The sequence below is a fragment of the Streptomyces sp. RPT161 genome (assembly GCF_027533845.1).
Lineage (GTDB): Bacteria > Actinomycetota > Actinomycetes > Streptomycetales > Streptomycetaceae > Streptantibioticus_A > Streptantibioticus_A silvisoli_A.
Genome location: NZ_JAPZVN010000019.1, coordinates 1 through 54774, shown reverse-complemented (window position 1 = coordinate 54774; position 54774 = coordinate 1). Strand labels below are relative to the sequence as shown.

At 68.9% G+C, this 54774-nt stretch carries 60 protein-coding genes, 1 pseudogene and 1 riboswitch (1 of these 62 only partly in view); of the genes and pseudogenes, 28 read left to right on the top strand and 33 right to left on the bottom strand.

What is annotated here, in order from left to right; genetic code table 11:
• A protein-coding gene (locus tag O5O46_RS27800) for a CaiB/BaiF CoA transferase family protein (RefSeq protein ID WP_269858349.1) crosses the window boundary here: on the top strand, positions 1-1045 show its 3' portion. The gene continues 164 nt to the left of window position 1, outside the view; 1045 of the gene's 1209 nt are visible here — the last part of the coding sequence; the start codon falls outside the window, past its left edge; the stop codon is at positions 1043-1045.
• A 9-nt stretch (positions 1046-1054) separates the two neighbouring features.
• On the opposite strand, the gene O5O46_RS27795 is transcribed toward O5O46_RS27800, so the two are convergent.
• The 4 genes from O5O46_RS27795 to O5O46_RS27780 form a co-directional block, all read right to left on the bottom strand.
• On the bottom strand, positions 1055-1522 hold the full coding sequence (locus O5O46_RS27795; protein WP_269858348.1) for a MarR family winged helix-turn-helix transcriptional regulator: 468 nt from the start codon (positions 1520-1522) through the stop codon (positions 1055-1057).
• 48 nt (positions 1523-1570) lie between these two features.
• The gene (locus O5O46_RS27790) at positions 1571-2185 is read right to left on the bottom strand and encodes a TetR/AcrR family transcriptional regulator (RefSeq protein ID WP_269858347.1); all 615 of its coding nucleotides are present in this window, start codon (positions 2183-2185) and stop codon (positions 1571-1573) included.
• A 24-nt stretch (positions 2186-2209) separates the two neighbouring features.
• A complete protein-coding gene (locus tag O5O46_RS27785) occupies positions 2210-2647 on the bottom strand; it encodes a nuclear transport factor 2 family protein (protein WP_269858346.1) in 438 nt (145 codons plus the stop codon).
• Between the two features lie 204 nt (positions 2648-2851).
• Positions 2852-3073 (bottom strand): DUF6458 family protein, encoded by a 222-nt coding sequence (locus O5O46_RS27780; RefSeq protein ID WP_269858345.1) that lies wholly within the window; start codon positions 3071-3073, stop codon positions 2852-2854.
• A gap of 326 nt (positions 3074-3399) precedes the next feature.
• Between O5O46_RS27780 and O5O46_RS27775 the strand changes: the two genes are divergently transcribed.
• Together O5O46_RS27775 and O5O46_RS35685 are read left to right on the top strand one after the other, a co-directional pair.
• Positions 3400-3942 (top strand): hypothetical protein, encoded by a 543-nt coding sequence (locus O5O46_RS27775; RefSeq protein ID WP_269858344.1) that lies wholly within the window; start codon positions 3400-3402, stop codon positions 3940-3942.
• A 443-nt stretch (positions 3943-4385) separates the two neighbouring features.
• Positions 4386-4505: a helix-turn-helix domain-containing protein gene (locus O5O46_RS35685; protein WP_443072640.1), complete on the top strand. Its 120-nt coding sequence runs from the start codon at positions 4386-4388 to the stop codon at positions 4503-4505.
• Positions 4506-4670: 165 nt separating this feature from the next.
• Here the strand turns inward: O5O46_RS35685 and O5O46_RS27770 are convergent, their stop codons facing one another.
• From O5O46_RS27770 to O5O46_RS27755, 4 genes are all read right to left on the bottom strand, one after another.
• A complete protein-coding gene (locus O5O46_RS27770; RefSeq protein ID WP_269858343.1) occupies positions 4671-4874 on the bottom strand; it encodes a hypothetical protein in 204 nt (67 codons plus the stop codon).
• A gap of 618 nt (positions 4875-5492) precedes the next feature.
• The gene (locus O5O46_RS27765; protein ID WP_269858342.1) at positions 5493-5699 is read right to left on the bottom strand and encodes a hypothetical protein; all 207 of its coding nucleotides are present in this window, start codon (positions 5697-5699) and stop codon (positions 5493-5495) included.
• The gene (locus O5O46_RS27760; RefSeq protein ID WP_269858341.1) at positions 5696-6103 is read right to left on the bottom strand and encodes a recombinase family protein; all 408 of its coding nucleotides are present in this window, start codon (positions 6101-6103) and stop codon (positions 5696-5698) included. The genes O5O46_RS27765 and O5O46_RS27760 overlap by 4 nt, the downstream gene beginning before the upstream one ends.
• Positions 6104-6209: 106 nt before the next feature.
• Complete coding sequence (locus tag O5O46_RS27755; RefSeq protein ID WP_269858340.1) at positions 6210-7409, bottom strand: helix-turn-helix domain-containing protein; 1200 nt, start codon at positions 7407-7409, stop codon at positions 6210-6212.
• Between the two features lie 152 nt (positions 7410-7561).
• On the opposite strand from O5O46_RS27755, the gene O5O46_RS27750 reads away from it, so the two are divergent.
• Positions 7562-7747 (top strand): hypothetical protein, encoded by a 186-nt coding sequence (locus O5O46_RS27750; protein ID WP_269858339.1) that lies wholly within the window; start codon positions 7562-7564, stop codon positions 7745-7747.
• On the opposite strand, the gene O5O46_RS27745 is transcribed toward O5O46_RS27750, so the two are convergent.
• Together O5O46_RS27745 and O5O46_RS27740 are read right to left on the bottom strand one after the other, a co-directional pair.
• The gene (locus O5O46_RS27745) at positions 7734-7925 is read right to left on the bottom strand and encodes a hypothetical protein (RefSeq protein ID WP_269858338.1); all 192 of its coding nucleotides are present in this window, start codon (positions 7923-7925) and stop codon (positions 7734-7736) included. The genes O5O46_RS27750 and O5O46_RS27745 overlap by 14 nt on opposite strands.
• 91 nt (positions 7926-8016) lie before the next feature.
• Positions 8017-8289, bottom strand: coding sequence for a hypothetical protein (locus O5O46_RS27740; protein ID WP_269858337.1), 273 nt, complete (start codon positions 8287-8289; stop codon positions 8017-8019).
• Positions 8290-8302: 13 nt separating this feature from the next.
• Here O5O46_RS27740 and O5O46_RS27735 point away from each other — a divergent pair, with 13 nt between their 5' ends.
• Complete coding sequence (locus O5O46_RS27735) at positions 8303-8647, top strand: alpha/beta fold hydrolase (protein WP_269858336.1); 345 nt, start codon at positions 8303-8305, stop codon at positions 8645-8647.
• Here the strand turns inward: O5O46_RS27735 and O5O46_RS27730 are convergent.
• Entirely contained in the window at positions 8637-9623 is a 987-nt protein-coding gene (locus tag O5O46_RS27730) for an amino acid ABC transporter permease (protein ID WP_269858335.1), read from the bottom strand. The genes O5O46_RS27735 and O5O46_RS27730 overlap by 11 nt on opposite strands.
• A gap of 649 nt (positions 9624-10272) precedes the next feature.
• Between O5O46_RS27730 and O5O46_RS27725 the strand changes: the two genes are divergently transcribed.
• The 7 genes from O5O46_RS27725 to O5O46_RS27695 all read left to right on the top strand — a co-directional run bounded on the left by O5O46_RS27725 (position 10273) and on the right by O5O46_RS27695 (position 16778).
• Positions 10273-11403, top strand: a complete 1131-nt coding sequence (locus O5O46_RS27725) for an LLM class flavin-dependent oxidoreductase (protein WP_269858334.1) — start codon at positions 10273-10275, stop codon at positions 11401-11403.
• Positions 11400-11942, top strand: coding sequence for a GNAT family N-acetyltransferase (locus O5O46_RS27720; RefSeq protein ID WP_269858333.1), 543 nt, complete (start codon positions 11400-11402; stop codon positions 11940-11942). The genes O5O46_RS27725 and O5O46_RS27720 overlap by 4 nt, the downstream gene beginning before the upstream one ends.
• On the top strand, positions 11939-12889 hold the full coding sequence (locus O5O46_RS27715) for an ABC transporter substrate-binding protein (RefSeq protein ID WP_269858332.1): 951 nt from the start codon (positions 11939-11941) through the stop codon (positions 12887-12889). The genes O5O46_RS27720 and O5O46_RS27715 overlap by 4 nt, the downstream gene beginning before the upstream one ends.
• A gap of 17 nt (positions 12890-12906) precedes the next feature.
• Entirely contained in the window at positions 12907-13884 is a 978-nt protein-coding gene (locus tag O5O46_RS27710) for an amino acid ABC transporter permease (RefSeq protein WP_269858331.1), read from the top strand.
• An 8-nt stretch (positions 13885-13892) separates the two neighbouring features.
• Complete coding sequence (locus tag O5O46_RS27705; RefSeq protein WP_269858405.1) at positions 13893-14645, top strand: amino acid ABC transporter ATP-binding protein; 753 nt, start codon at positions 13893-13895, stop codon at positions 14643-14645.
• An 84-nt stretch (positions 14646-14729) separates the two neighbouring features.
• On the top strand, positions 14730-15689 hold the full coding sequence (locus O5O46_RS27700) for an ABC transporter substrate-binding protein (RefSeq protein ID WP_269858404.1): 960 nt from the start codon (positions 14730-14732) through the stop codon (positions 15687-15689).
• A gap of 18 nt (positions 15690-15707) precedes the next feature.
• Complete coding sequence (locus tag O5O46_RS27695) at positions 15708-16778, top strand: LLM class flavin-dependent oxidoreductase (RefSeq protein WP_269858330.1); 1071 nt, start codon at positions 15708-15710, stop codon at positions 16776-16778.
• 24 nt (positions 16779-16802) lie between these two features.
• On the opposite strand, the gene O5O46_RS27690 is transcribed toward O5O46_RS27695, so the two are convergent.
• Positions 16803-17240 carry a hypothetical protein gene (locus O5O46_RS27690; RefSeq protein ID WP_269858329.1) on the bottom strand — a complete coding sequence of 146 codons (438 nt, stop codon included), beginning with the start codon at positions 17238-17240 and terminating at the stop codon, positions 16803-16805.
• A 317-nt stretch (positions 17241-17557) separates the two neighbouring features.
• A complete protein-coding gene (locus O5O46_RS27685; protein ID WP_269858328.1) occupies positions 17558-18580 on the bottom strand; it encodes an AI-2E family transporter in 1023 nt (340 codons plus the stop codon).
• A 255-nt stretch (positions 18581-18835) separates the two neighbouring features.
• On the opposite strand from O5O46_RS27685, the gene qcrB reads away from it, so the two are divergent.
• Positions 18836-20491 carry a cytochrome bc1 complex cytochrome b subunit gene (gene qcrB / locus O5O46_RS27680; protein WP_269858327.1) on the top strand — a complete coding sequence of 552 codons (1656 nt, stop codon included), beginning with the start codon at positions 18836-18838 and terminating at the stop codon, positions 20489-20491.
• A gap of 39 nt (positions 20492-20530) precedes the next feature.
• Here the strand turns inward: qcrB and ctaF are convergent, their stop codons facing one another.
• Together ctaF and ctaD are read right to left on the bottom strand one after the other, a co-directional pair.
• Positions 20531-20917 (bottom strand): aa3-type cytochrome oxidase subunit IV, encoded by a 387-nt coding sequence (gene ctaF / locus O5O46_RS27675; protein ID WP_269858326.1) that lies wholly within the window; start codon positions 20915-20917, stop codon positions 20531-20533.
• On the bottom strand, positions 20914-22620 hold the full coding sequence (gene ctaD / locus O5O46_RS27670) for an aa3-type cytochrome oxidase subunit I (protein ID WP_269858325.1): 1707 nt from the start codon (positions 22618-22620) through the stop codon (positions 20914-20916). Before ctaD ends, ctaF begins: the two co-directional genes overlap by 4 nt.
• A 220-nt stretch (positions 22621-22840) precedes the next feature.
• On the opposite strand from ctaD, the gene O5O46_RS27665 reads away from it, so the two are divergent.
• Positions 22841-23647 carry a ribonuclease BN gene (locus O5O46_RS27665; protein WP_269858324.1) on the top strand — a complete coding sequence of 269 codons (807 nt, stop codon included), beginning with the start codon at positions 22841-22843 and terminating at the stop codon, positions 23645-23647.
• 14 nt (positions 23648-23661) lie between these two features.
• Here O5O46_RS27665 and O5O46_RS27660 read toward each other — a convergent pair whose 3' ends face one another.
• From O5O46_RS27660 to O5O46_RS27650, 3 genes are all read right to left on the bottom strand, one after another.
• Positions 23662-24147 (bottom strand): peptidoglycan-binding domain-containing protein, encoded by a 486-nt coding sequence (locus O5O46_RS27660; RefSeq protein ID WP_269858323.1) that lies wholly within the window; start codon positions 24145-24147, stop codon positions 23662-23664.
• Between the two features lie 359 nt (positions 24148-24506).
• Positions 24507-25151 (bottom strand): chloramphenicol phosphotransferase CPT family protein, encoded by a 645-nt coding sequence (locus tag O5O46_RS27655; protein ID WP_269858322.1) that lies wholly within the window; start codon positions 25149-25151, stop codon positions 24507-24509.
• Between the two features lie 83 nt (positions 25152-25234).
• Positions 25235-25537 (bottom strand): hypothetical protein, encoded by a 303-nt coding sequence (locus tag O5O46_RS27650; RefSeq protein WP_269858321.1) that lies wholly within the window; start codon positions 25535-25537, stop codon positions 25235-25237.
• Positions 25538-25549: 12 nt separating this feature from the next.
• Between O5O46_RS27650 and O5O46_RS27645 the strand changes: the two genes are divergently transcribed.
• Complete coding sequence (locus tag O5O46_RS27645) at positions 25550-26272, top strand: nucleotidyltransferase domain-containing protein (RefSeq protein ID WP_269858320.1); 723 nt, start codon at positions 25550-25552, stop codon at positions 26270-26272.
• A 275-nt stretch (positions 26273-26547) separates the two neighbouring features.
• Here the strand turns inward: O5O46_RS27645 and O5O46_RS27640 are convergent, their stop codons facing one another.
• The 3 genes from O5O46_RS27640 to O5O46_RS27630 form a co-directional block, all read right to left on the bottom strand.
• Positions 26548-27375: an alpha/beta fold hydrolase gene (locus tag O5O46_RS27640; protein ID WP_269858319.1), complete on the bottom strand. Its 828-nt coding sequence runs from the start codon at positions 27373-27375 to the stop codon at positions 26548-26550.
• Positions 27376-27924: 549 nt separating this feature from the next.
• Positions 27925-29268, bottom strand: a complete 1344-nt coding sequence (lysA, locus tag O5O46_RS27635; protein ID WP_269858318.1) for a diaminopimelate decarboxylase — start codon at positions 29266-29268, stop codon at positions 27925-27927.
• A gap of 13 nt (positions 29269-29281) precedes the next feature.
• Complete coding sequence (locus O5O46_RS27630; RefSeq protein ID WP_269858317.1) at positions 29282-29683, bottom strand: SAV_915 family protein; 402 nt, start codon at positions 29681-29683, stop codon at positions 29282-29284.
• 344 nt (positions 29684-30027) lie between these two features.
• Here O5O46_RS27630 and O5O46_RS27625 point away from each other — a divergent pair, with 344 nt between their 5' ends.
• Positions 30028-32274: a glycoside hydrolase family 15 protein gene (locus O5O46_RS27625; RefSeq protein ID WP_269858316.1), complete on the top strand. Its 2247-nt coding sequence runs from the start codon at positions 30028-30030 to the stop codon at positions 32272-32274.
• 13 nt (positions 32275-32287) lie between these two features.
• On the opposite strand, the gene O5O46_RS27620 is transcribed toward O5O46_RS27625, so the two are convergent.
• The 4 genes from O5O46_RS27620 to O5O46_RS27605 form a co-directional block, all read right to left on the bottom strand.
• The gene (locus O5O46_RS27620; protein WP_269858315.1) at positions 32288-32608 is read right to left on the bottom strand and encodes a hypothetical protein; all 321 of its coding nucleotides are present in this window, start codon (positions 32606-32608) and stop codon (positions 32288-32290) included.
• A gap of 315 nt (positions 32609-32923) precedes the next feature.
• Positions 32924-33724 carry a phosphotransferase gene (locus tag O5O46_RS27615; RefSeq protein WP_269858314.1) on the bottom strand — a complete coding sequence of 267 codons (801 nt, stop codon included), beginning with the start codon at positions 33722-33724 and terminating at the stop codon, positions 32924-32926.
• A gap of 121 nt (positions 33725-33845) precedes the next feature.
• Positions 33846-34796, bottom strand: a complete 951-nt coding sequence (locus O5O46_RS27610; RefSeq protein ID WP_269858313.1) for an SDR family NAD(P)-dependent oxidoreductase — start codon at positions 34794-34796, stop codon at positions 33846-33848.
• Positions 34797-35110: 314 nt separating this feature from the next.
• Positions 35111-36436 (bottom strand): APC family permease, encoded by a 1326-nt coding sequence (locus O5O46_RS27605; protein ID WP_269858312.1) that lies wholly within the window; start codon positions 36434-36436, stop codon positions 35111-35113.
• A 123-nt stretch (positions 36437-36559) separates the two neighbouring features.
• Here O5O46_RS27605 and O5O46_RS27600 point away from each other — a divergent pair, with 123 nt between their 5' ends.
• A complete protein-coding gene (locus O5O46_RS27600; RefSeq protein ID WP_269858311.1) occupies positions 36560-37066 on the top strand; it encodes an Lrp/AsnC family transcriptional regulator in 507 nt (168 codons plus the stop codon).
• Positions 37067-37096: 30 nt separating this feature from the next.
• On the opposite strand, the gene O5O46_RS27595 is transcribed toward O5O46_RS27600, so the two are convergent.
• The gene (locus O5O46_RS27595) at positions 37097-38464 is read right to left on the bottom strand and encodes an MFS transporter (protein ID WP_269858310.1); all 1368 of its coding nucleotides are present in this window, start codon (positions 38462-38464) and stop codon (positions 37097-37099) included.
• A gap of 460 nt (positions 38465-38924) precedes the next feature.
• Between O5O46_RS27595 and O5O46_RS27590 the strand changes: the two genes are divergently transcribed.
• Entirely contained in the window at positions 38925-39263 is a 339-nt protein-coding gene (locus O5O46_RS27590) for a hypothetical protein (protein WP_269858309.1), read from the top strand.
• A 300-nt stretch (positions 39264-39563) separates the two neighbouring features.
• On the top strand, positions 39564-40520 hold the full coding sequence (locus tag O5O46_RS27585) for a GlxA family transcriptional regulator (protein ID WP_269858308.1): 957 nt from the start codon (positions 39564-39566) through the stop codon (positions 40518-40520).
• A gap of 261 nt (positions 40521-40781) precedes the next feature.
• Here the strand turns inward: O5O46_RS27585 and O5O46_RS27580 are convergent, their stop codons facing one another.
• The 3 genes from O5O46_RS27580 to O5O46_RS27570 form a co-directional block, all read right to left on the bottom strand.
• Positions 40782-40964 carry a hypothetical protein gene (locus O5O46_RS27580; protein WP_269858307.1) on the bottom strand — a complete coding sequence of 61 codons (183 nt, stop codon included), beginning with the start codon at positions 40962-40964 and terminating at the stop codon, positions 40782-40784.
• A 171-nt stretch (positions 40965-41135) separates the two neighbouring features.
• Entirely contained in the window at positions 41136-41405 is a 270-nt protein-coding gene (locus O5O46_RS27575; protein WP_269858306.1) for a DUF1876 domain-containing protein, read from the bottom strand.
• Between the two features lie 125 nt (positions 41406-41530).
• Entirely contained in the window at positions 41531-42040 is a 510-nt protein-coding gene (locus O5O46_RS27570; RefSeq protein ID WP_269858305.1) for a hypothetical protein, read from the bottom strand.
• A gap of 98 nt (positions 42041-42138) precedes the next feature.
• Here O5O46_RS27570 and O5O46_RS27565 point away from each other — a divergent pair, with 98 nt between their 5' ends.
• From O5O46_RS27565 to O5O46_RS27555, 3 genes are all read left to right on the top strand, one after another.
• Positions 42139-42366 carry a hypothetical protein gene (locus tag O5O46_RS27565; RefSeq protein WP_269858304.1) on the top strand — a complete coding sequence of 76 codons (228 nt, stop codon included), beginning with the start codon at positions 42139-42141 and terminating at the stop codon, positions 42364-42366.
• 103 nt (positions 42367-42469) lie between these two features.
• A complete protein-coding gene (locus O5O46_RS27560; RefSeq protein WP_269858303.1) occupies positions 42470-42811 on the top strand; it encodes a DUF5954 family protein in 342 nt (113 codons plus the stop codon).
• Positions 42808-43596, top strand: coding sequence for a DUF5954 family protein (locus tag O5O46_RS27555; RefSeq protein WP_269858302.1), 789 nt, complete (start codon positions 42808-42810; stop codon positions 43594-43596). Before O5O46_RS27560 ends, O5O46_RS27555 begins: the two co-directional genes overlap by 4 nt.
• Positions 43597-43625: 29 nt before the next feature.
• Here O5O46_RS27555 and O5O46_RS27550 read toward each other — a convergent pair whose 3' ends face one another.
• Both O5O46_RS27550 and O5O46_RS27545 read right to left on the bottom strand, forming a co-directional pair.
• Positions 43626-44708, bottom strand: coding sequence for a LacI family DNA-binding transcriptional regulator (locus O5O46_RS27550; protein ID WP_269858301.1), 1083 nt, complete (start codon positions 44706-44708; stop codon positions 43626-43628).
• Positions 44709-44770: 62 nt separating this feature from the next.
• Positions 44771-45691 carry an ABC transporter substrate-binding protein gene (locus O5O46_RS27545; protein WP_269858300.1) on the bottom strand — a complete coding sequence of 307 codons (921 nt, stop codon included), beginning with the start codon at positions 45689-45691 and terminating at the stop codon, positions 44771-44773.
• Between the two features lie 192 nt (positions 45692-45883).
• Here O5O46_RS27545 and O5O46_RS27540 point away from each other — a divergent pair, with 192 nt between their 5' ends.
• Positions 45884-46858 (top strand): NAD(P)-dependent oxidoreductase, encoded by a 975-nt coding sequence (locus O5O46_RS27540; RefSeq protein WP_269858299.1) that lies wholly within the window; start codon positions 45884-45886, stop codon positions 46856-46858.
• Here the strand turns inward: O5O46_RS27540 and O5O46_RS27535 are convergent.
• Positions 46842-47723, bottom strand: a complete 882-nt coding sequence (locus O5O46_RS27535; RefSeq protein ID WP_269858298.1) for a diacylglycerol/lipid kinase family protein — start codon at positions 47721-47723, stop codon at positions 46842-46844. The two genes, O5O46_RS27540 and O5O46_RS27535, sit on opposite strands and share 17 nt — an antisense overlap.
• 32 nt (positions 47724-47755) lie before the next feature.
• Entirely contained in the window at positions 47756-49354 is a 1599-nt protein-coding gene (locus O5O46_RS27530) for an FAD-binding oxidoreductase (RefSeq protein WP_269858297.1), read from the bottom strand.
• A gap of 98 nt (positions 49355-49452) precedes the next feature.
• Between O5O46_RS27530 and O5O46_RS27525 the strand changes: the two genes are divergently transcribed.
• The 5 genes and pseudogenes from O5O46_RS27525 to O5O46_RS27500 all read left to right on the top strand — a co-directional run bounded on the left by O5O46_RS27525 (position 49453) and on the right by O5O46_RS27500 (position 54628).
• Positions 49453-50052 carry a TetR/AcrR family transcriptional regulator gene (locus O5O46_RS27525; RefSeq protein WP_269858296.1) on the top strand — a complete coding sequence of 200 codons (600 nt, stop codon included), beginning with the start codon at positions 49453-49455 and terminating at the stop codon, positions 50050-50052.
• A complete protein-coding gene (locus tag O5O46_RS27520) occupies positions 50049-51635 on the top strand; it encodes a glycerol-3-phosphate dehydrogenase/oxidase (RefSeq protein WP_269858295.1) in 1587 nt (528 codons plus the stop codon). The genes O5O46_RS27525 and O5O46_RS27520 overlap by 4 nt, the downstream gene beginning before the upstream one ends.
• 242 nt (positions 51636-51877) lie before the next feature.
• A pseudogene (locus O5O46_RS35680) lies at positions 51878-52417 on the top strand (glycoside hydrolase family 25 protein); the annotation flags it as partial.
• Between the two features lie 530 nt (positions 52418-52947).
• Positions 52948-53472, top strand: coding sequence for a hypothetical protein (locus tag O5O46_RS27510; RefSeq protein ID WP_269858294.1), 525 nt, complete (start codon positions 52948-52950; stop codon positions 53470-53472).
• A gap of 460 nt (positions 53473-53932) precedes the next feature.
• Positions 53933-54109: riboswitch (M-box (ykoK) riboswitch) on the top strand.
• 237 nt (positions 54110-54346) lie between these two features.
• The gene (locus tag O5O46_RS27500; protein ID WP_269858293.1) at positions 54347-54628 is read left to right on the top strand and encodes a hypothetical protein; all 282 of its coding nucleotides are present in this window, start codon (positions 54347-54349) and stop codon (positions 54626-54628) included.
• Positions 54629-54774 lie beyond the last annotated feature (146 nt).

Here is a 54774-nt window from a genome sequence, read left to right as displayed (position 1 = left end):
GTTCAACGGCCCCGACGCCGCGTACTACCTGGCCGCGAACCGCAACAAACGCTCGGTGACCCTGGACCTGAAGTCCTGCGAAGGGCAGGAGGCCGCCCACCGGCTGATCGCCGAGGCGGATGTGGTCGTGGAGAACTTCCGGCCCGGAAGCACACTCCAGGAGGCGTTCAGATACGACAGGCTCAGCGCCGCCTACCCCCGCCTGGTGGTGCTGCACATATCGGCGTTCGGCGAGACCGGCCCGCTGCGCTCGGAACCCGGCTACGACATGGTCGCGCAGGCGGCGGCCGGACTGATGTCACTGACCGGCGAGCCGGACGGCCCGCCGGTCAAGGCCGGGTACGCCATGGGGGACCTGGGCGCGGCGCTGTTCGGGACCATCGGCATCGTCTCGGCGCTGGTCGAACGCGCCCGCACCGGCGTCGGCCAGTACCTCACCACCTCGCTCTACGAATCGCAGCTCGCGCTGCACATCAACTGGGCCACGAGCTACTTCGCGACCGGCGACACACCACAGCGTCTGGGCTCCGGGCATCCCAGTCTCGTTCCGTACCAGGCATATCCGGCGTCCGACGGGCACTTCGTGATCGCGGTCGGCAACGACGCCCTGTGGCGGCGGCTGTGCGACCTCATCGGCCGTCCCGACCTGGCAGCCGACCCCAGGTTCCACACCAACCGCGACCGGGTCGCCCACCGCACGGAACTCAACTCCGAACTGGAGAAGGCACTTCGAGCCGACACCGTCGAGAACTGGTGTGCCGTGCTGAAGGCAGGGGGAATCCCGGTCACACCGATCCGGAGCCTTGACGAGGTCTACGGTTCGGAGCAGACCGCCGCGCTCGGCATGGTGCAGAGCGTGGACCACCCCGTCGTAGGGCCGCTGGAGCAGGTCGCCTTCCCGGTGAACTTCCGCGGCGTCCGCCCGACGGTGCGTACGGCGCCGCCCACCCTCGGCCAACACAACCAGGAGGTGCTCAGCGCACTCGGCTACGGGGAGCAGGACATCCAACGGCTCACCGCGCCGCGGTCACCGGACGACCTCTAGTGGCAACGGTCAGGCGGTCTTGGCGGCCTGGTCGAGCGCCTCGGTGAGTTCGTTGAGACTGTCGCGCAGCGCGATCGCCTTGGCCAGGCTCAGCCCGGTGCCCGAGGCGACCCCCGCCGACACGTCGCAGGCCCGGCCGCGCAGCGCGTCGCCCGCCTCGGTGGTACGTACGATCACGGAGCGCTCGTCTTCGTTGCTGCGGCGGCGTTCCACGAACCCGGCCGCCTCCAAGCGCTTGAGCAGCGGGGACAGCGTTCCGGAGTCGAGCCGCAGCCGCTTGCCGAGGCTCTTGACGGTCACCTCGCCGTGCTCCCACAGCACCAGCAGTACCAGGTACTGCGGGTAGGTGAGGCCGGACTCCCGCAGCAGCACCCGGTACAGGCTGTCGAACGCCCGCGAGGCGGCATGCAGCGCGAAACACAGCTGGTCATCGAGGCGTGGCGGCTTCGGCGTCCCGGCTGGCGCGGAGTTCGTCATGACATCCATCGTAGCGTCTCGATTGTCCACTGTTAGATTGCCCGCAACCTACTTTTCACGCGACCCTTGGTCGGGCTGGGCCGTTCCGAACTCCGCACGGGCGGTGCGTAGCAGGATGCGGGCGGCGTCCTTGGCCTGGCGGGCCGGTTCGGCGGAACCGGTGATGGCGGCGGTGCTCATCGCGCCCTCGGCGAGCAGCACGAGATGGTCGGCCAACCAGGAGGGTGCCTCCGCGGCGGCCACGAGATCGGCGACGTAGTGCCGGAACGCCTGCTTGTGTGCTCTGGCGATCTCCGCGACGGGCTGGGACCTCGCCCCCAACTCCCCGTAGGAATTGATGAATCCGCAGCCTCGGAAGTCCGGCTCGTTGAACCACTGGAACAGCCAGTCGAAGACCGCGAGCACGCGCTGGGTGGGGGAGTCGTGGCTGGCCACGTATTCGCCCAGCTCGCTGAGCCATCTCGCGTCCCGGCGCCGCAGATATGCCTCGACCAGGGAGTCCTTGGACGGGAAGATCTGGTAGAGCCGTTTGAGGGGAACGGCGGAGGCGGTGCGGATGGCGTCCATGCCCACGGCCTGTATGCCCTGGCCGTAGAACAGCACCTCGGCGGCGGCCAGTACCCGCTGCTCCGCGTCTTCGCCCTCCACCTCGATCACTCCCATCCAGAGAACTGACGTTCTCGCACTCTATCGTGTGCCCGTGGGGTCAACCGCGATGCGGCGCTGGTCGGCGGTGATGGGTAGGTCATTGATGCTGGCGAAGCGCTTGCGCATCAGGCCGTTCTCGTCGAACTCCCAGTTCTCGTTGCCGTAGGCGCGGAACCACTGGCCGTCGGCGTCGTGGAACTCGTACTCGAAGCGGACCGCGATCCTGTTTCCCGTGTAGGCCCACAGCTCCTTGCGGAGGCGGTAGTCAAGCTCCTTGCGCCACTTGGCGGTGAGGAACGCGACGATCTCCTCGCGGCCCCTGAGGAAGACATCGCGGTTTCGCCATTCGGAGTCCTCGGTGTAGGCGAGGGACACCTTCTCCGGGTCCTTGGTGTTCCAGGCGTCCTTGGCGGCCTGAACCTTGGCTCGGGCGGTCTCCTCGGTGAACGGCGGTACGGGGGGCCGCTGCGCGGTCATGACGCGCTCCTCTCTGGCAGAGAACGCACGTTCTCCGCTTGGGCCCAACACTAGAGAACGACGGTTCTCCATGCAAGTGCGGGCACGCGAAGCACCACCTCGCGTACCACCGCCGCGTCGCCCACCGGCGTCCCGACGACGGCCAACCCGTCCGCAGCGCCAGTTCATCGCGACCTCGGCACCGACGGAGGGCCGGGTCAGACGTCAGAAGCGGTGCTCCTCGACATCGATGACGGGGGCGGCGGGGCTGGGCGGCTGGACGCGGCGCCGCTTGAAGATGCTGACGTAGGCGGCCAGTCCGATGATGCCGACAGCCATCATGATCAGGCCGACCAGGGCGGTGTTGACTCCCTTGATGTGCCAGTCGACAGCGAAGGTGAGGATCGCCCCCAAGCCGATCAGGCCTATGCATCCTCCGATGCCCATGGTGATGATCCCTCCTTGGGACTGGTGCGGCTCTCATGTGCGTGGGCTTCGCCTACCCGGGTCCCGGACCGCCATGCGGCCATCCGGAGGGGAGCCGTCGCACGCGGTCATGGCGACGCCAACCCTCCGCCGGTGAAAGCCCGTTGAAGTCCTGACGACGCGGGGCGGTCGGCGTCACTCGCTGATCGCCCGGTCCTGCTTCGACGGTCGGCGCCGGGAAGCGGGACCGACGTCCGCGTCCTTGCGTCCTGTCCGCCGTTCGCGTCTACCATGAGGCTTCAGTCAAAGTCAGCCAGGCAGGGCAGGCAGCCGAAGGGCGGTCTCTCGTGTTGTACGCCTTTGGATTTGAGCGGATCGGCGTCGTGGTGAGCGATCTCTACTTCATCGATCCGGATCCCGAAGCAGGGCAGGAAGGCGCCGAGCACGGCGTGCGCCTTGAGCTGCGAATGCTCCAGGAAGGAGCGCTGAAGGGTTCCATCTACTCCGCACGCCCGATCTCGATCGATCGCCCACTGTGGAGAGTTGACCTGCTGGAGTCCGTGGACGGACCCACCGGAAGCATGAACAGGACGCACCATCACCCGAGGTTCGACGGCTGGGAGCCCGGACGGCGGGTGTTCGTCAAGGAGCTGTCCGCCGACCCGTTGAAGTGGGTCGGGCAGCGGCTCTCCGACCTGCCGGGTGTGCTGGCGGATGCCGGAGTGGCCGAAGAGGAAGTGGCCCCGACCGATGCCGAACGACTTCGAGAGGCCGCACCGCGGATCCTGGAAGTGATCGATCGCCTGCTGAACGGTGTGTGGTCCGGAGAACTCGGCCAACCGCCACACAATGAGGACAAGCTCACCGAGGCGAGGGTCAGTTGGCTCTAGGGACTGCTTGAAGTCTGCGAACCCGCCACGTCGTCAGGACTCGAAACGGGGCCCGGCCGGACGGTATCTGGGCCCCGGCCGCAGGCCGACGTCTCTACAGCGCGTCAGCGGTCACGCGATCTTCGGGGCTCCGCCGGGTTTGGCTGTAGGTTGGCCCCGGCAACGTCGGGAGGTGCGGATGCCCCGCGGCGCAGCGGTTGACTCGACTTCCGCCGCCCGTCCAGCAACAACCCCGCAGATGCAGACCGCCCTTCACCGGCTCGTCAGCACGCGCGAAGTGCATGGTACTGACTTTCGATCTTGAAGTGACCAGCGTGGACGGGTGCCGTCCGATCCACTGCCCGACTGGGTGCTCCACCGCCGCCGGGCCATCGGCAGCCGGATCCGCGACGCGCGGCTACACCGGAATCTGACTCAGGAGACCCTGGCCGAGCGGTGCGGGCCTGGACCGTAAGACCGTCAATCGCATCGAAGGCGGCCTCACTTCCCCGCTGCTGGATCACCTGCTTTTGATCGCCGACCAGCTAGGGGTCCCGCCCGAAGCACCGCTCCAGGACCCATGATCGCTACGCGCGCATCATCGTGTGCATGGTCGACGGGAAGGGGTGCAAGACGTTGCAACGCGTAATTTGCCCATGTGGCAAGCCCCGCCCATGCGGCACGGGGGTACGGCGCACGGACGGTGCGGTTCGGTGCGGGCGGCGGGGGAGTCTGTTCGCCTCGCCGCCTCAACCCTGCTCGGGTTCCTCCGACGACCGCCCGTAAGCGGCGGTGAACACCTCGCCGTTCGGCGCCGCTACCATCACGAAGCCGTCGTACCACCGCTCGCGCCGCTGCCAGCGACCGAACGTGCGGTAGTGGCCATGCTGTTCCCGGACCTCACCGTAGGCGCCCCGCACCACCGCCTGCTTCGGATCAGTCCACTCGCCCATGCCGCTCTCCTCCGTCCTGTGAACGACGCTACGGCCCAAGGGGGAGTGGCCGCCGGAGAACCGATCAGTTCGCGCCGCTGGGAGCGCAGCTCTCGGTGCACGACCCCAGGGCCGCCCGGCGAGTGCTGGCAGGACGCGGCTACCAGGATGGACGGGTCGCCGGGCGCCAGCCAGAGCATCGGACCCGGCTCGAACCCGGCCTCGCTGATGGCACCCTGAGTGCGCTCCAGGGCTCCAGGGTTGTAGCGGGTCGAGTCCGGCGGCTCGGGCACGTGATGGATGAACCCGCCGAGCTGGGTGCACAGATTGGCGTACACCTTCGTGTGCAGGATGAGGGCGTGCCATCCCTCGTCGACGATCCGGCTGGGCCGCAGCCCTTGTCCGGGCGAATGGGCGGCGGCGGCCAAGAACTTGAGGGCCTCCGCGGTGATGCGCTCGGCGACTACCGGATCCATGTCGCGGTTGTTTCGCAGCACGGTAGCGGCTACCCCCGCAAACTCCGTGGGGGTGAGCAGATCGCGGGCATCGTTCATGGGTATGGTCCTCCTGATCCTTCGGGATTGAGTGAACCCGCCCTGGCCGTTCAACCGTCCAAAGTGAAGCGGCTGGGGCGGGGGTTCATGGGGTGGGGTGCTGGCGCGCCGAGTCCTGGCGCATGACCTGGCGCCAGGCCATGGCCTCCAGCTCGTCCAGGCACGTGCTGCAGGCGTACATGGGGACGTGCATGCCCCATACCTGCACTGGGCCGATCCAGGTGACGAGGACGTCGGGTTGTCGGCACCACAGCCAGCAGCGTCCGGGAGTCCACTGGACGCCGGTGCTCATGCCGTGATGGGCCCGGACGTCAGTCGGCCGACCTGTGTGTACCGCCCGTCGGGGGTGCACTTCTCGCCAGTGCAGGTCTCAACCCATCCGCCCTCGAGGAGGACGCGCCGCGTCATCACCCCGCGGGCTGCCTGGTCTCGGCTGAGGCGATCCCAGTCATGGATGAGGCACACTCGCCGGGGGCCGTCTGCAGTGGCCCGCATCGCCCGCAGTAGCGTGTCGAAGGCTGGGCGGTGGTCGTTCGTCAAGGCGTAGTCGCCGTCGTCGCGCCACCACCCCCCGAATCCCCAGCCGTGGCTGCTGACGTAGTCAGCGCACACTGTGAGGCGGCGTTCCAGCTCTGTTGTGTTTTTCGTCGCGCAGCGGTCATAGATGAACGCCAGCGTTGGCTGATTGCCAGTCATGGTCGGCTCCATGGACGGCACTTGGGAGTGATTGCCCTCACATCGTGTCGCCTGGGCGCCAGCCGAACTTGCATCGTTTGGTGCAACTTCCGCTACAGGAACCGTGCTACAGGCCAATCCACTTGGCGTACTGCGGCAGGCCGGCCGGGGTCCGACCCGGCGCGTCCAGCATGAGCTGCACGGTCTTGCGCACCTCCGGATGCCGCCTTGCTTGCTGCGGTGCCACCCGCTTAGCGCGCTCCAGCTGCCGCATGGCCTGGGCGGGCCGGTTCATCCAGTGGTAGGCCCGCGCCAGGTCGAAGTAATGATGCCCAATGCGCGTTGGCAACCAGCCCGTCGGAAAACGCAGTTGGGCGCCCGCGTCCACCGCTTTGTCGTACTCACCGAGTTCGACCAGCGTCATCGCCCGGTGAACCCGCACGTTGGTCGGCCCGAACCCGAACCAGAACGTCGACACCTCCCCAGTGCGCTGCGCGTACCGCTCGGCCTCCTCCAAGTGCCCTTCCCTGGCGCCCTCGTCTCCCACCCGCGCGGCGATGACGGCCGCACCAAGGTGGAGTTGACCACGAGCCGCGTCCGCCCCCGGGTCGTCGGCTTCGGCTCCCGCCAGAAGCGACTGGCCGGAGGCGTTGAGGCGCTGGCAGGCAGTGTAGTCCTTGCGCCGAAGGTAGGCAGTGACGCGAAGGTACTCACGCGCGGCCCGCAGCGCGGGCCCGCGGGCTCCGGCGCGTTGGGCGGCCCAGTCCATGCGGTTGAGAGCCACTGTGGACAGGTCCGTCATCCCCATGGCGATGCCGACGCTGTGCCCGCACCTGTAGGCCTCAGAGAGCAGGCCCCATGCGGCGATCTGGTCGGCTCCCGTCCACACGTGAGCGGCGGTGTGAAGCTCGATCAGGAGTCCGGGGAGCTGCTCGGTCATGGGCCTGTACTTGGCGGCTTGCGCCAGCGTGTTGATGGTGCGTACGGCTGCGCGCAGTTGCCGTAGAGGGCGCGGGCCGACCTCTTCTTCGGGCGGCAGGTCGTACAGATCGAGTGTGCTGCGGATCGCTTCGATCCGTGTCCGCAGATGGTCATCCTCAAGGGAGTTGGGGCTCGCCGCTCCTGTTAGCACGTCGCTGGGGAGTTTCATCGCGCGTTCGCAGGCCGCGATGAGGCTGGGCGACGCTGGCTTGGCACCCGCCTCCACCTTCGCTAGGAGACTCAGGGAGACATTGGCGCGCATCGCTAGACCCTGTTGCGTGAGCCCGCGATTCTTGCGCTCGTGCGCGATCCTTGCGCCGGTGTGCTCGTCAGCTGGCTGTGGCATGCTGGCTCCAGTTCTGGCGTCGACACCCAGAACGGTACCCCCAGTCGGCTCTGGGGGAACGACGCGTTGGCCCTCGCTTCGGTGGGGGCCAACGCGCTTTCGTCATGGCGAAATGCCGACGTCTAGGCGGTGGCCACTCCTAGACTTTGGGCATGCCGCCGACTCTCGAACGGTGTCGCTGCCCGCGTGCGTCTGACCGGCTGGCCCGTGCGCAGTCGAAGATTCGTGCGCTCGTGGCACGGGGCGTACTGTCCGGCGCCGAGCGGCTGGACTTGGCCGCCTGGCAGCGGGAATGGGGGGCCGCCTGGCGGGAGACCGAGTACGTCACGGCGGCTTGACGCCGTGGTTGTCAGCGGCAGGCGTAACGATGCGGCCATGGACGAACACCTCGACCTCGTACCACAAGCCGTCTTTCACCCGGCGGCGGCCGGTCACGATCACCCGTAGGTCTTGGCCGCGCGGCAACTGCACGCGGGCCCACGGCCCGGCGCCCGCATAGATGCCGTCAGCAGCCATACGGCAACTGTGCAAATGACCCGATGTGGTGCTCGTGGGCCGCTACGACAGGGCCCGGCCTGCCGCAGCAAGCGGGGGCGCACCGCCGAGATCAACCGCGGGCCTCCCACGGCCACGCCGTGGCGCTCATCCTCGAATCCATCAGCGGAATCAGCCAGAACGCCTGATCGGTCAGGCTGCCGAACGCGTGCCGACTCCCGCTCCCGGACGGCATCGCGCCCGGCCGGTACCCGGCCATGTTCCACATGTACACCGGCACAGTCTTCGGGACCAGGTCGTCGATCTGCGTCTCGCGCATCCCGCCGTGCCCCCACGCGTTCGACGGCAGCCAGCCAGGCCGGGTCTGCTCGTCCGCCACGATCATCCATCACCCGGTCATGCCCCGCGAAGTGCTGCTTCACCGCATACGGGATGTCCGTGCCATCGATCTGCCCGAACTTCTCGATCAGACGCAGCACCGAGCCGCCCTTCGAGACCGGAACCGTATTTCTGCGCATGCGAACTCGACCAGCCTCGGTTCCGCCCGGCAGGACCGAACCAGTGTTCCGACCACCGTGCTGTGGCCCGAGCACGACCCGCTCTTTCCCCGGGACTGGTCGGACCGGCTGGCTGACTTCTTCAGCGACGTCACGTTGCGACTTATCGACGGCGTCGGCCATTTCGCGCCCGTCGAGTATCCGGACCGGTTCGCGGCGGCGATCATCGAGGCGGTCAGCGGGTAGCGCCAGCCGCGACCGCCTCACGCAGCCTGGTGCGCAGCGCCGCCACATGCCGACGCAGCCGCTGTAGTGGTGTGGGTGGCAGCTCTCGGGTGGCGCCGCGGGCGTAGTGCCGCTCCAGGTAGAACTGGCCGACGCCGAGGACGGTGGTGACCACCACGTACCAGACGGTGGCCACCATCAGCAGCGGGATGACCTGGTAGGTGCGGTTGTACACCAACTGCACCGAGTACAGCAGGTCGTGCACGGCGAGCACGCTGACGATGCTGGTCCCCTTCAGCGTGCCGATCAGCATGTTGCCCGCGGTGGGGACGATCGAACGCATCGCCTGTGGCGCCACGATCCGGCGCAGCACCCGCCATCTGCCCAGCCCGAGCGCCTGGGCGGCCTCGGTCTGACCGGAGTCCACCGAGAGGATCCCGCCGCGCACCGTCTCCGCCGCGAACGCACTCTCGTGCAGGGTCAGTCCGATGACGGCGGTGAGAGTGGGGCCGAGGAGGTTGACCGTCCTGACGGTGACGAACTGCGGGCCGAACGGGATGCCGACGCCCAATGTCGGGTAGAGGGCGCCGATGTTGAACCAGAACAACAGTTGGACCAGCAGCGGTGTGGACCGGAAGATCCACACATGGGTCCAACTCAGCATGCGCAGCACCGGGTTGGCGGACAGTCGCATCACGGCGAGCGCTGTGCCGAGTACGAACCCCAGCAGCATCACCGCACCCGTCAACCACAGCGTCAGCAGCAGTCCGTCGAACACGGCACGGGTGGTGAAGTAGTCGCCCACCACGGCCCACTGGAAGGCACCGTTGCGGGCGAGCGAGTTGAGCACCATCGCGAAGACCAGCAGCGCGGCGCCCGCGGCCAGCCAACGGCCGAAGTGGCGCCGGGGCACGATGCGCGGCGCGCCGTCATCGGCTGGCGGGGGTCCGTCGCGTCTGGCGGCGGGAGTGGTGGTGACATCGGACGGCGTGACCATCAGGAAGACACTCCGGGGGAGGGATCGCGGGCACCAGTGCTCGCCCGGCTACTCCCATGCGGGGTGCCGGGCCCGCGTCATCACGCTGGCCTCGTCCCTCAACGCGACCGGAGGCGGCTGCCGTACGGTGGCGGAGCCGCTCCGCCGCCGATCGTAAGGGCACTCGGCGCAGCCCTGTCAAGACACTGGGCGTCCGCATCGTGGCTCACAGGTCCGGCATACGGGCAACGGTTGACGTGAACCCGAGGTGTACTGCTCAATTGGTCCCGTGAATGCCCATCAGCGTCTGGTCACCAGAGACCACATCGACTTCGGTCGGGTGTGGTCCGCGGCGTGTACCGACTGATCCGGCAGCGGGCCTCCTGACCGGCCCTTCCCTCCCTCGGTAACCCCTCGGCGACCCGTTCGGCGATCCGTCGCGGGCCGAGTCCTACCCTCGTACGCCACCGCGCAGGCCAACGGCCGTGCGGCCTGGACGGTACGAGCCCGGGTGCACGCCGCCGGAAATCACTGACCTGAAGCGTCCTCACGCATGTCGTCCGGCTCCCACCGCGTTTCCGCACCACTTCCGTTCACGTCCCACGCCGCGCACGTAGCCGTAACTCCCTTATGGGCGCGGTGTGTTCGCCTCTTCCGGAAAGGCCTTCCCATGCCCGTGGAGTTCCTCGGTATCGCGGCCACTCATGACGGTTCGGAGACGAGCCAGCGCTCAGGCGCGGCCTTCGACAAGGAGTACACACTCAAGCTGGCCCGGGCACACGAGGAGCACGGCTGGGACCGTGTCCTGTTCGCCTACGGCTCCGGTTCCCCGGACCCCGCGCCGGCCGCCGCGTTCATCGCCAGCCGTCTGGACAGGTTGCAGATCCTGCTGGCACACCGCCCCAACGTCTCGTACCCCACCTTCGCGGCCAAGACCTTCGCCACCCTCGACCAGATCAGCGAGGGCCGGCTCACCGTCCACTTCATCACCGGCGGTAACGACCGCGAGCAGCGGCGCGAGGGCGACACGCTCACCAAGGACCAGCGTTACGCCCGGACACGGGAGTACATCGAGATCGTCAAAAGGATCTGGACCACCCACGAGCCCTTCGACCACGAAGGGGAGCACTACCAGTTCCACGACTTCGTCAGCGATGTCTTCCCGGCCCAACAGCCGCGTCCCAACGTGTCGTTCGGCGGCTCCTCACCGGCCGCATACACCGCGGGCGGCGCCGAGGCGGACATCTACTGCCTGTGGGGCGAACCCCTCCACCGCACCGCCGAGCAGATCGAGGCGGTGAAGGCAGCCGCCGCGGCGGAGGGCCGCACCGACGTGCCCCGCATCCAGGTGGCTTTCCGCCCGATCATCGCCCCCACCGAGGAACTGGCATGGGAGAAGGCCCACCGCACGGTGGACGCCATCCGCGCCCGCAGGGAGGCCGGTACGCAGCCGCACCGCCGTGTCCCGGGCAGCCCGGAGAACACCGGCTCACAGCGGCTGATCGCGATCGCCGAGGCGGGGGAGCGCTACGACCGTGCCCTGTGGACACCGACGGCCGCCGCGACCGGCGGCGCGGGCAACTCCAACGCGCTGGTCGGCACCCCCGAGACGGTCGCGCAGGCACTGCTGGACTACTACGACCTCGGCGTCGACATCCTCTCCGCCCGCGGATACCACCTGCTCGACGACGCGATCGACTTCGGCCGGTACGTCATCCCGATCGTCCGCGAGGAGGTCGCAAAGCGTGACGCCGAGCGGGCCGCCCTCGGCACCAACACGCTCGCGGCGGCGGGCGCATGACGTCGAGCGTACGGCCGCCGCGGCTGACCACCACTCGGGTCGCGGTGTCCGACCCGCTGGTGGAACCGCTGCTACGGGAACTCGGCGACGAGTACTCGGCCCGCTACGGGAAGGACGCCCACACCGAACTGGCCCGTTATCCCGCCGACGAGTTCGCGCCACCGCACGGGGTGCTGCTCCTGCTGCTGGAGGACGGCGAACCGGTCGCCGGAGGTGCCTTCCGGCGGTACGACGAGGCCACCGCCGAGCTGAAGCGGATCTGGACCCACTCCGCGCACCGCAGACGCGGCCTTGCCCGCCGGGTGATCGCCGAGTTGGAGCGGGAGGCGGTGGCCCGCGGCTACCGCCGCGTCTATCTGACCACCGGACCGCGGCAGCCCGAAGCCCGCGGACTGTATCTGGCCACCGGCTACACGCCGTTGTTCGACACCACCGCCGACCCCGAGACCATCGGCCCGCTCCCCTTCGAAAAGCACCTCAGCGCTGTCCCGTCGCACACCCCCGGCCCGCCTCACCCCGGAAAGGCCCCGAAACCGTGAGAACGCCAGGCCCCAGAACCCGGTTCCGCGCCGCGACCGCCATCGGCGCGCTGCTCCCGCTGCTGGCCGTGGCCGCCTGTGGTTCCGGCGACGCCACCACCACGGTCGGCCAGTCTTCCCCGGCGCCGACCGACAACCCGGTCGCGGCGGTGCGCAAGGTGGATACCGTTGCCGCCCTGCTGCCCGCCGACATACGGAAGGCAGGCATCCTGCGGATCGGCAGCTCGATCGGAGCACCGCCGTCCGCGTACCTGCCGGGCGGATCGGACGCACAACCCGTCGGCCTGGACATCGACATCTCCAACGCCGTGGCGAAGGTCCTCGGGATCACCCTGAACCGCCAGGCGGCCTCCTTCGAGACGATCCTGCCCGCCCTCGGCAGCGGTAAGTACGGCGTAGGAACAGGCAACTTCGGCGTCACCAGCGAACGCCTGCGCAGCGTAGACTTCGTCACCTACATCGATGACGGCCAGGGCTTCGCGGTCAGGACCGGCAACACCTCCCTGGGCAGCCAGGTCTCCAACCTCGGCCAACTGTGCGGGCTGACCATCGGAACCGGTGCCGGAACCACCTTCGAAGCCACGCTGAACGCGCAACGGGACGTGTGCGCCAAGGCGGGCAGGAAGCCGTACCAGGTGAAGGTGTTCGCGGAGTCCGGGGCACTGGTGACCGCCCTGCAACAGGGCCGGATCGACGTGGAGATGTCCACCATCAACGGCCTTCGCTACCAGGCGTCCCAGCCCGCGGCGCGAACCACCTTCCTCGGCGAGTTCCACCGGCTGGACGTCGGCTTCGCCTTCAAGAAGGGTTCGCCGCTCACCCGTGCCTTCCAGGCTGCGGTCAACAGGCTGATCAGCGACGGTACTTACCTGCGGATCCTGCGGAAGTGGGGCGTCTCCGCTTCCGCCATCCCCGAGTCGCGGATCGATCCGCCCGAGCACAAGTAGGCTGCGGGAGCCCAACCATGGAACTCACCACCGGCACCGCGACGCCCCTACCGGCGACCGCGCACGCCGACCCACCGGACGCATCCGCAACCCCTAAGGTCGTTCCCGCCCGCCACCCCGCGCGCTGGATCGCCGCCCTCGCCGTACTCGTCGTGGTCGCCCAGTTCGCACACGGGCTGGTGACCAATCCGGTCTGGGAGTGGAACGTCTTCAGCCAGTACGTACTGTCCCAGACGATCGTCCACGCGGTCGGCGTGACCCTTGAACTCACCGTCTGCGCCCAGATGGCCGGGTTCCTGCTCGGTACCGTGCTGGCCTTCATGCGGCTGTCGCGCAGCCCGGTGTTGCGGACCGTGGCCTGGGCCTATGTCTGGGTCTTCCGGTCCATCCCGATGATCGTGCAGCTGGTTTTCTGGTTCAATCTCGGCGCGCTCTACAGACAGTTGGGGCTGGGCATACCGTTCGGCCCGGTGTTCTGGTCGTTCGCCACCAACGGGCTGGTCGGCAGCATCGGCGCGGCGCTGATCGGACTGTCGCTGCACCAGGCCGCCTACGCAGCCGAGGTGGTGCGCTCCGGCTTGCTGGCCGTCGACCACGGTCAGCTGGAGGCCGCCGCCGCACTGGGCATCCCCCGGGCGCGGCAGATCCGGCGAATCGTTCTGCCGCAGGCCATGCGCGCGATCCTGCCGACGGCGGGCAACGAGATCATCGGCCTGCTCAAGGGCACTTCCGTGGTCTACGTGATGGCGATCGGCGAACTCTTCTACCAGGTGCAGGTTGTCTACGGACGCACCGGCCAGGTCATCCCACTGCTGATGGTGGCCACCGCGTGGTACGTGCTCCTCACCTCGGCGCTGTCCATCGTCCAGCACTACGTGGAGCGCCGTTTCGCCCGGGGCGCCGACCGTACGCCCCCACCCACCCCGGCGCAACGCGTGCGGCGCCTCGTACGAGACGTGCGCCAGACGGCGCTGACCACGGGAGACGGCAAGTGAGCGATGTGATGGTGGACGTCCGCGGTGTCCACAAGAGCTATGGCCCCACGCAGGTGCTGCGCGGTGTCGACCTGCGGGTACGCGCCGGTGAGGTCACAGTCGTGCTTGGGCCGTCCGGCTCAGGGAAGTCAACGCTGCTGCGCAGCATCAACCACCTGGAGAAGGTCAACCGCGGCTGGATCAGCATCGACGGCGAACTGATCGGCTATCGCCGCTCCGGCGGAAAGCTGTACGAGCTGAAGGAGAAGGACATCCTCCGTCAGCGCACCCACATCGGGTTCGTCTTCCAGAACTTCAACCTCTTCCCGCACCTGACGGTGATCGAGAACATCATCGAAGCCCCCGTCTCCGTACTGCGCCGCCCGCGCAGGGAGGCCGTACGGGCGGCGGAGCGACTGCTGGCCCGGGTGGGACTCGCCGACAAGGCGGACGCCCACCCCAGGCAGCTGTCCGGCGGCCAGCAGCAGCGGGTGGCCATCGCCCGCGCGCTCGCGCTCGAACCCAAGGTGCTGCTCTTCGACGAACCCACCTCCGCGCTCGACCCGGAACTCGTCGGTGAGGTACTCGACGTCATCCAGGACCTGGCACGCACCGGCACCACCATGATCATCGTTACCCATGAGATCGGCTTCGCCCGCGAGGTGGCCGACACGGTGGTGTTCATGGACGGCGGTGTCGTCCTCGAACAGGGTCCGCCCGACGCCGTACTGGATCAACCACGGCACGAACGCACCCGCGCCTTCCTCTCCAAGGTCCTGTAAACCGCGCGGCGTTCGCCGCCCCCCCCACCCGCGTACGCAAGGAGACCGCACGTGCTCACCCGCCACCCCCGCGACACCGCCGCCATGGTGCTCGGGCTCGCCTCCGTCCTGGCCCTCGCCGGATGCGCCAACCCCAGCAGCGGTGGAACAGCCAGTTCCGGGGCGTCGCCCGCCGTCGAGGTCTCCGGTACCAGCTACAACCTCGGCGCCGACCAGCACCGCGTCACCACACCCAAGGTCGACTCCATCGCCGCCGAGGTCCCCGAGGCCATACGCAGGCGAGGCACCCTGCAGATCGTCGGATCCACCTCCAGCGAACCGCCGTTGAGCTGCTACGCGACCGACAACAAGACGGTTATCGGCGTAGAGCCCGACATCGCCTACCTGGTCGCCGACGTCCTGGGTCTCAAACCGCGGCTGAACACGGTCTCCTGGGAGAACATCTTCGTCGGCCTGGACAGCGGCAAGTACGACGTCGGATTCAGCAACATCACCGACACCGAAGAACGCAAGAACAAGTACGACTTCGCCACCTACCGCAAGGACAACCTCGCCTTCGAGGCCAAGAAGGGCAACGGCCTGAAAGTCACCGGCCCCAGGGACGTCGCAGGCCGGACCGTGGCCGTGCAGTCCGGAACCAACCAGGAGAAGCTGCTGCTGGAGTGGAGCGACCAGGACGTTCACGCTGGCCTGAGGCCGGTGAACGTCAAGTACTACCAGAGCGCCGGCGACGCCTACCTCGCCCTCTCCTCCGGACGCATCGACCTCTACCTCGGCCCCCATCCGACCGCCGCCTACCACGTCGCCTCGGCGGGCCAGACCGAGATCGCCGGCAGCTACTCGGGCGCGGGAGCCACCCTCCAGGGCCTGATAGGCGCCACCACCAAGAAGGACGACGGACTGGCCAAGCCACTCGCCGACGCACTCAACGATGTCATCAAGAACGGCACGTACGGCCAGGTACTGAAGCGTTGGGGCCTGTCCAGTGAGGCCGTCGCCACATCCCTGGTCAACCCGCCCGGCCTGCCCAGGACAAACCAGTAGCCGTCAGGAGAGACAGTCATGAGATTCTCCGTCCTCACCATCATCGGCCACGCACCGAACCCGCTCACCGGTGAACTAGGCACCGCCGCCGACCGGTTGGCCGAGGTCATCGAGACCGGGACCGCCGCCGAACGGCTCGGCTTCGACGCGTACGCCGTCGGCGAGCGGCACGCCGGACCGTTCCTGTCGTCCAGCCCCACGGTCCTGCTCGGCGCGCTGGCCGCGCGAACCTCCCGGATCAGACTGCTCACCGGTGTCACGGTGCTGGCCATCCTCGACCCCGTCCGCGTCGCGGAGGACTACGCCACCGTCGACCAACTCGCCCGAGGCCGCCTGGAGTTGGTCATCGGCAAGGGCGCGGAGGCCGGTCACTTCGACCTGTTCGGCCTGGACGAGGGCCTGCAGTGGGAGTACCAGGCCGAGAAGTACGAACTCCTGCGAAGGCTGTGGCGGGAGGAGAAGGTCACCTGGGAGGGGAAGTTCCGCCCGCCGTTGCACGAGGTCACCACCGTGCCCCGACCGTACGTCGCCGCGCCGCCCGTCTGGCACGGCTCCGCCACCAGCCTGCACTCCACCGAACTCGCCGCCCGGCACGGCGATCCGCTGTTCAGCGCCAACGCCATCCAGCCCCGGGACGCATACGCACGGCTGATCAGCCACTACCGCGAGCGCTTCGCGGTATACGGCCACGACCCGCGCAACGCCTACGTGGGCGCGGGCTCCGGAGGGTTGTTCATCGCGAACACCACCCAACAGGCCATCACCCGGCTCAAGGACTACTACGAGGCGCGGGTCCGTCAGACGTACAAGCCACACCTGGCGGGGCGGACCGGCTACAACACCCCGTTCCGCACCATCGAGGACGCCATCGAGAACGGACCCCAACTCATCGGCAGCCCACAGCAGATCATCGACAAGATCCTCGGATTCCACCAGGCCTACCGGCACGACCTGCAGTCCCTGACCGTTGACGGCTTCGGGCTGAGCACCACGGAGCAGATCGAGCAGTTGCAGCGCTTCGCGGAGGAGATCGCGCCGGTGGTCCGCAGGGAAGCGCCGACCACGCTGTGGCAGGACCGGCGCACGTGACAGCGGAGTTACCGCGCGGAACGGCTACTGGTCGTAGTTGCCGAACTCGGTGATCGTGCCGTAGCCGTTGCAGTTGCCGCCCCAGGCCCAGTAGCCCTGGCCGACAGCGGGGCCGTAGTGGACGCTCCCGTCGGAGCACTTGGTGTACGCCCCGCTCTGGCCGTAGTCCACGAACACGTCGGCGTTCCACGAGACGCCGTCGTCGTAGGTCGTCTTCCAGTGCGCGACGTGCATGGGCACGGCGGCGCCGCGCTTGTACACCGGGTGCAGCGTCACATGCGGCTGCGGCTGCCCGGGCTCAACGACCGTGACCCTTCCCGTGACCGGCTTGTAGGTGGGGTTGGGGCCGGTCGCCTGGTAGTGGCCGGGTACGGCGGCCGCCGTACCCATGGCGATGGTGCCGACCAGCGCGGCGGCGGCGACGGCCGCGGCGCCGATCCTCTTCGTCGAACGGAACCTCATGGGTCCTCCCCGTGTTGGGATTCAGTCGCAGAGACGAAGGCGGCGCTGTTGACGTCGCAACGCCTTCACTTCGCATACGAGTTGACAGTCGCATCCGTATGACAGGGGTGCATGTGACGTGCGTCACATGCTTTCGATGGTCGTGTCATCGACTCGGGCGAGGAACGTCGCGACGGTCCGGGAGAAGCGGATCGGGTCGTCAACCCATCGATAGTGACCGGCATCCGGCTGGACGACGAGTTGGCCCCGGCGGAAGAACCGCGCGACGATCGCCGCGGAACGGTCACAGCAAGTGGTCCGTTGGGGAAAGGCACGCCTTACGACTCGTCAAGGCGTGGGAAGACCACTTCCTTGAGGACGAGGCGGATCGCCGCGGCCAGTGGAATGCCGATGAGGGCGCCGGGAATGCCCAGCAGGCTGCCGCCGATCAGTACGGCGACGATCGCGACCATCGCTGGCACTTCGACCTGCTTGCCCATGATCTTCGGCGACAGCAGATAGTCCTCGGCGAGCCGGTAGGCGGTGTAGAAGCCCGCGGTGGCCCCGGCGACGGGCAGGGAGACGGTGAGCGCCACCAACGACACGATGATCCCCGCGATGGTGGAACCCACCATGGGCACGAGGTCCAACAGGGCCACGAAGAAGGCCAGCAGCAGGGCGTAGGGCACGTTGAAGATCTCCAGCCAGGCGAGCGTACCCACCGCCGCGATGAGTGCGAGCAGCACCTGGCCGACCAGATACCGGCCGACCTTGATGATCACCTCCTCGGTGAGGAGCTTGACCCGGGTCCGTCGTGAGGCCGGGACCAGTTGGAGGAACGTCCGTTTGAGCGCGGGCAGCCCCAGCAGGAAGTACACGGTGAGTACGGCGGCGAGCACCACCGAGGCGAGTGTGCCGAGCACCAGCTTGCCCGCCCCGAACAGCCCACCCGCCAGCGACGCGCCTCCGCTGGTGAGCAGGCTCTGAAGTGCCTGCTGGATACGGAACTGGCGGTTCAAATGTCCCAGGAACGAATTGGTGTGTTGCAGTTCATGCAGATAAGCAGGCAGTTTGTGGGCGAACTGCTCGGCCTGCTGGGCCAGCGGAGGGATGGCCAACGACAGGAAGCCCGTCAGCACACCGACTCCCGCTAGTGCGATGACCAGCACCGCCACCCCGCGGGGCAGTCTGTGGCGGCCGAACCAGCGCACCGCTGGATCCAGGCCGAGGGCCAGGAAAAGCGCCAGTCCGATCAGCACCAGCACCGCGCGGACGGCGAGCACCGTCTCGGCGACCGCGACCGTCACCGCCACTCCGGCCGCCCCCGACATTCCGACGAAGAACGGCGACCGCCGATCCATCGGTCGCCCTGGACGACCGAACCGCCGATCCTCACCGGCGCCTGCGTCTTCGCCCGGCTCTTTCACCGACGGATCACCTCCCGGGCGTCGGAGTTCCTCCAAGATCAGTGTCCACAGCACACTCGCGGATCACCGCTTGTCACCCGGATCGCCCAATCCGATCCCCACATTTGATTGGCGCACGCGGATACCGGTTAGCCATCAGCCGCGTCCTGACCGCGTGGCCCGCTCATGGGCGTAAGGAGATCGGCGGGTATGCGGCTCCCGAAGCCCCAGATGCTCCAGCAACTTCAGCAGCGCAAGGTGTTGCTGAGAGCGAAGGCCGGGGAAGTGGCGGAAAGCGGCTTCGTGGCGCTGGACCGGCGGCTTCCGGCAACGTTCATGGGCAGGCAACTGCTGCGCAAGGCGTTCCCGGATCACTGGTCCTTCCTGCTCGGCGAGATCGCCCTCTACAGCTTCGTTGTGCTGGTTCTCACCGGCGTCTACCTGACCCTGTTCTTCGATCCCAGCATGACCGAGGCCGCGTACCACGGTGCCTACGCGCCGCTACGCGGCCTACGGATGACGCAGGCGTACTCGTCGACCCTGGACATCAGCTTCGATGTCAGGGGCGGCCTGTTGATGCGTCAGGTACATCACTGGGCGGCCCTGCTGTTCATCGCCGCCATCGGAGTCCATATGCTGCGGATCTTCTTCACCGGGGCCTTCCGCCGGCCACGGGAGGTCAACTGGATCGTGGGGGTGACGCTCTTCCTCCTCGGACTGCTTGAGGGCTTCTGCGGCTACTCCCTGCCCGACGACCTGCTGTCCGGCACCGGTCTGCGCACCGCGGACACCATCATCAGCTCCCTGCCGTTGGTGGGGACCTACCTGAGCTTCTTCGTCTTCCGCGGCCAGTTTCCCGGCCACGCGCTGATTCCCCGGCTGTACATCGTGCACGTGCTGCTGGTCCCCGGTCTGCTGGTGGCATTGGTCACCGCGCACCTTTTCCTGATCGTGTACCTGAAACACACCCAGTGGAGCACGCCGGGTCGAACGAACCGCAATGTGGTCGGAAAGCCGATGTTCCCCCAGTTCACGACCAAGTCGTCGGGCTTCTTCTTCATGGTCTTCGGCGTGCTGGGCGCACTCGGCGCACTGGCCCAGATCAACCCGATCTGGGCGTACGGGCCGTACCGTGCCGACCAGGTGACCACGGACGCCCAACCCGACTGGTACGTCGGGTTCCTGGAGGGCGCGCTGCGCCTGATGCCACCGGCGGAGACCAATGTCGCGGGCCACACGTTCATGTGGAACGTGCTGCTGCCGGCCGTCGTGCTGCCCGGAGTCCTGTTCCTGCTGCTGTTCACGTACCCCTTCTTCGAGAAGTGGGTCTCCAACGAACGGTCGGAGCACCATCTGTGTGACCGGCCGCGTGACCGGCCGACCAGAACGGGATTCGGCGTTGCCGCCATCGTCTGCTACGGCGTGCTGTTGCTGGCAGGCGGCAACGACGTGATCGCCTATACCTTCCGGATCTCGGTCAACGGCCTGACGTGGGTGCTACGGGTGGCGGTGATCGTGGCGCCACTCATCGCGTTCTTCATCACCAAGCGGATCTGCCTGGCCTTGCAGGCTCGTGACCGGGAGCTGTTGACGGAGGGGAGGGAAACCGGGCTGATCCGACAGGAGATCTACGGCAAGTTCCTTGAGAACAAACGCTCGTTGCCCGCAGGCGACCGCTACCGGATCCTGGTACGTGACATTCCGAAGCCGCTGCGGGCAAAGGGGGAAGCCTCCCGGGCCGCGAGGCTGCGCAGCGCACTGAGTTCCTGGTACTACCGGGACCGGGTGGAGATGCCGATCACCACTGAACAGCGCACCCAGATCGCCGCCAGGACCGCGCCGCCGGAACTGGAGGCGAGCGAGTAGCGGTGGCAACGGCCGGACGGCGCCGCGGAGTTCGGCGGCCTACTCGCGGTTGACGAACTCGAAGGCGAAACCGCAGATGCCGGCACCGAGCAGTCCGAACCCCAGCAGGAACAGCCACAGCCCGAACACCACACCCGCGGCGCTGAGCGTGAATCCCAGAGCGGTCAGCGGAGGGTACGCGCTGTGCGGCGGAAAGAAGTCGAGCAGTCCCGCACGGTCCTGTACCTCGCCATCGCCCCGGTCCTCCGGGCGGATTCCCTTTCTGTGGTAGTTCATCGCGCAGAAGAAGGCGATGAGGGCGGACATGACGAAGGCGATCGTCAACGCCGCGGTGCCCGCCGGCTCCCCGGACAGCGACGCGTAGACGAGGTCCGTGACGAAGAAGAAGAACGACACTCCGCAGAAGAGGAAGGCTTCGACCTTCATGTGCTCTGCTCTCCCAAGGTGTCGGGCGTGGGCTTGATCTTTCCCGTCGTCCCATGGCTGGCCATGACCTCCGGGTGATGGAGATCGAAGGCCGGGGAGTCCGAGCGCACCCTTGGCAGGGAGTTGAAGTTGTGCCGCGGTGGCGGGCACGAGGTGGCCCATTCCAGGGAACGGCCGAAGCCCCAGGGGTCGTCGACCTCGACCTTGGGCGCGTAACGCGCCGTGTGCCAGATGTTGTACAGGAACGGCAGCGTCGACAGGCCGAGGAGGAAGGACGACGTGGACGAGATCGTGTTGAGCGTCGTGAACCCGTCCACGGCGAGGTAGTCGGCATAGCGACGGGGCATGCCCATCGCACCCAGCCAGTGCTGCACGAGAAAGGTGCCCTGAAAACCCACGAAGAGTGTCCAGAAATGGATTTTGCCCAGTTTCTCGTTGAGCATCCGGCCGGTCCACTTGGGCCACCAGAAGTAGAAGCCACCGAACATCGCGAAGACCACGGTACCGAACAGCACATAGTGCAGGTGAGCCACGATGAAATAACTGTCGGTTACGTGGAAATCGAGCGGCGGGGACGCGATCAGCACCCCGCTGAGCCCGCCGACGAGAAAGCTCACCAGGAACCCGATCGCCCAGAGCATCGGAGTCTCGAACGAAAGGCTGGCGTTCCACATAGTGCCGATCCAGTTGAAGAACTTCACTCCGGTTGGCACCGCGATGAAGAACGACATGAGCGAGAAGAACGGCAGCAGCACCGAACCCGTGGCAAACATGTGGTGGGCCCACACGGAGGCCGACAGCATGGTGATTGCGATCGTCGCGCCGATCATCCCCACGTAGCCGAAGGTCGGCTTTCTGCTGAAGGCCGGGATGATCTCGCTGATCACACCGAAGAAGGGCAGCGCGACGATGTACACCTCGGGGTGCCCGAAGAACCAGAACAGGTGCTGCCAGAGGATGGCCCCGCCGTTGGCCGGATCGAAGACATGGGTGCCGAACTTCCGGTCCGCCTCCAGGGCCAGCAGTGCGGCGGTGAGCACCGGAAAGGCGAGCAGCGCCAGGATCGAGGTGAACAGGATGTTCCAGGTGAAGATCGGCATCCGGAACATCGTCATGCCCGGAGCGCGTAGACAGACAATGGTGGAGATGAAGTTGACGGAACCCAAAGTGGTGCTCAACCCCGCCACCACCAGGCCCATGGCCCACAGGTCGCCACCGGCCCCCGGGGAGCGGACCGCATTGTTGAGCGGTGCGTACGCGAACCAGCCGAACTGCGCTGCCCCTTGAGGGGTGAGGAATCCCGACAACACCATCAACCCACCGAAGAGGAACAGCCAGTAGGTGAACGCATTCAGCCGGGGGAACGCGACGTCGGGGGCACCGATCTGCAATGGCATGACCGCGTTCGCGAATCCGGCGAACATCGGAGTCGCGAACAGCAGCATCATGATCGTACCGTGGATGGTGAACAACTGGTTGTACTGGGCGGTGGTGAAGAACTGCAGGCCGGGGCGCGCCAACTCGGCACGCATCATCATCGCCAACAGTCCGGCCACCAGAAAGAATCCGAACGCGGTGACCATGTAGAGGTTTCCGATGACCTTATGATCGGTCGTGGTGAACCACTTGCGTACCGTCACACCGGTACGGATGGGCCGCGTTCGGATTGTTTGGTCGGCTGCTTCCTGGTCAACCCGGACCATCAGCGCTCCATTCGGCAGCGGTGAGCGTGTTGAAAACGGTGCCGCGCGCCAGTAGAACGTATCTGTCTCCCTCGGCAATCGCTGCCGGATGCTATCAGCGAAATGATCGCGAAGGTGGGATGAAGGGCTCGCCGAAATGGCGTTCCAGGGTCCGTCGACTAGGAGGAGGCGCCGTGGCCACCGACACTCCACCCGCGACCGCGCCGGGAGGCCCCAGGTGATGACCACGGCGCGGGAGCGACTGCACACCGCCTGGCGGCTGTCCAGGGCCGAGCAGTTGTGGCGCAGCGGCAAGGAACTGGAACTCATGCACCGGGCCATGGGCTTCGCCGCCCTGGCCGTGGTGACACTGGCTCCCCTGCTGATCCTGGTGGCGGCGGCCAACCCCTTCAAACAGCGGGGGTTCGCACTGTGGGTGGTGGACGGGATGGGACTGTCGGGCAGCCCGGCACACTCGGTGCAGCGCCTGTTCGCCGCACCGTCCCGGGTGCTGAGCGCGACCAGCGCGTTCAGTGTTCCGGCTCTGGTGGTGTTCGGTCTGACCTTCGCCGCGAGTGTGCAGACCGGCTACGAGAAGATCTGGGGCCTGCCCAGCGGACCATGGCACAAGGTCTGGCGGCAGACGGTGTGGTTGGCCGCCTTGACCGCCTACCTGTACGCCGAGGTGCAGAGCGGTCTGGTGCTACAACACCGCTGGTGGGAGTCGACGATCCGGTTGACGTTGACCTTGCTGTTCGGCGTGCTCTTCTTCTGGTGGGGGCAGTGGTTCCTGATCGGCGGCCGGGTGCACTGGCGCGCCCTGCTCCCGGGCGCGGCGGCGACGATGGCGGGTCTGGTGGGGCTGCGCGGCTTCTCGGTCCTGGTGTTCGCGCCACTGATCGTCAGCAATGCGGTGAGCTATGGGGCGCTGGGCACCGTACTGGTCGTGCAGTCGTGGCTGATCGGAGTGGGCTTCGTGGTGTACGGCGGAGCGTTGCTGGGGCAGGTGTGGGCGCCGGAGGAGGAGAAAGGGAACGGTTCAGGTTGACGGGATCGCGCTCGTCACCCGTCGTGGTCCCGGTCCGGTGGTTCCGTGCCCGTTCGGTGGAACCGGTGATCGTGACCGGTGTGGAACCCGTGCCTTCCGCGCTCGTCGTCCTGCCGTAGTTCCCTCCAGGTGGTCGGCCCCACGATGCCGTCGGCCACCAGACCGTGGTTGCGCTGGAAGAGCTTGGTGGCGTCCCTTGACCGCTCGTCGTACTCCCCATCGGGCACACCGGGATCGTAGCCGTGGTAACGCAACAGGCACTGCGCCTCGATGGTCTCCCAGCCCCTGCTGTTGACGTCCACGATCGCGGTGCGCGTCGTGCTGTAACCGGCGCGCAACTCGCCTGCCTGGCGCGCCACAAGGCACCGGTGGCACTGCCCCCGCTGGAAGACGAACGCCGGTCGAGCGCTCACATACACCGTGGCCGTCCCCGTCTCCTCGTAGCGCCATGGCCGGGTGGTCAGCAGCACGGCGACCAGGGCGGCGGACAGTATCGACACGGCTCCGAGGGTCACCCAAGTCCGGCCGCCCGTGGACCGGTTGACCGGCATCATGGTCCCGTTCGCGTCGCTGCCCCCTCTCGTGCGGTCCCGCGCGGCGCTCGTCCGTGCCATCGTCGGAAGGCTGGGCCCGTCGTGGTCTTCGGGTCTTCGCGGAGGTACGGCGAGTTGCCGCACTCGCTGATCGAGCGGGGCGGGAAGTTCCTTCCAGCGCCGCATGTCTCCCCCAACGCGTCTCGGTGCCGGCTGTCTCGGGGATGCCCCCTGACACACATCATGGCGAGGCATGGACACCGAATTTCCCGGGCGCCGACGTCGACCGCGACTTCCGGCCACCTGGGGCGGTACTGGCTTCGCGGTCACAACGAGGGGACCGGCGCCTCGCGGGCGCGTCGGCGGGTGGCCGCAAGCTGCTGAAACGTGGTGGGGAACGACCGGCGCGGCAGGAAGCCCTTGATCCGCCGTGCGCAGTCGAGGGGACTGGCGAGACTGGTGTCGCACTCGATGTCGTACACGCCGTGCGCGTGCACCTGGCCGATCTGACGCGCGGCCAGCCCCAGCGGACGATCACCGCGCGCCTGCTCGCGCCGTTCGAGTTCCGGGAGGGGACAGCGCACACCGACGAGGACAACGTTCTCGGGAGCGAACAGGTCAAGGCAGTCATCGAGCCGCCACGGCTCGCTCGGGAGATGATCCACCACGACGTTGTTGCCCGCAGCGGCCATTCCGGCCACTGACCGGTGGAAACCCATCCAGGTTTGTCTGAGCATCGTTCGCAGCCGCTCCGGCGGAAACTCCCGATCCGTCCGCATGGCGTGGAACGCGTCCACCGGAAAGTGGAAGTACGGTTCGTCCAGGACGCGGAGCAGTTCCCTCGCAATGCTCGACTTCCCGGAACTCGATGTGCCGTTAAGGAAAATGATCAACCCGTGTGATGCCTGCGCGGACTGGGTCGTGCTGCCGGATTGGTCGAAGTCGGCCCGTTGGAAGGGAATGCCCACCATACGTCCCCCGTCTCGTGCGTTGCCGATGGTCCGATCATGATGCCTGTTACGACACGACCGGGAAACCACTCGCCCCGCTTCCCTCACGGCTGGGGATGGCCGCCAGGCAGACGCCGACGCATTCGTGGGGCCATCGCGGCAACGGCCGCTCGCGGATCGGCCGCCTGCTGGATGGCTGCCGACTGCGCGGGCGCGAGGTCGGCGAACAGCATCTCGGTGACGGCTGATCCGTGTGTGTCGGTGGCAGAGGGCAAGGAGAGCGCCGCGACCACTTCGCCCGGTACGCATTCCGCCACCGCCTGCGCGGCCCGAGCGATGCGTGGGTCGTCGAGCGGCGCGTCGACCAGCGCTTCCAGCAGCGCGTAGACGGCGTAAGCCTGCCGCACCGCTTCCGGTGCGTGCGGGCCGTCGCGCTGGGGGGCTCGCGCGCCACTGGTGGTCATCGACCGGACAGCGACTGGGACTTCGCCGTCTACTACCGCGGCGGCTTCTCTCCGGAGAGCCTTCGCGCCCTCGGATGGCCGGGCGAGATCTCCGGAATCGGTGAGTGGGGCGGTGGTGTGTTCAACGGTGGAGCATGGCTACGCGTTGACGGCCGACATGTCGATGTGCACTACCGAGATCTTGGCGACGTCGAGAATCAGCTCGCCGAAGCACGCGAAGGCCGGTTCGAAGTCGAGAGGCTGCTGTTCCACCTGGCCGGGGTCCCCACCTACGTCGTCGTGGCCGAACTCGCCGTCAACAAGGTTCTGCACGGAGAACTGCCGCGACCCGAATACCCCGAGGCGCTGCGGCGCCAAGCACCGGAACGCTGGTGGGGCGACGCCAGGCACACCCTCGGCTACGCTCGCGCCGCCCACGCCGAACGCGGGCACCTCAGCGACTGCGCCGGCGCGATCGCCACCGCCGCCTGCCAGGCCGCTCACGCGGTGCTGGCGGCCGGCGGCTGGTGGGTCACCAACGAGAAGACGCTGCTGGACCGCGCGGGCATCCGGGACATCGACAACCTGCTCGGCAACCTGACTCCGCGACCGGAGGTTCTGACGGCTGCCATCGACGAGGCGACGGCCCGGTTGGAGAGCGCGGTCAACACCGCCTGCGCCGCTCAGGCCAGTTCGTAGTCGAACCGGTGCCGCGGGGTCCGGCGTGGCGTCGGTAGCGGGGCGGTCGGCCGAGCGGGATCTATTACACGCAGTCGGCTCAACTCCGCATACACGACCGCGCCCTCGGGGGCGATGTCAGCGGCTCCGCGCTCACCGCGGCCGTGCAGTGGAGCGCGCGCGGTGGGCCGGTGCCTGCGTACTCGGGGCCGTCTTCGTGCCGGGGCCCTGCCGTCGTGCCTGCTGGGGAACAGCTCGCGCGCTACGGCACCACACCACCGCAAGGCCGACGTGCGTCAACTCCGCAGGAAGTCCAGCAGGTCCCGGTTGAACCTCTCCTTGTCGCCCGGCACGAGGGCGATGCCGTGAGAGCCGCCCTCGTAGACCTTGAGGGTGGCGTCGGGGATGATCCGCGCGGCTTTGCGCGCCGTGGCGTCGATGGGCACCACCTGGTCGTCGTCGCCGTGTACCACGAGAGTGGGAATGTCGAACCTCTTCAGGTCCTGGGTGAAGTCCGTCTCCGCGAAGGCGGTCACACACGCCACGCCCGCTTCGATGTTCTCGTGCATGGCCATGAACCAGAACGCGTCCTTGTTGCCCTGAGTGACCTTGTTCCCGGGCCGGTTGGCGCCGAAGAAGCCTTCGGCGGTGTCCTTCCAGAACTGGGACCGTTCCCGGAGGATGCCGTTGCGGAGGTCGTCGAAGACTTCCGCGGGCACCCCCTCGGGGTTGCCGTCGGACTTCATCATCAGTGGTGGGATCGCCGAGAGCAGTACCGCCTTGCTGACCCGTTCCGTGCCGTGGCGGCCGATGTAGCGGGCGAGTTCGCCGCCGCCCATGGAGTGGGCGACCAGGGCCACGTCCCGCAGGTCGAGCGCCGTGATCAGATCGTTGAGGTCGTCGGCGAAGGTGTCGAAGTCATAGCCGCCCCAGGGCTGGCTCGACCGGCCGTGTCCGCGGCGGTCGTGGGCGATGCCGCGGAAGCCGTTGTCGGCGACGCACTTCATCTGGTCATCCCAGGCGTCCGCGTTCAGCGGCCAGCCGTGCATGAAGAGGACGGGCGGCCCGCTGCCCCAGTCCTTGTAGTAGATCTCGACACCATCACGCGTGGTCACAGTAGGCATGGCCGTCGTCCTCTCGGGAGTACCGGCCAGCCGGTGGTCCTGCCGTCCGCCGCACGGGAGGGCCACCGGTGGCGGTGGCGGAACGGGAGACCCAGCGACGCGTCCCCAAGCCATCCTGCGGGCCCCAGCCTGACCCGCAACGCGAGCCAGGGCGCCACTTCCCTCCCGGTCGCGGGCCGCCCCGACACGTACCCGCCACGGAAGCCCGACGCCTCACCGCGCACCGCGCGCACCAGGCACGACACGCATACCGCCGAACGGGTGAACGTTGTCGGCGGCGGGAGACCGGCAGTGGCCGCGGCAGCGCGCACACCAGCGCGGACCAGCCCGGCTCACAGGCGGCAAGGTGTTCGGCACATGCCCGGCGCAGTCAAGGGAGCCGGCCTCGTCGTGTGCGACCGGCCGGAGGCGGTCGAAGCCCGCGCCGGCGACCGCCTCCGCCGTGCCGCCGATGCCTGGACCGCCAGCCGGAACCGCGGCCAGATCAGCCGTGGCGGTCGGCGACCGCCACGCGATCGGAGCCGAGACGGCCAGGTGCCACCAACGCGCCTACAGTCCCACGTCCCGGCTGCGGATGTCGTCGAAGGACTCGCGGCGCACCAGCAGCCGGGCCCGGCCACCGGTGACCGCGACCACAGGCGGGCGGCCGACCATGTTGTAGCCGGAGGCCATTGACAGGTGGTACGCGCCCGCCACCGGGATGGCGATCAGGTCGCCCGGCCTGGTGTCGTCGGGCAGTTGGACGTCCGATGCCAGGACGTCACCCGCCTCGCAGTGGCGACCGACGACCGTCGCGGGGCGGAAGCCGGCGGGGGAGCGGCGGCCCAGCAGTCGAGGGGCGTAGCGCACCCCGTACAGCGCGGGCCGTGGATTGTCGCTCATGCCGCCGTCGACGGCGACGAACGTGCGGTCACCGGTGCGCTTGACGGACAGCACCCGGTAGAGGGCGACCCCGGCCGGTCCCGCGATGGCGCGGCCGGGCTCGATGGTCAGCCGGGGCACGGGCAGGTCGGCGGCTGCGCAGCTGGCGTCCAGTTCGGAGCGTACCCGGGTGCCGAGCGCGGCGATGTCGAGCAGGCTCTCGCCGGGCCGGTAGGCGACCGCGTGCCCGCCGCCGAGGTCCAACTCGGGCAGGCTGACGCCGTGTTGCCGGCGGATCCGGGAGAGCAGTCCCACCATCCGGCGGACGGCCAGCATATAGGGCTTGACCGTTGCGATCTGCGAGCCCAAGTGGCAGTGCAGACCCACGAGTTCGAGCCCGGGCTGGTCCAGGATGCGGGCGATGGCGTGCTGGGCGGAGCCGTCCACCAGTGACAGCCCGAACTTCTGGTCCTCGGTGCCGGTACGGATCGCGGTGTGCCCACCGGCGGCGATGCCGGGAATGACCCGGACCAGGACCTTCTGCCGGGTGCCCGAGGGCACTTCGGCGGCCAGCCGGGCGATCTCGCCGCTGCTGTCGATGACGACGCGTCCGACGCCGAGCCGGATCGCCGCCCGCAGGTCCTCCGGGCTCTTGGCGTTGCCGTGCATCACCATGCGCTCGGGCGGGAAGCCGGTGGTGACGGCGAGTTCCAGCTCACCGGCGGAGCTGACGTCGAGGCCGAGCCCCTCCTCCTGGACCCAGTTGGCCATGGCCCGGCACAGGAACGCCTTGGCCGCGTAGAGGATGTCGGCGTCTGGGAAGGCATCCCGGTAGGCGCGGCAGCGGTCGCGGACCTCGTCCTCGTCCAGGACGTAGACCGGGGTGCCGAAGCGTTCGGCGATCTCGGTGAGGGCGACCCCACCCACGGTCAACTCGTCGCGCGGGGCACGGCGGGTCGAGGCGGGCCAGATGGACAACTCATCGCGTGCGGTCGGCCGTTCGGCCTGGTCGGGTACGACGGTCAGTGTCATGTCGAAGGACTCCTCAACCGATCCACATGCTGACGGCATCGACCAGGGCCACCGCCCCCGTCACCCGCAGGACGCCGATGGTCTGCGGATCCCACTCCCGCCACAGCGAGGCGCGGCTGGTGCGGGTGGTGGCGGGGGCGGCGAGCTGGGGATCCACGGTGAGGGTCGTGGCCCCCAGCGGCTCGGTGAGGGCGCGCAGCGCGGGTTCGGAGATTCTGATCCATGCCTGCTCGGCGCCGAGGGTGTCGGTCAGCCGCAGCTGAGTGGTGAATCCTACGGCCGTACGGCCGCCCAGGGGCGTGCGGAACAGGCGGGTCGCACACCCTGCGGGACCCGACCGGACGGGAACGTACAGCAGTCCGGCCGGGATGCGATCCGGAGGCTCGTGGTCGTCCCCGCGCACGAATTCAGCCATGGGATGTACTCCTCACGGAAGGTGGTGGCCCCGGTCCTGGGAGTGATCCGAGGCGCACCAACGACGCTATTGCCGCTGCTCCCGGGAGTGCGCCCGGCCCTGACGCGACGTTGACGGCATCCACCCGACGATTGATGTGTCGTTCACGCGGACTCACTCGGAGCCCGGCGGTACGACCGCTCGGACCCGCCAGCCCGCGACGAGCGATGGAGTCACTTCTTGAAGTCATGTGCGACCCCTTGACGCGCTCGGTAACCCCAGGGAGCCTCATTCTGCACGTCAGAGTCATCAGGGCGTGCGAATGGCTTCACAAGCTGAACATTTATGAGTGGACCGCCGCCCGAATGTCGACAATGGATGTACTGGAGGTCACGGTGCAAGGAAACTCCTCCCGGCGGGATTTCGTGCGCGCGGCGCTGGTCGGGGCGTCGGTGCTCGCGGCGCCCCTTCCGTTCGCCGGCACCGCGCAGGCGGCTGGGCGGTCCGACGCGCGGACGGCCACCGGTTCCGGGGCCGCGCCGGGTGGGCCGGGCACGCCGTCCGCCTTCGCCCCGGCCGACAAGCTCGGCTTCGGCACGGCCCGCGAGAGGCGCAGTCCGGTGTGGTTCACCCTGGAAGGCGGCCGGATGAGCGAGACGTACCACCCGGACCTGAGCACCCCGGCCAGCCGCGAGACGCAACTGGTGGTCACGGACGGCAGGAGCTTCGTGGAACGGGCCAGCGACGTGCCGACCCGCACCGAACTGCCGGAACCCGGAGTCCCCGTCTACCGCCAGGTCAGTACCGGTCACGGCTGGCAGGCCGTCGCGCGCTACGCCACGGACCCGCAACGCGCCGCCGTCCTGGTGGACTTCGAGGTGCGCTCCACCAACGGCAGTCCGCTCCAGGTCTACGTGCTGCACGATCCGTCGCTGTCCGCCAACGGTGACGACGATCGTGCGCTCCCACAAGGCGGTGCGCTGGTCGCCCAGGACGCGAAGTCGGCGAGCGCGCTGATGGCCGAGGACGGGTTCGCCGAGTCCACGGTCGGCTACTTCGGAGTCAACGACGGATGGACCGAACTGCGGGCGAACAAGGGGCGGTTGCCGCACCACTACTCGACCGCCGGGCCCGGCAACGTCGTCCAACTGGGACGGCTGCGGCTGGACGGAATCGCACACACCCGGCAGACCGTGGTGCTGGGCTACGGCACCGACGCGACCGAAGCCGTCGGCACCGCTCGCCGGGCGCTGCGCACCGGATTCACGCAGGCGGCACACGACTACGCCAGCGGCTGGCGCGCCTACCTCGCCGCGCTGCCCAAGCCGCCCGCCAGTCTGCGCTCAGCCCGCGAGAGGCAGCTGTACACCGCCTCGGTGATGACGCTGGCCGCCAGCGAGGACAAGAACAACCCTGGTGCCTTCATCGCCTCGCCGACCATGCCGTGGGCGTTCGGCACTGATCACCAACTCGCCCCGGTCAGCGGCTCCTACCACCTGGTGTGGCCGCGCGACCTCTACCACATCGCCACCGGACTGCTTGCCGCAGGCGACCACGGGGCCGCCGAGCGGGCACTGGACTACCTGCTGCGAACACAGCAACCGGACGGGCACTGGGCACAGAACACCACCGCCAACGGCAAACCCTTCTGGACCGGCGTCCAGTTGGACGAGACGGCCGCGCCGATGCTGCTGGCCTGGCTGCTGGACCGCCACGATGCCCACACGCTCGACCGTCTGGCGCGCGGCGCCGACTTCATCCTCGGCTATGCCACCGACGGCCACCGCGCACCGTACACGCAGCAGGAACGTTGGGAGGAGCAGAGCGGGTACTCACCGTCGACCATCGCCTCCGTGATCGCGGGCCTGGTCTGCCTGGCCGACCTGTTGCACCGGGGCGGACGGGGCGGCCAGGCGGCCAAGTACCTTGCGGCGGCCGACACTTGGCGCGACTCCGTCAACGGCTGGACGGTGACCAGGACCGGCCCGTACTCGTCCAAGCCGTACTACCTGCGGCTGACCAAGGACGGTAGGCCCGACGCCGGCACGGTCTACGACCTCGGCAACAACAACCCCGCTCCGGTCGACCAGCGCGCGGTCGTGGACGCCGGGTTCCTCGAACTCGTCCGCCTTGGCATCAAGAGCGCGGCGGATCCGGTGGTCCGCAACTCGCTGGCCGTGGTCGACAGGCACCTTTCGGTGCTGACGCCGTCCGGGCGGCACTGGCACCGCTACAGCCACGACGGGTACGGCGAGCAGGCGGACGGCGCGCCATGGGACGTCAACCGGCCCGAGGTACGGCACACTTCGGGGCGGCTGTGGCCGATCTTCTCCGGCGAGCGCGCCGAGTACGAACTACTGGACGGCGACCGGCACGCGGCGGCAGGCAGACTGCGCGACCTGGCGGCCACCGCCGGGGAGACGCTGCTGCTCCCCGAACAGGTCTGGGACGACCAGCCACCGGCCCCCAGGGTCCGCCCCGGCACCCCGACCACCTCGGCCACCCCGCTGGCCTGGACTCATGCGCAGTACCTGCGCCTTGCCTGGTCGGTGCAGCACGGAAGGCCGGTGGAGTACCCCACGGTGGTGGCGGAACGCTACTTGCGGGGGTGATGCCTGCGGACGGCTAGTTGGCGGCGGGTTTCACGGCCGGGGCGGCGGGTTTCACGGCCGCCGCCTTGCAGGCGCTCGGGTAGAGGTCGTCGTCCTCCACGTGCATGGCGGCGTGGCTGAGCTGGCGTTCACAGCCTTCCTCGTCGCCACCCGCCCCCGCGCTGCACGCCTGGGAGATGTATCCCTCGTGGTCCCAGATGTTGACGCCCCCGGCGGCCAACATGTCGAAGCAGGCGCTGTACGTGGCGTGGGCGGCTCCCGAGGTGGCGATGATGCCACCCGCAGCCAGCGCGACCGACATCAAAGTGCCGCCGAGCGCTTTACCAACTCGCATCCGTTCTTCTCCGTCGCAGATGAATGCCTGGCGCTGACCTCCTATGCGTTTCCCGGCCGACCCCGGAAGATGCCTGCCGTCACGCTGATGGCGCAGGCGGCCACCAGTGTCCGCGCGTTGGGGGCGGCGAGTGCCTGCCGTGGCTTGCGCCGCGCCCAGTACCGTACGGACACGTCAACGGCGCAAACCACTGGTCCGCCTCCCACCGTGCGTTGGGCACGTACGACGCGATCCGCTGCGCGGTGCACTTCGACAGACCGCATCTCGCTCTCATGCGTCAACCGGCTCGTGCCTGACGGGAGTCAGCCAGCCGTCTCACAGCGCGTGCTCAAGGTCCAGCGAGACCCTGTGCAGCCAACGAAGCTCCCGGGCGTGGTACTCCAGGGCGTCGGCAGCACCAGCGGCATCAACGGGCGCGCATCTGACGCGGTCGACTGCGACGAGTTTGCACAGACGCAGTGCGGGCAGAATCGCGCACCGGTCAGCCAGCCCGTAGGCGTCAACGAACAGCCGGAGCCGGGCGGGCAGGTCCGGGAGCGGATCGAAGCCCGCTTGCCGTAGTTGCCCGGGTGGGGCGAGCGGTACGAAGGTCCATGCGGCAGCGGCGAGTTCGACCACCGGGTCCACCGGGCCGGCGGAGTCCCAGTCGATGAACGCCACCGGTACACCGTCGCGGTAGACGGTGTTCCAGGGGCCGAGATCACCGTGGGAGATCACCTCTCCAGGCAGGGGCGGGTGCGGGTGGAAGCGGTAGTCGACATTGACCGGCACGAATCCGGCCGCCGCTTCGTGCAGCTGGCGCACCAGCTTCGCCGCACCGGTGAGCGACTCCTCGGACCTGGCATGGCCGGGCAGCCGGTGACCGCGTCCGGGCCGCCACTGCGGATCCGCGGCCACGTCACCGTCGAGGAACGTCAGGACCTCCTGGCCGTTCTCGGCGCCGAGCAGCCGCGGAGCCCCCGTGAACCCGACGGATTCCAGGTGGAGGAGGTACTCGTGCACCGCCGCGGACCATGGCCCCATCGGCCTCAGCAACTGATCACCACGCCGGGCGATGCCCTGGGTCATCCGGCCGGCAGGCAAAGGCATTTCGTCAGGGCGGTCCGCTTCACGCATGGCGACAGTATCCCGCTCGGTAAGGGAGAGGCGCCGCGCCCAGGCCGCGCGCCAGGCCCTCCTGGTGCACCACTGCCGGGTGGAAGCGGCGAGCGCTCTCGCGTTTTCCCGGCCGGGCGGGCTAAGCGCGAGCGAAAGCCGACGCGACGCCGGTCAGTTCACAGCTGATGTCCCACAACCGCGCGGCGACCACCGGGTCGGTCATGTGGGCAGGCGCCTGCTCGGACCTCGGCATGCCCCGCAAGCCGAAGGCCTGCGGCCCCCACAGCTGGCCGCCGATCACATCAGGATCGAGGACAGCGCGAACGGTGGGCCACGCGCCGGCTTCCTTGCCCTGAAGGAGGAGGCCCGCGGGTAGCGCGCGTAGGCGTTGACCCGTGGTCCGGGTGTGCACGGTCGGGCGTGAGGGGGTCAGGGAGTCGAGCGCACCTCCTGGGTGCGCCACAACGCTCAGCGTCGTGCCGCCAGCGGCGCGCAAACGGCGGTCGAGCTCGAATCCGGAGAGCATTTGCGCCAGCTTCGACCTACCGTAGGTGCGCTTGGGCCGGTAGTTCCGTACGGACTGGAGGTCAGCGAGATCCAGCCGCTCAGACCGTGCCGCGAAGCTGCCGGTGGTGATGATCCGGCTGCCGGGTGCGGTGGTCAGCAGCGGCGCCAACAACTGGACCAGGGCGAAGTGCCCGAGGTGGTTGGTCGCGAACATCAACTCGTGGCCCTCTGGGGTCTCCTGGCGTTGCGGCTGATCGAGTAGCACTCCGGCGTTCAGGACCAGTGCGTCGAGGCGGTTGAGCCGCAGGGCGTCCACGGAGGCCTTGAGGGAGCGAAGATCGGCCAGGTCGAGCGGCAGGTGCGACACATGAGCGCCGGGAACGCGGGAACGAATCGAGACCATCGCGGCTTCGGCCTTTGCCGTGTTCCGGCTGCCGAGGATGATGTGAGCCCCTGTGCTGGCCAGTTGCTCGCAGACGAAGTAGCCGATGCCCGCGTTGCCGCCGGTGACCAGGAAGTTCTTGCCGTCGGCGCGCGGTAGCCGATGAACGTTCCACGCTTGGGTCGGAAATGTGCGGCGCATGATGGAACTCCTGGGGCTCACATGATCGGCTGCGGTGAAGGGGCATGTGTGTGCCCCGCTCGGTTGTGGTCGGTACCGGTGAGAGTCAGCGTGGCACCGGCCGCTGACAGGGCACCGATGCCTCACTGACGAACGACCGACACACGCAGTCGACGGCACGTCACCGGGCGGCGGAGAGCAGGCAAGCCGCCGTTGGTCCGGAGACTCCGAGGGTGTTGTGGGGCGCGCGAGCCCGCTGAGGACTCGGAGGGGCTTCAGCGCCTGCTTGTTGGCTGATCCACGGACTCAGGCACCCAACGGCCAGTGTCCGCGGATCACCGAGGACCTCCCCGGCCTGCCGGTGGCCGGGTGCCTCCTTGGAGGTGGGATCGAGTGAGGGCGGCGGTCGCGAGTAGGAACGGCCAGGCCAAGAACCATCCGCTGAGGGCGAGGAGGATCGCCACGATGGCGAGCGCGAAGAGGGCGGCCACCGCGCCCGGCCGACTCGTTCGCCACAGCAGTCTCGCTCCGGCCGCCGAGCCGATGGCGTACACGGCGCTCAGGCACGCCGTCGTACTGAGGACCAGCAGCTTGACGTCCATACGCGTAACTGTCGCGACCGTGAAGACACTTCCCGATATCGCGGCGACCACCAGCAGACTGCGGCGCGGCACACCGCCGGCTTGGGCACCGGAGGCGAGGCGATGGGGGAGGGCGCCGTCACGAGCCAGGGCCGCGCCGAGCTTCGCCGTGCTCGCCACATAGGCATTGATGGTGCCAAGGGTGATCAGCAGCGCGACCACACCCGCGATGTCCGCCCCGTAGCGGCCGAGCCCGGTCTGCAGCAGCGAGGCCAACGGGGCCATGGTGCTGCCGGCCGCGTCTCCCAGCACGAGTACGGTGACCGCCGCCAGGCTCAGATACAGCACGGCCACCACGATCAAGGCGCCAGCGGTCGCGAGCTTCAGATCGCGGGCGGGCCGGGCGAATTCGGCGGACAGGTGGGTGACCGTCTCCCACCCGGTGAACGACCACACCAGCAGCGCTCCCGCCGACCCGACCGCTGCCCAACCGTGCGGGGCGAACGGGTGGAGGTTGGCTGCGCGGGCGTGCGGCAAAGCCACCAGCACCGACAGCACGAGCAGCAGCGTCAACGCGCCGGAGAGCGCCAGCTGCACCCGCCCGGAGACCCGCACGCCGAAGGCATTGGCGAGAAAACCGAGCACGAGCAGTGTGGCGGCGTACCCGACGGTCGTACCCCAGCCACCGCCCGTGGTCCGGCTCAGATACGAGGCACCGAAGAGTGCCAGGGCAGGGATGCCGGCCGGCGTTCCGAGGTAGAACCACCACCCGGCCACGGTCGCCGCACGCTCGCCGAAGGCCCGCCGCACATACGTCGATACGCCTCCGGAGTCGGGGTAGCGGGCGGCGAGTACGGCGAACGTCGCGGCGAGCGGTATCGACATCACGACGAGGGCGAGCCAGGACAACAGCGAGGCCGGGCCAGCCTGTTTGGCAGCAAGGCCGGGCAGGGCCAACACGCCGGTGCCGAGCACTGCTCCGACGTACACGGCGGTTCCCTGCAAGAGGTTCAGCCCCACTTGCCGGTTGGGGCCCGGGCCGTCCTCGGTGATCGTTGTGGCCTGGTCAGCCTGTGTCATTCCCACCCTCCGGGCTGTGGCTTCCGCGACTTTCCACAGCGTATGAAGGTCTTCTCCTGGGACACAGGGGCAAAGTTAACCAAGTCACGGTGCGCGGCGTCTGATTGAAGCTATCCTCGCTGGATGGCTAACGAATTGAAAGCCGGGCTGGACGCGACGGACTGGAGCCTCCTGCGGGAGTTGCAGCAGGACGCGCGGGTGAGCTTCAGCGAACTGGGCCGTCGGGTGGCCTTGACGCCACCGGCTGTCGCCGAGCGGGTCCGGCGCCTGGAGCAGCGCGGCATAATCGAGGGCTACAAGGCTCGGATCAACCTGAGCCAACTGGGCCTGCCGATCCTCGCGTTCGTCAACATCCGCTATCCCGGGGGCGATTACCGCGACTACGCGCGGATATTCGACGAGTGCTCGGAGATCCTTGAGTGCCATCACGTGACCGGGAGCGACTGCTTCATTGCCAAGGTGGCCGCCCGGTCGATGCCGCATCTGGAAGAGGTGACGGCCCGCATCGCCCGGATCGGTTCGATCACCACCACCATCGTGTACTCGACGAGCGTCAGCGACCGTGTGGTCACCCAGCAGAGCGTCGCCGCATCCGATGCGGTCGATGACGAGACGCCGCCGAGCGCATGAGGCTGCCGCGGTGACTTTCGCCGTGCTGTGCTACTTCGGACAGGCTGGGCGAGGGGCATCACCTGAGTGCTGATGGTGAACCGTCTTCGAACGTAGTGGGGAAGCGCCAGCGGGCGACAACATCTGAAGTCGGCGCAGGCAAGCGCCCCGTTGTACGACAGAAAGTCCCGCGACGGCCGCACCCAGTACCACCCATCCCGCTGGTCCCGCGGCCATCACAACGCCAGTGAGCAGCGGCGGTCCGGCTGACTTCTGGATGGACTGGGACATTCCCGCCACACCCAGATACCGCGCGCGGGCGTCATGGGGCGCGAGCAGGACGGCCAGTTCCCACGAGCTCACCGAACGCATCAGCTCCGCCAGGGTGACAAGCAACGCGGCGGCGAGCAGGACGACCGCAGCCGTCCAGGTGCCGCCTCCGGTGGCCGCCGCAACGGCGGCGCAGCACACGGACATCGCCACCCCGTACAGCAGCACTGCTCGAGCGGCCAGCCGAGGACCCTCGGCCCATGCCGACACTCTCACCTGCAGCACCACCACCATCACGGTGTTGATGATGAGGAGGGTGGGGACAAGCGCGTGCGGTGCCGAGGTGTGGTTCACCAACCACAGCGGCAGGCCGACGTTGAGCACGGAGTCATCGGTGCTCATCGGGATGTCCAACAGCACGAACAGCAGATAGCCCCGGTCCCGCCACGGGCTGCTCCGGCGGACGGCAGGCCACCCGTCGGTGGTTGTGTCGTGCGCCGATATCACCTCAACGGTGTTGTCCCTTGGCTCCCGAGTGCGCCACACCAACGCCGCCGCCAGGACGAACGACAGCGCGTCGCCCAGGATCAGTGCCCGGCAGGCGCCGATCGATCCCACGGCCAGGCTGACGGCCGCGATTCCCGCGCCGAGTCCGTAACCCGCGTTCGACGCACTGCGCGACAGCGCCTGGTAGGTCGCCCGCCGTTCACCGGCGGTCCGTGTGGCGAACAGCATTTCCAGAGTCTTCGCCGCCCGGTCGGCGAGGTAGGTGAGGGCGACGATGGCGAGCAGTGCGTTGAAATCAGTGCACACCAACAGCAGGCTGAGAGTTGCCATGCGCAGCAGGTGACAGCCGATCAGTAGCGCGCGGACTGGCGAACGGCTGGCCAGACGCCCGGCCAACGGAGAGCCGACGATCCCCGCGACTCCGGCCACCCCCAGCAGTACACCGATCCGTTGAGCGCTCAGATGCGTCACGAAGGTGAAGTACAGGACCGAAGACGCGGCCCACAGTCCCGAGCCCGTCCGGTCCAACGCCAGGGCGAGCAGCATGATCCGCGCGTTGCGGCCACCCGGCGGATTGCGCAACTGCGCTGTCAGCCCCCGTCCGCCGCTCGCGTTCTTCCTGCCCGCTGCCCCGCGCCGCATTGCCCGCCCCCGAAAATATCTCGACGTCAAGAGATCTTGGGTAGCCTCGCTGTCGAAAGTCTCGATGTCAAGGTATTTGGCCCGGGTTGACTGGTCGTCGCGGACGGCAAGGGTGAGGTCAGGAGTCTGTCGACTTGGTGGGCGGTACCGGTTGATCGATTTGTCGTGGCCCTGGGACCGGTATCCGGTTGGTAGCAGAACGTGATATCTTCGTTACTTGTAGTAATGGCTCGGTGATTGGCGGGCGTTCATGGTTCCGGGAAGGCGTTCCGCAGCCTTGGCTGCCGCTCTGTGCGCAGCAGTAGGCGCGCTGGTCGTTGGGTGTGCCGGTGTGCCGGGCCGAACGGCTGGCGCCGTACCGTCCGTTGACGTGTCGGCGAGCGGGCGACACGCCAACGGGGAAGACGGCGGCCCTGCTCCGGCGGTCGCCGCCTACCGGGCGATGTGGAAGGACCTGGCCGTGGCGTCGGCCTACGCCGATCCCGAGTGGCCGCATCTCGCCGACCACGCCGACGACCAGGCCCTTCGCCTTCTGCGGCACGGCCTGGAGAAGGCGCAGGCGGAGGACGTCGTGACCAAGGGGGCGCCGGAGGTGGATCCTTCGGTGATGGCGTCCGACGGCAATACCGTCAGGCTCGGTGACTGTGTGGACGAATCCCGTTGGTTGCGTTTCACGAAGGCCGGTGCGCCGAAGAACGACCGCACTACAAGCCGTAGCAGGGCCGACGCGACGGTCACTCGTGAGGAGGGCTCCTGGAAGGTCACGACGCTCTCCGTGAACGAATCAAACACCTGCTGACGGTCGGCGCACGGACGATGCGGCGGGCTGCCGCCGCCCCCCACCTGCCCAAATTCCCCGGGATTGACAACCCCTCAGCCAGTCGACTGCGTTCGCTGCTTCAGTACGTGCGCGACGGCGCCCTCCAGCCCTTCCTCCGCATTCGCCACTTGACGCTAGGACCGGGTTCGCCGGTGGTCCATGGGGTGGAACGACAGGGGTCAACGGATTCTCGCCAACCCCTCTGACATGCTTGTTCACCGTCGGAAATCGGCTTCGGGCAGATGCTGGAGCTGGCTGGCCTCGGCCTATCGTGGGCCCATGCACACTGTTGCGGTACTGGCGATCGACCATGTGGTGCCCTTCGATCTGTCGACGCCCCTCGAGGTGTTCTCCCGCGCCCGACTGCCCGACGGCCGCGAGGCCTACCGGGTCCGGGTGTGCGCTCCCCGTAGCGAGGTGTACAGCGAGTCCTTCACGATCAGGGCCGAGTGGGGGATGGACGCACTCGCCGAGGCGGACACCATCATCGTGCCGGGTTGTGCGGAGAAGGCCGGACCGCCCGGTGAGGACATCCTCCAGGCGCTGCGGTTCGCCGCCGAACGCGGCACACGCATCGCGTCGATCTGCGGCGGCGCGTTCGTCCTGGCAGCGGCAGGACTGCTGGACGGGTTGCGGGCGACCACACACTGGCTGGCGACGGACCTGCTGGCAAGGCTCCACCCTGCCATCGACGTGCGGCCCAACGTGCTGTACGTGGACAACGGGCAGATACTCACTTCGGCCGGGGCAGCCGCGGGCATCGACCTGTGTCTGTACATGGTCCGGCGGGACCACGGCTCAGCGGTGGCGGCGCACGCTGCGCGCCTGTCGGTGATGCCGTTGGAGCGCGAAGGCGGCCAGGCCCAGTTCATCGTCCACGAACTGCCGCCGGTGCCACGGGGGTCGGTGCTGGAGCCCGTGCTGGCCTGGATCCAGGACAACCTCGGCCGTGAACTGGCGTTGCAGACCATGGCGGCGCGCTGCGGTATGAGTGAACGCACCTTCAGCCGACGCTTCCGGGAGCAGACCGGCACCACACCACTGCAGTGGCTGCTGCGCGCGAGGGTGCACCGTGCCCAGTACCTGCTGGAGAACACCGACCACGGGATCGACCGGATCGCACAGCAGGCCGGATTCGGCTCGCCCACCGCCTTCCGTGAACGGTTCAAGCGGGTCACCGGCATCACACCACAGAGTTACCGGGCTTCGTATCGCGAGAGCAACCGGACGACGTAGCGGCTCGGCCGTTGTGCCGACGGCCGTGGGGCATCGGCGGACGGACGCTGAACTACGCCCGTTCCATGGCGTGGGTCCCCAGCGTCGGAGGACCCGTTGCCACGTCATCACTTATCTGGCCAAACGCTGTCGGGGGCAGCGTTGGACCTTCGCGGGGACTGCGCTCAACTGCCCGGGATCGCGGGGCCGTTGGGGGCGTCACCGCCCATGAGGCGGTCGGCACGTCGCCTCCTTCCCGCGCGTCGACGCGGCACGGCACCTTCAGTGACTGCGCGGTTGCTGTCGAAGGAGGACTTCGAGCGTCGCGCGGGCGTCGCGGCGCCGTTGCGGTTTCCTGGCGAGTACGCAGACACCGGCGACCGTTGCGACGGTGACCGCATACAGAGCGCCGGTGGTCCCGGCCATTACACAGGCGGTGTGCAGGAGTTGCGCGAAAGTGGACACGAGCTGCACCTCCAAGCCAGGCCGAACGCGTCGGCGTGGTAGGGGCGGGGTGACAGGACTCAGGTCCCTACGGGAGCTGTGGCCCCTCTCATTATCACGCCGACAAGCCCGGCAGCCCGAACGACGCACCGAAGAGTCGCCGATGTCCCTTCGTGTCGCGGTCCGGTGGACTCACATCGCCAAGTGCGTCTCGCGATGGGTGACCTCCTCGATCTCCGATCCGGCCTTGTGCAGCAGCTCACGGGAGAGCTCGTTCAGCGCGCGAGCCGCGGCGATCTCCTCGCCGACCCGGTTCTGCTCCATGTCGTCGGGATGCCGGGTGGCATGACCGTGCGCCCGCATCTCCGTGCCGTCCGGAAGTCTCACCATGGCTGCGGCCCGGGTCCGCTTCTCCGCCTCTTGGAACTCCATTTCGATGTGCCAGCCGGCGATCGTCTGCATCACACCCACCTCCTGCGGTACCGGTACGTATCCAGCCTGCACCCGCACCGCCAGGGACGGCACGCGGAACCGTGGAAAGCCTGTCGAACCGGTTCTGACCTGCGGCGAAGCGGGTGCCACGCGTGCTAGTGCACCAATGCCCGCAGCACCACGATGACCAGCCCGAGCACCCCCGCGACCAGCCCCGCGAGGAACAGCTGCAGGCCCCGGATGCCGTGCCGCCACGCGGTGACGAAACCCCATACGACCAGCAGCAGCACAGCGGCCAAGTCCGCGACCAACAGCGCCCGCGACGGCCTAACGCCCAACGCGAAGACGACCAGGAGCACGATCAGCGGCAGGAACGAAGCCTCCACCAGCGCCCACTGTTTACGGAGAGTGGACATCAGTCGACGCTTGGCGAAGGCACGCCCCTCCACGGGGCCGTGCCCGACCTCCTCGGCATACACATGAGTGAGCCAGTACACGACCACCGCCACGGCGGTGCCGAGGACGACGGCCCCGAGGTGCACCGGTGGCTCGGAGTAGGCGGCCATGAGGGCGGCGGTGATGACCGTGCCCATGATCCCCTCAACGGGGTGGTCCAGAGGCAGAAGGACGTGCCCCAATGACTTCAGCCGCTTCCGGATCCGCATTGCGCCATCATGCCCGCCGCCAACCGGGCCGCCCGCCCCTGGCGACGGAGCCGTTCGCGTGTCGTGAACCCGCGGCAGCGGAGGAAGGCGCGCATCCGGTGGCCGTGGCGGTACGCGGCCGAATGCCGGATGTCGCGCCACTCGCAGTGTGGCGGGATCGGCTCGCCGTGGTGTTGCCGCAAGGAGCGACGGTAAGGGCCGCCGATCTGCTGGTGTCGCACACGCATATGACGCTGAACCGGCCTGGTGCCTTCGTACACGACGAGTACCAACTGGCGGAGACGGCCGTGCGGTTGTGGACCAGCGCCACCGGACCGCAGCCGTAGCCGTGCACGGACGTTCGGCCTGCCGCAACGTCCCTTCCCCCACAGTGCGTTGATTCCACGATTCTTCGGGCGGGACCGCCCCGGGGTCGGGCACATTCGGGATATGACTGGCTACGAAGACGAGGTCCCCTCCTATCTGATGGTCCGGGTGACGCCGCAGGACGGCCCGATCGCGGCCTTCTGCGAGCAGGAGGCGTGGCAGGCCAGGGAGCGGTATCCCAAGCTGATGGGCATGGGGGTCCCGGAGTTCTTCCACGCGAGGGAACGGGAGTCGGGCGGCTGGGAGTTGTCCGACTACGGGGGCGACACTCCGCAGCAGGCGCGGGACTCGTTGGGGTCGCACCTCCGGATGCGGGCCAAAAAGGCCGAGGAAGGAGGTGAGGCGAAGGCCGGACAGAAGTGGATGGCCGCGGCGCTGCGCATGGACCGGGAGGGTGGTCGATGAGGCGCGTCCTGGGGGAGCGGTTCAGGATCGTCCGTGCGTCGCACTTCATCCGGATGGGCGACAGCGGCCCGGAGCCGCCGCGTCCCAGTGACCCCGATCCGGCCGAGGTCGGCGAGGCGTATCGGCTGCCGCCGCGCACCAAGGGCTTTGTGGTGGATCCGTTCACCGGTACGGGGTTGTGCGAGGGCATCCTCAGGCTGGATCTGCTGCGGTTCGTCGGGTCGGCGCCCGGGTCGCCGCCCGAGGTGGCCGAGGACGCGCGGCGCTGCGCGGAGCGGTATCCGGGCGGTGTGCTGCTGCCCGCGGTCTTCAGCGTCTCCGAGCGGGTGGACGGCAGCTGGCGGGCGCACGCTCCGGGAGCCTCGTACTCGACACCGCAGGGCGCACGGGACGGTTTGGCCGGATGGCTGCGGGTGATGGGGCCGTTCACGCTGGACCTCGACGAGGAACAACGCGCGGATTTCGCCGCCGCGGCCGACCGTCTCGACGACAAGCGCCGCAACGTGGTCAGCGTCTCCGGGCGCCGGTTCCGGGTGACCCGGGTCGAACGCCTGGTCCGCATCGGCCCCGACGGCCCCGAGGGCCCGCGGCCCTCGGACTTCGACCCGGATCCCCCCATCGAGGTTCAGGTCGAGCAGCTCAAGGCGCAGGGGCTGTGGCATGAGGAGGACGACCGGGGCCTCGAACTGGACGGGCGCGCCATGGAGTTGAAGCGCCTGTGGGAGCAGGAGGAGGCCCGGCGGGCGGCGGTCAGGGAACGTAGGCAGGGGAACAAGGGACGTTAGGCGGGCGGCCCAGGTCGAGGCGGCGGCACTCAGGCCGTGAGAGGGGCCGTGCCGTCGGCGCGGCCTGGCGGTGCCGTGGACTCGCGTACCACCAGCGTCACCGGGAGTAGCAGCGAGCGGGCCGTGCGTGCCGGGGTCGCCATGCCGTCCAGGAGCATGCGCGCGGCCTCAGCGCCCAAGGCGTGGTGCGGCACCCGCACGGTGGTCAGCGCCGGGCGGAGCCGGGCGAGGAACGGCATGTCGTTGAAGCCGACGACGCTGACCTGGCCCGGGCAGTCGATGCCGCGTTCGGCGAAGACGTCGTAGCAGCCGAGCGCCAGCAGGTCGTTGCCGGTGACCACGGCCGTGAACCGGGCGCGGGCGTCCAGGAGTTGGCGCATGGCCCGCGCTCCCGCCTCCTCGCTCCACTCGGCCGCCTCGGTGACCAGGGCGGGATCGTCGGCCAGGGACAGGTCGCGCACGGCGTGCCGGAAGGCCCGGGTGCGCATGGCGCCGGTCGAGGTCGTGGCCGGGCCGCCTATGTGCGCGATACGCGTGTGCCCCAGCTCGGCGAGATGCCGGACGGCCTGGGTGACGCCCGATGCGTCGTCGGGTATGACACAGGGCACGGCGAGATCCTCAACTCGCCGGTTCACCAGCACCATTGGTACGCCCTGCGCGTGCAGTGCCGACAGATAGGAGTGTTCGCGCCGGGCGGTGGCGACGATCAGGCCCTCCACCTGCCGCTCCCGCAGGGACTCCACGCGGGAGTGCTCGCGTTCCGGGTCGTTGTGCGTGTCGACGATCCAGGCGTGGTAACCCGCCGGTTCGAGTTCGCTCTCGATGCCGCGCACGATCGGCGGGAAGTAGGGGTTCGTCAGATCGGGGATGACCAGGCCCACGGTGTGCGAGCGCGCCGTCTTCAGGGCGCGGGCCACCGGGTTGGGCCGGTAGCCCAACTCCTTGGCCACCTGCAGGACGCGGCGCGCGGTGTCGGCGTTGACCTGGGTACGGGTGGCCGGGTTCAGCGCTCGGGACGCGGTGGCCGGATGTACGCCAGCGGCGCGTGCGACATCCCGCAGGCGCTGGGGACGGGGCGCCGTGTTCGGGGGGCCGTGGTCCTGGGGCGTCAAAGGTGCTCCTCGGGTGGGTCAGCGTCTCGGGTCGGGATCGTACGGTGCGGCCGTCGTACGACTCACCATGTCCGCGGCTCCAACAGCCCGCGCTCCGGCTCCAGGGCGGTGGCGAGCGAGCGGTCGTCGGGGCGGTGCCGCAGCCGCAGGGCGAGCACGGTACGCAGGGCCGCCAGGTCCACGGTGCCGTCGGGCACCAGGCCCTCGTCGGGGTCGCGTAACCGCGTCGCATGACGGGCGGCCTGTTGCGGGGTCAGTCCGAGGGCGGTGCGGGCCTCCCGCAGGACCGTGGCGTCCAGCTCACCGGGCACGATCAGCTGGGCGGTTCGGGCCAGGGCCTCGGCCAGGGGTCTGGCCGCCCGGGCGCCGTGCGGGCCTACGGCCGTGAGCACGGTGCCGAGATAGCGACCGCACACCTCCACGAGCCCGGCCAGTCGGGTCGCCCCGGCGTCCTCCGCCAGCAGTTCGCTGCCCGCGCCGAGCACCGTCGCCGCGCACCGTCCGTCGAGCAGTGCCGACAGCCGCCGGGGCGTGCCGCCCAGCGTCCGTACCGCGTAGTCGCGGCGCCCGGAGCCGGGCGGCCGCAGGCCCAGCGACTCCAGCACGGCGTACAGGCCGAAGGCGTAGCCGGAGCCGGGAGCGTCCACCCCCACGGTGGTGCCGCGCAGTTGGACGGCGGCGGTGACACCGGGCCGTGCGTACACGCCGAGGCCGAGACCGTGGTCCAGGGCTGCCAGGATACGGGCGTCGCCGGTGCGGCCGAGCGGGTTGTCCGGAGTGAAGCGGTAGGCGATCACGTTGTCCGGGCTGGTGAAGGCGGCGTCCAGGGTGCCGTCCAACAGGTCGCGGAACAGGTCCGGTGAGGACTCGACCTGGACCTCGGTGACGCTGACGCCGTGTTCCTGGAGCAGGCCGACCGAGCGGGCGACGCGCAGCAGCACGGACGGGCTGAAGACACCGACGCTGAGGGGGCGATGGGACATGTGCGCTCCTGACGGGCGATGAGGACAGGGGATGCCCGGTCCAAGGATGAACTCCGCTGGGGGCAATCGATTGTGGAGAGCGCCGCTCGTCTTTGACAAGGCAGTGATGTCGGACAACGCTGCTGCTCGCTGCAATCGATTGCAGTCCGATGGGTGCAACGGCCCATGGGGCGTGACGACAAGGAGAGCAACGTGAGTGACACCACGGCAGTACGCCCGGCCGTCGGCTGGATCGGCACCGGACGCATGGGATTCGCCATGGCCCGCCGCCTCGCCGACGCGGGAGTGGACCTGGCCGTATGGAACCGCACGGCGGCCAAGGCCGCCCCGCTCGCCGACCACGGCGCGACCCTCGCCGACTCGGTGGCCCAACTACGCGATCGCGACGTGGTGTTCACCATGGTCTCCACCGAACGCGACCTGGAGCACCTGCTGCTGGGCGACGACGGGCTGCTCGCCGACCCCCGTCAGGTGCCGGGAACCGTGGTGGACTGCTCGACCATCTCGCCCCATGCCTCCGCCGCGTTGCGCACCGCCTGCGACGAGCGCGGCACCGCCTTCCTGGCCGCCCCGGTCAGCGGCAACGCCAAGGTGGTGGAGGCGGGGCGGCTCACCGTCGTCGCCTCGGGCGCCGAGGATACCTACCACGAGACCGTACCGCTGCTGCGGCACATCGGCCGTTCGGTGACGTACGCGGGCGAGGGCGAGGCCGCGCGGCTGGTGAAGATCGCGCACAACCTGATGCTGGGCATCGTCACCCAGGCGATGGCGGAGACGGCGGTGCTCGTCGAGAAGGGCGGGGTGTCCCGCCACGCCTATCTGGAGTTCCTCAACGACAGCGTGATGGGTTCGACGTTCACCCGCTACAAGACCCCCGCGTTCACCACACTCGACTACACGCCGACGTTCACCCCGGCACTGCTGCGCAAGGACTTCGACCTTGGATTGGCCGCCGGGCGCTCCCTCGACGTACCGCTGCCGCTGACCGCGGCGACCGCCCAACTCGTCCAGGCGTGCGTCAGCTCCGGCCGGGACGCCGAGGACTTCGCCGTACTGCTGGACCTCCAGGCCGCCGCCTCCGGACTCGCGCTCACGCCGGAGGACGCCGCGGTGGACGACGGTCTTTCGGGCGGCGGGCCAGCGCACGAGGTCAGGCCAGCACGGTGAGTGCCGCAGGTAGGACGCGGGCGGTGACCGGCAGGGTGGCTTCGACCTCGCCGTCCGCGCCGTAGGGGAGAGGACGGTCGGCCTCGATGCGTATCTCCCGCCCGCGCAGCACCTCCACCTGCGGACGGTGGACGTGCCTGCCGTCCTTGAGTTCGTTCATGACGGAGAAGAACAGCGGGCGGGGAGCGTCCCGGATGACCACCACATCGAGCAGCCCGTCGTCCACCGCGGCATCCGGTGCGATACGCCGGCCGAAGCCGTAGTAGCCCGAGTTGGCGGCGACGACGGTGTACCCCTCGCGTTCGTGGAGTGTGCCGTCGACCGTGAGGCGGTAGTGGGCGGCGCGCCAGGTCAGGATGGCGCGCAGTCCTCCCATGTAGTAGGAGGCGGCGCCGTGCAGCAGCCGGGAGGCGTTTGCGTGGCGGTTGGCCACCGCGTCGACTCCGGCGTAGACGCTGCCGAGGACGGCCCGCCGTTGGTGGACGGCGGACTCCACCTCGATCGCGTCGACCTTCCTCGGCGTGCCGTGCAGCAGCAGTTCCGCGAGTGCCGCGGGCTCGGTGGGCAGCCGCAGGGCGCGGGCGAAGTCGTTGCCGCGGCCGGCCGGGACGATGCCGACGACGGCGTCGCTCCCGGCCAGGGCGCCCGCGACGCAGCCCGCCATGCCGTCGCCGCCTACACCGAGCACGACGCGGCCCTGCTCGGCGGCCTGGTGGGCCAGCGTCCGCGCGTGGTCCAGGCCGCGGCTGTACTCGACCTCAAGCGTGGCGCCCGCGTCGCGCAGGAGCCTGGCGAGCGGGATGAGGGCGGCCGCGCCCTGTGATCCGCCCGCGGTGGGATTGACGACGGCGGTGAACTGTCGCATGACGGCACTCCGTTGGGCAGGACGGACGGGAGCTACGCGGACGGCAGGGTAGGCAGCAGGATTCCGGGGTTGAGGATGCCGACCGGGTCGAGTTGGTTCTTGACCGCGTGCAGCACCGCCACGCCGAGCGGGCCTATCTCGCGGGCGTACCATTCGCGGTGGTCGGTGCCCACACCGTGGTGGTGGCTGATGGTGCCGCCCGCGGCGAGGATCGCGTCGTTGGCCGCCTGCTTGACCGGCGCCCAGTGCGCCACCGGGTCCTCGCCCTGGGCGGAGACGACGGTGAAGTAGAGTGACGCGCCCGCCGGATATACGTGCGAGACATGGCACATCACCAGGGGCGGGGTGCCCGCGTCGGCCAGCGTTCGGGTGAGCGCGTCGCGCACCGCGTCGTAGAGCGCGGGGATGTCGGACCAGAAGGCCGCCGTCTCCAGCGTCTCGGCGAACGCTCCGGCATCCAGCAGCGCGTCGCGCAGGTAGGGCGCGGAGAACCGGCCGTGCGCCCACTTGTCTCCGGGCTCCTCACCGAGGAACTCGCCTCCGGCGCCGCTCAGTACGGCATGCGCGCGATCCCGTCGGTCGGCGGTCTCGGCCGACGTGCCCTCGTAGCCCGCGATGGCCAGGCAGCCCGAGGCGGAGTCGAGGCCGCCGCCGATGGCCTCGGGGTCGGCCAGGCCGATGAGCGTCTCCGTCTCGTCCGACAGTCGCAGCACGGTGGGCAGCGGCCCGTCCTGGGCGAGGGCGCGCAACGCCGCCTGGCCCGCCGCGAACGAGGCGAAGCGCCAGCCCTCGTAGACCTTGGTCCGGGGCTTCGGGCGAACGCGCACGGTTACGGAGGTGATCACGCCGAACGCTCCCTCGGAGCCCAGCACCAGCTGCCGAAGGTCGGGCCCGGCCGCCGAGCGGGGCGCCCGGCCCAGTTCCAAGGTCCCCTGCGGAGTGGCGACTTGGAGCTTCATCACCATGTCGTCAAAGCGGCCGTATCCGGCGGATGCCTGGCCGCTGGAGCGGGCCGCCGCGAAGCCGCCGAGAGACGCCCACTCGAAGGACTGCGGGAAGTGGCCCAGGGTGTAGCCCCGTTGGGCCAGCAGCGCCTCGACCTGCGGGCCGCGCAGCCCGGGTTGCAGGGTGGCGGTGCGGGAGATCTCGTCGACGGAGAGCAGTTGGTTCATCCGCCGCAGGTCGAGGGCGATGAAGCAGTCGTGGTCGCGTGGGCTGAGTCCGCCGACCACACAGGTGCCGCCGCCGAACGGGACGACCGCGACCCGGTGCTGCGCGCAGACCCGCAGTACGGCGAGCACCTCCTCGTGGTCGGCGGGCAGCACCACCGCGTCGGGCGCGTCGCTGACCGCCCCGGTACGGATCCGCAGCAGATCGGGCGTCGACTTCCCCCGGGTGTGGCGGATCCGGCTCTCGTCGTCGTCGCGTAGGTACGCGTCGCCGACCACCGTCGCCATGGCGGCACGAACGTGCTCGTCCAGTCGGCTGGGTTGGGGCTTGACGGCCGAAAGCGCGGCCGGCGGAGCGTCCGCCGGCCGTACGCCGAGCAGATCGCGCAGCAGTCCCACGACCTTGTCGGGCAGCGGGGCAGCCTTGGCCGGATCGCCCCAGCCGCTCCACAGCATGTCCACCGAACCCACCTGATCACCCGCTTCGTCATGCGGTTCTTCCGGACCCGCGGTGCGGGTCGCGGGTTGCCGCGAACACGTTGATCGTTACACTGTGACAGATGAAGCCTATTCGTCACAACCGTCGGGACGACGAGACCGTGCTCGACGCGGCACGCGAATGCGTTCTGGCGGTTGGGGTGCGCCGTACGACCCTGACCGACGTCGCCCGTAGAGCCGGGGTGTCCCGCATGACGATCTACCGGCGCTGGCCCGATGTGCGCACCCTGGTCGGCGATGTGATGACGCGCGAGTGGGTGGCCGTCGCTCTCGGCGCCATGCCGGAGGCCGACGACTCCCGCCCGAAACGCGGCCAGTTGGTCGACGGCCTCGTCGCCGGACTGCGCGCGTTCCGTGACCATCCGCTGCTGTGCAAGATCCTCGACGTCGACCCGGAACTGCTGCTGCCGTACCTGTTCGACCGGCGCGGAGCCAGCCAGGACGCCCTGCTGGAGTTCATCGAGGACGCCCTGCGGCAGGGCCACCAGGACGGTTCGATCCGGGTGGACCATCCGGTACGGCAGGCCAGGGCGCTGCTGCTGGTGATGCAGTCCTTCGCTCTGTCGATGCAGACCATGACCGCCGACTCCGACCCCGAGCTCGGCGACGCCGCGTTCCACGACGAGCTTCGGCACATCCTGGAAAGGACCCTCGCCCCGTGAACCGCTCCCACCGCCGCCCAGGCGACTTCTCCCTCAACGCCCGCCGCCGCGCCCGCGAACTGGCCGAGCTGGCAGCAGGAACCACGGTCGACGTCCTGGTCATCGGGCTCGGCGCCACCGGCGCGGGAGCCGCGCTGGACGCCGCCTCGCGTGGCCTGTCGGTGGCCGCGATCGACGCGCACGATCTGGCGTTCGGCACCTCGCGCTGGAGTTCCAAACTGATCCACGGCGGGCTGCGCTACCTGGCCAGCGGGCAGATAGGCGTCGCGCACGAAAGCGCCGTGGAACGCGGCGTGTTGATGGAGCGCACCGCCCCCCACCTGGTCCGCGCCCAGCCGTTCGTCATGCCGCTCACCCAGCTCACCCCGCGCCGCAACGCCGCCCTCGCGCAGGCCGGACTGCACGCCGGTGACCTGCTGCGCGTCTCGGCCGGCACCGCGCGGCGAACACTGCCCACGCCACGGCGGCTGTCGGCGGTGGAGACCCTGCGGGCGGCGCCCGGGCTGCGGCCGCAGGGGCTGCGCGGCGGACTGCTGTCCTGGGACGGCCAACTCGCCGACGACGCAAGGCTGGTGACCGCGATCGCCCGTACCGCCGCCGGTCACGGCGCCCGCATCCTGACCAGGACCCGCGCGCTGTCCGTCACCGGTTCCGGCGCCCTGCTGCGCGACGAACTCACCGGCCGGGAGACGCGGATCCGGGCCCGCACGGTCATCAACGCCACCGGTGTGTGGGCCGGTCAACTGGTCGACGACATCAAACTGCGTCCCTCCCGCGGCACCCACCTGGTCCTGCGCGCGCACAGCCTCGCGGGACTGACCACCGGCCTGCACATCCCCATCCCGGGCGAGCTGAACCGATTCGTACTGGCCCTGCCCCAAGGAGACGGCAGGGTGTACGTGGGGCTGACCGACGAACCAGTCGACGGCCCGGTGCCGGACGTGCCCGAAGTACCGGAGTCCGACATCGGCTTCCTGCTCGACGTCCTCGGCGCCGTCCTGGACACGCCGGTCTCCCGCGGCGACGTGGTGGGCGCCTTCGCCGGGCTGCGACCGCTGCTGGACAACGCGTCCGACGACGGCGGCTCCGCCGGCCGCACCTCCGACATCTCGCGCCGACACGCCGTACTGACCTCCGGCGACGGTGTCGTGACCATCGTCGGAGGCAAGCTCACCACCTACCGGCGGATGGCCCAGGACGCCGTGGACGCCGCGCTCGCCGCCCGCGCCCTGACCGCCGCGCCCTGCCGTACCGCCCGGCTGCCGCTGGTCGGCGCGGCCTCGCGGGCATCCCTCGCCGCCGTGCCCGCGCCCCGCCGACTCATCGCCCGCTACGGCACCGAGGCCGCCGCGATCCACGCCCTCGGTGAGTCGGACCCGCGACTGCGCGAACCGGTCGCCGACGGGGTACCGGTCACCCGGGCCGAACTCCTCTGGGCGGTACGACACGAAGGGGCCCTGGACGAGTCCGACCTCCTGGACCGACGTACCCGCGTCGGCCTGGTCCCGGCCGACCGCGTGGCGGCTCTCGACGCGGCCCGTGAGGTGCTGGCCATGGGCGCGCCGGAACTCACCGGGCAGTGAGCGGCCGTTGGGGGCCGGTGGGGCAGATCGCGCGAATTGAAACATTCTGTGCAGGAGTGCGCAACGGTACACCGGGAGCACTCTGGTCCTGCTGAAGCACAGCGGTTGCCTCACTGTTATCAGGTTCACTACCTGGCGCATTCGGCGCGCAAGGACGACCCTTTATCGGTAGGGCCCTGCCGCCCACCACACAGCCTCGGCGTCGACTTTGGGAGCCGCCACTTCGCGAAGGGGTTGATCGGATGATCGCGGGCGTTGACGTCAGCTCGTACCAGCCCACCAACTACGACACTTCAGGCCTCGACTTCGTGTTCGTCAAAGCCACGGAGGGCACCGGGTACGTCAACCCGTTACAGTCGGGACAGGCCGCGCACGGCCGTGCCGCCGGACTCGTGGTCGGCTTCTACCACTACCTGGACTCGTCCGCCAGTATGCAGGCGCAGGCCGAGTACTTCGTGCAGCGGTGCGACAGCGTCCCCGGTGACATCCTCGCCTGTGACTGGGAGGAAACCTCGGTCTCCGGTGCGGACAAGGACGCCTTCCTCGCCGCGGTGAAGCAACTGCGGCCGGATCACCGGCTCGTCCTGTACTGCAACACGTACTTCTGGACCACCCTGGACACCACGAACGACTGCGCGGACGGCCTGTGGATAGCGGACATCACCACTGCCGGACATCCGCGCATCCAGCATCCGTGGACCTTCCACCAGTACTCCGACTCCGGTGGCATCGACCGGAACGTCGGCAACTTCGGCTCCGTCACGGACCTCGTGGCCTGGGCGACCAACTCCAACCCCACACCTCCGCCCTGGGAGACTGACATGCCGCAATGGATCGCCGGTTCCGTAACTCCGGCCGCCGAGCCCACAGTCGTCCTGGTCCCACACGGCAACGCCTGGTCGGCGGCACCGCACCGGTGCCTGCACCTGGGCATGGACAAGGTCGGAGACCCGTCCGCGCGGGCCAGCGTCCGAGTCGCCATCCACAACGGCAACGGCTGGCGCGAGTCCACCGCGACCGTCAGTGCCGCGGGCGGCACGATCGACGTCGACCTCACCAACGCCGACGTCAAGATCAGCCTCCAGACCAGTGATCCCGGCGTCGCCTACGCCGTGGAGACCTGGTGACCTCGCTCGTGGCCAGCACAGAGTAGGAGCCGGCCGCGCGGTGTTGTGACAGGAGGGCGCTCGCTCGGCGAGCGCCCTCCTCGTGCTTCGGGAGCCCTGCTGTTCCGGGAGATGGCCGTGTGCCGCGACGGGTAGGCAGGGGGAGCGCCATGGGCGGCGCGGTGAAGCGATCAGAAGGAGTGCGGATGTTCGGTGGGCGCGGTATCGCGGTGGCGGCGGCTTCCCTGGCCCTGCTCGGCTCGACCCTGGCCTGGGCCCCGGCCACCCAAGCCAACGCGCCGATCGTGTGCTCCGGTCGGGAACTCACCTCCTACAGCCCCGGGTTGACGCTGCTGCCAAGGCCGACGTGGGTTCGGGCGAGGGCCGAGTACGAGTGCGCGGACGGCCACGGAAAGCGGTTCGAGGCGAGCGGCCGGATCGAGGCCATGTCCCCTGGCTCCTCGTGCGTACAGCTGGACTCGCCGAGAGGGAAGGAGGACGTGGAGTACGGCGATGGCCGCAAGTCGGAGATCGTCTACACGCGGTCGTTCGTCGTCCGGGCCGCGGGCATCCATCTGGTGGTCCTCAAGGGACATGTGAAGGAGGGGCCTGGCGAGGGCCGGGAGGCGGTTCGGACCATCCAACTGCTTCCCGAGCAGCTACCGACCGCGTGTCTTTCCCCCGAGGGCCTGCAACGGGCGGCGGGGAAGGTCGAGTTGCGCATCATGTGAGGGGTCACGCGTTCGGTGAGGCCTCGGGGACCTGCTCACCGGGGTGGTGCAACAGCGGCTCGGGAACGCGATGAACGCCTACGCCCGCGCGGACGCCGCCTTCCAGGCCAGCCCTGGATACGCCGCGAAGGCCGAGGCCGCCCAAGTGCTCAGCGGACTCGGCCTGACCGACTGATGACCGAGCCGGTCGGCTCGCTGTCCGGCGGCCAGCGCCGCCGGTCGAGCCGGCCCGGATCCTGTTCGCCGGGCACGAGGGCACACTGCTGCTGGCCGACCAACCACCTGGAGGCCGACCCGGTCGCCTGGCCGCGCCCGCACGCCGGTGCTCATAGCCCCCTGCGCCTGGAAAGGCCGCGCCCTTCGTGCGCCGTGCGCTACGGCGGGTGTCGCCGATCTCACCCTCCTGCCATCGATTACCGCCCTTGACGGAATACGGCATGTGCGGTGACCGTTGAACCTGTCAGCACCTCGTTAGGCGAGGCTTCTGCGTGGACACAGGCCACTGACCTTGAACGTCGAGAGACGCCCCAGGTCAGGACAGCCCACCTCGGCACAAGGGGTGGGCCCAAGTGGCTCCCCGGCCGTCAGGCCGGGAGTACGCCCCGCAGTGCCGAAGCTCAGACGAGAGAGGTGCCCTCCCGCAGCGGGGGCTCCTCGGCCCTGTTCGATGACACCGCGTGTGTCCGGCCGCGAGGAGGTGAGGGACATGAGTCCTTGGTCCAGTCCAGAGCCCACGCCTGGGCAAGCTCATCCGTCCCCGCTTGATCGCGGCGCGCGCGTTCGCTGAGTCCACCTCGTGTCATCGGCACGGTGCGCACAGGAAGCGATACGCGCTGTACCGCGCGATCAGGCCCTCCTTCGAGGGAGCACAGCCATGCGCATCGAACTGACCTGGCCGCGCACCGACGCCGCCAACCGGACCCTGACCGTCCCCGTACCCGACATCCGCACCGCCGATCTGGTGCGACCCGCGCTGCACCACGTGCGCCGGGCGTGCACGCCCGCCATGCTGCGAGGCGCCCTCGCCTACGCGGAGCCCGTGGTGGGCAGCGTCGCCGGTGCGGCGGGAGCCGGAGCCCTGACGCAACTGGCGCTGCCGTTCGTCGTCCGCCGCGCCCAGAAGGCACTGTGCGACGTGCCGGGCCAGGAGGCCTGAAAAGCCCGCAGCGGACGACGCCGGGATCTCGTCAAGAAATGGCAATTGGGCCGTGAGCGGATGCGCGCCAGGGCTACATTTGATGAGGTTTCTGAAAGGCACCTCGTTCGGTGAGGCGTCTGCACGGACACAGGCCACTGATCCCG

Coding starts and splice junctions, on each gene's coding strand:
- O5O46_RS27795 (WP_269858348.1), bottom strand. CDS start 1,522: ATGACGAACTCCGCGCCAGCCGGGACGCCGAAGCCGCCACGCCTCGAT.
- O5O46_RS27790 (WP_269858347.1), bottom strand. CDS start 2,185: ATGGGAGTGATCGAGGTGGAGGGCGAAGACGCGGAGCAGCGGGTACTG.
- O5O46_RS27785 (WP_269858346.1), bottom strand. CDS start 2,647: ATGACCGCGCAGCGGCCCCCCGTACCGCCGTTCACCGAGGAGACCGCC.
- O5O46_RS27780 (WP_269858345.1), bottom strand. CDS start 3,073: ATGGGCATCGGAGGATGCATAGGCCTGATCGGCTTGGGGGCGATCCTC.
- O5O46_RS27770 (WP_269858343.1), bottom strand. CDS start 4,874: ATGGGCGAGTGGACTGATCCGAAGCAGGCGGTGGTGCGGGGCGCCTAC.
- O5O46_RS27765 (WP_269858342.1), bottom strand. CDS start 5,699: ATGAGCACCGGCGTCCAGTGGACTCCCGGACGCTGCTGGCTGTGGTGC.
- O5O46_RS27760 (WP_269858341.1), bottom strand. CDS start 6,103: ATGACTGGCAATCAGCCAACGCTGGCGTTCATCTATGACCGCTGCGCG.
- O5O46_RS27755 (WP_269858340.1), bottom strand. CDS start 7,409: ATGCCACAGCCAGCTGACGAGCACACCGGCGCAAGGATCGCGCACGAG.
- O5O46_RS27750 (WP_269858339.1), top strand. CDS start 7,562: ATGCCGCCGACTCTCGAACGGTGTCGCTGCCCGCGTGCGTCTGACCGG.
- O5O46_RS27745 (WP_269858338.1), bottom strand. CDS start 7,925: ATGGCTGCTGACGGCATCTATGCGGGCGCCGGGCCGTGGGCCCGCGTG.
- O5O46_RS27740 (WP_269858337.1), bottom strand. CDS start 8,289: ATGATCGTGGCGGACGAGCAGACCCGGCCTGGCTGGCTGCCGTCGAAC.
- O5O46_RS27735 (WP_269858336.1), top strand. CDS start 8,303: ATGCCCCGCGAAGTGCTGCTTCACCGCATACGGGATGTCCGTGCCATC.
- O5O46_RS27730 (WP_269858335.1), bottom strand. CDS start 9,623: ATGGTCACGCCGTCCGATGTCACCACCACTCCCGCCGCCAGACGCGAC.
- O5O46_RS27725 (WP_269858334.1), top strand. CDS start 10,273: ATGCCCGTGGAGTTCCTCGGTATCGCGGCCACTCATGACGGTTCGGAG.
- O5O46_RS27720 (WP_269858333.1), top strand. CDS start 11,400: ATGACGTCGAGCGTACGGCCGCCGCGGCTGACCACCACTCGGGTCGCG.
- O5O46_RS27710 (WP_269858331.1), top strand. CDS start 12,907: ATGGAACTCACCACCGGCACCGCGACGCCCCTACCGGCGACCGCGCAC.
- O5O46_RS27705 (WP_269858405.1), top strand. CDS start 13,893: ATGGTGGACGTCCGCGGTGTCCACAAGAGCTATGGCCCCACGCAGGTG.
- O5O46_RS27700 (WP_269858404.1), top strand. CDS start 14,730: ATGGTGCTCGGGCTCGCCTCCGTCCTGGCCCTCGCCGGATGCGCCAAC.
- O5O46_RS27695 (WP_269858330.1), top strand. CDS start 15,708: ATGAGATTCTCCGTCCTCACCATCATCGGCCACGCACCGAACCCGCTC.
- O5O46_RS27690 (WP_269858329.1), bottom strand. CDS start 17,240: ATGAGGTTCCGTTCGACGAAGAGGATCGGCGCCGCGGCCGTCGCCGCC.
- O5O46_RS27685 (WP_269858328.1), bottom strand. CDS start 18,580: ATGGATCGGCGGTCGCCGTTCTTCGTCGGAATGTCGGGGGCGGCCGGA.
- qcrB (WP_269858327.1), top strand. CDS start 18,836: ATGCGGCTCCCGAAGCCCCAGATGCTCCAGCAACTTCAGCAGCGCAAG.
- ctaF (WP_269858326.1), bottom strand. CDS start 20,917: ATGAAGGTCGAAGCCTTCCTCTTCTGCGGAGTGTCGTTCTTCTTCTTC.
- ctaD (WP_269858325.1), bottom strand. CDS start 22,620: ATGGTCCGGGTTGACCAGGAAGCAGCCGACCAAACAATCCGAACGCGG.
- O5O46_RS27665 (WP_269858324.1), top strand. CDS start 22,841: ATGACCACGGCGCGGGAGCGACTGCACACCGCCTGGCGGCTGTCCAGG.
- O5O46_RS27655 (WP_269858322.1), bottom strand. CDS start 25,151: ATGGTGGGCATTCCCTTCCAACGGGCCGACTTCGACCAATCCGGCAGC.
- O5O46_RS27640 (WP_269858319.1), bottom strand. CDS start 27,375: ATGCCTACTGTGACCACGCGTGATGGTGTCGAGATCTACTACAAGGAC.
- lysA (WP_269858318.1), bottom strand. CDS start 29,268: ATGACACTGACCGTCGTACCCGACCAGGCCGAACGGCCGACCGCACGC.
- O5O46_RS27630 (WP_269858317.1), bottom strand. CDS start 29,683: ATGGCTGAATTCGTGCGCGGGGACGACCACGAGCCTCCGGATCGCATC.
- O5O46_RS27625 (WP_269858316.1), top strand. CDS start 30,028: ATGTCGACAATGGATGTACTGGAGGTCACGGTGCAAGGAAACTCCTCC.
- O5O46_RS27620 (WP_269858315.1), bottom strand. CDS start 32,608: ATGCGAGTTGGTAAAGCGCTCGGCGGCACTTTGATGTCGGTCGCGCTG.
- O5O46_RS27615 (WP_269858314.1), bottom strand. CDS start 33,724: ATGCGTGAAGCGGACCGCCCTGACGAAATGCCTTTGCCTGCCGGCCGG.
- O5O46_RS27610 (WP_269858313.1), bottom strand. CDS start 34,796: ATGCGCCGCACATTTCCGACCCAAGCGTGGAACGTTCATCGGCTACCG.
- O5O46_RS27605 (WP_269858312.1), bottom strand. CDS start 36,436: ATGACACAGGCTGACCAGGCCACAACGATCACCGAGGACGGCCCGGGC.
- O5O46_RS27600 (WP_269858311.1), top strand. CDS start 36,560: ATGGCTAACGAATTGAAAGCCGGGCTGGACGCGACGGACTGGAGCCTC.
- O5O46_RS27595 (WP_269858310.1), bottom strand. CDS start 38,464: ATGCGGCGCGGGGCAGCGGGCAGGAAGAACGCGAGCGGCGGACGGGGG.
- O5O46_RS27585 (WP_269858308.1), top strand. CDS start 39,564: ATGCACACTGTTGCGGTACTGGCGATCGACCATGTGGTGCCCTTCGAT.
- O5O46_RS27575 (WP_269858306.1), bottom strand. CDS start 41,405: ATGCAGACGATCGCCGGCTGGCACATCGAAATGGAGTTCCAAGAGGCG.
- O5O46_RS27570 (WP_269858305.1), bottom strand. CDS start 42,040: ATGCGGATCCGGAAGCGGCTGAAGTCATTGGGGCACGTCCTTCTGCCT.
- O5O46_RS27560 (WP_269858303.1), top strand. CDS start 42,470: ATGACTGGCTACGAAGACGAGGTCCCCTCCTATCTGATGGTCCGGGTG.
- O5O46_RS27555 (WP_269858302.1), top strand. CDS start 42,808: ATGAGGCGCGTCCTGGGGGAGCGGTTCAGGATCGTCCGTGCGTCGCAC.
- O5O46_RS27545 (WP_269858300.1), bottom strand. CDS start 45,691: ATGTCCCATCGCCCCCTCAGCGTCGGTGTCTTCAGCCCGTCCGTGCTG.
- O5O46_RS27535 (WP_269858298.1), bottom strand. CDS start 47,723: ATGCGACAGTTCACCGCCGTCGTCAATCCCACCGCGGGCGGATCACAG.
- O5O46_RS27525 (WP_269858296.1), top strand. CDS start 49,453: ATGAAGCCTATTCGTCACAACCGTCGGGACGACGAGACCGTGCTCGAC.
- O5O46_RS27510 (WP_269858294.1), top strand. CDS start 52,948: ATGTTCGGTGGGCGCGGTATCGCGGTGGCGGCGGCTTCCCTGGCCCTG.
- O5O46_RS27500 (WP_269858293.1), top strand. CDS start 54,347: ATGCGCATCGAACTGACCTGGCCGCGCACCGACGCCGCCAACCGGACC.